Annotated in this window: 51 protein-coding genes (2 of these 51 only partly in view); 19 read left to right on the top strand and 32 right to left on the bottom strand. The window is 72.2% G+C overall.

Features of this window, described 5'->3' with window-relative positions:
- Positions 1-323 carry the 5' portion of an RNA polymerase sigma factor gene (locus tag ODJ79_RS24555; RefSeq protein ID WP_263025906.1) on the bottom strand. The gene continues 253 nt to the left of window position 1, outside the view, so the window shows 323 of its 576 coding nt (coding positions 1-323); its start codon is at positions 321-323; the stop codon falls past the left edge of the window.
- A gap of 2 nt (positions 324-325) precedes the next feature.
- The gene (locus tag ODJ79_RS24560) at positions 326-1,504 is read right to left on the bottom strand and encodes an MFS transporter (RefSeq protein ID WP_263025907.1); all 1,179 of its coding nucleotides are present in this window, start codon (positions 1,502-1,504) and stop codon (positions 326-328) included.
- A 47-nt stretch (positions 1,505-1,551) separates the two neighbouring features.
- Here ODJ79_RS24560 and ODJ79_RS24565 point away from each other — a divergent pair, with 47 nt between their 5' ends.
- Together ODJ79_RS24565 and ODJ79_RS24570 are read left to right on the top strand one after the other, a co-directional pair.
- Positions 1,552-2,949: a PLP-dependent aminotransferase family protein gene (locus ODJ79_RS24565; RefSeq protein WP_263025908.1), complete on the top strand. Its 1,398-nt coding sequence runs from the start codon at positions 1,552-1,554 to the stop codon at positions 2,947-2,949.
- Positions 2,950-3,058: 109 nt separating this feature from the next.
- Positions 3,059-5,617 (top strand): helix-turn-helix transcriptional regulator, encoded by a 2,559-nt coding sequence (locus ODJ79_RS24570; RefSeq protein ID WP_263025909.1) that lies wholly within the window; start codon positions 3,059-3,061, stop codon positions 5,615-5,617.
- A 139-nt stretch (positions 5,618-5,756) separates the two neighbouring features.
- On the opposite strand, the gene ODJ79_RS24575 is transcribed toward ODJ79_RS24570, so the two are convergent.
- Positions 5,757-5,888 carry a hypothetical protein gene (locus ODJ79_RS24575; protein ID WP_263025910.1) on the bottom strand — a complete coding sequence of 44 codons (132 nt, stop codon included), beginning with the start codon at positions 5,886-5,888 and terminating at the stop codon, positions 5,757-5,759.
- Between the two features lie 131 nt (positions 5,889-6,019).
- Between ODJ79_RS24575 and ODJ79_RS24580 the strand changes: the two genes are divergently transcribed.
- The 4 genes from ODJ79_RS24580 (at position 6,020) to ODJ79_RS24595 (ending at position 12,569) form a co-directional block, all read left to right on the top strand.
- Positions 6,020-7,555, top strand: a complete 1,536-nt coding sequence (locus ODJ79_RS24580; RefSeq protein ID WP_263025911.1) for a M1 family metallopeptidase — start codon at positions 6,020-6,022, stop codon at positions 7,553-7,555.
- A gap of 156 nt (positions 7,556-7,711) precedes the next feature.
- Complete coding sequence (locus ODJ79_RS24585; RefSeq protein ID WP_263025912.1) at positions 7,712-9,595, top strand: potassium transporter Kup; 1,884 nt, start codon at positions 7,712-7,714, stop codon at positions 9,593-9,595.
- A gap of 101 nt (positions 9,596-9,696) precedes the next feature.
- Complete coding sequence (locus ODJ79_RS24590) at positions 9,697-11,349, top strand: aminotransferase class V-fold PLP-dependent enzyme (protein ID WP_317620697.1); 1,653 nt, start codon at positions 9,697-9,699, stop codon at positions 11,347-11,349.
- On the top strand, positions 11,349-12,569 hold the full coding sequence (locus ODJ79_RS24595; RefSeq protein ID WP_263025913.1) for an alpha/beta hydrolase: 1,221 nt from the start codon (positions 11,349-11,351) through the stop codon (positions 12,567-12,569). The genes ODJ79_RS24590 and ODJ79_RS24595 overlap by 1 nt, the downstream gene beginning before the upstream one ends.
- Here ODJ79_RS24595 and ODJ79_RS24600 read toward each other — a convergent pair.
- The 5 genes from ODJ79_RS24600 to ODJ79_RS24620 all read right to left on the bottom strand — a co-directional run bounded on the left by ODJ79_RS24600 (position 12,560) and on the right by ODJ79_RS24620 (position 18,427).
- On the bottom strand, positions 12,560-13,075 hold the full coding sequence (locus ODJ79_RS24600) for an isochorismatase family protein (RefSeq protein ID WP_263025914.1): 516 nt from the start codon (positions 13,073-13,075) through the stop codon (positions 12,560-12,562). The two genes, ODJ79_RS24595 and ODJ79_RS24600, sit on opposite strands and share 10 nt — an antisense overlap.
- A 9-nt stretch (positions 13,076-13,084) precedes the next feature.
- Positions 13,085-13,369, bottom strand: a complete 285-nt coding sequence (locus ODJ79_RS24605; RefSeq protein WP_263025915.1) for a hypothetical protein — start codon at positions 13,367-13,369, stop codon at positions 13,085-13,087.
- Positions 13,370-13,527: 158 nt separating this feature from the next.
- Complete coding sequence (locus ODJ79_RS24610) at positions 13,528-16,800, bottom strand: S8 family serine peptidase (protein ID WP_263025916.1); 3,273 nt, start codon at positions 16,798-16,800, stop codon at positions 13,528-13,530.
- A gap of 60 nt (positions 16,801-16,860) precedes the next feature.
- A complete protein-coding gene (locus ODJ79_RS24615) occupies positions 16,861-17,424 on the bottom strand; it encodes a TIGR03086 family metal-binding protein (protein ID WP_263025917.1) in 564 nt (187 codons plus the stop codon).
- Between the two features lies 1 nt (position 17,425).
- Positions 17,426-18,427, bottom strand: a complete 1,002-nt coding sequence (locus ODJ79_RS24620) for a sigma-70 family RNA polymerase sigma factor (protein WP_263025918.1) — start codon at positions 18,425-18,427, stop codon at positions 17,426-17,428.
- Between the two features lie 77 nt (positions 18,428-18,504).
- Here ODJ79_RS24620 and ODJ79_RS24625 point away from each other — a divergent pair, with 77 nt between their 5' ends.
- On the top strand, positions 18,505-19,857 hold the full coding sequence (locus ODJ79_RS24625) for an MFS transporter (RefSeq protein ID WP_263025919.1): 1,353 nt from the start codon (positions 18,505-18,507) through the stop codon (positions 19,855-19,857).
- Positions 19,858-19,916: 59 nt separating this feature from the next.
- Positions 19,917-21,368, top strand: a complete 1,452-nt coding sequence (locus ODJ79_RS24630; protein ID WP_263025920.1) for a DUF2993 domain-containing protein — start codon at positions 19,917-19,919, stop codon at positions 21,366-21,368.
- Between the two features lie 60 nt (positions 21,369-21,428).
- On the opposite strand, the gene ODJ79_RS24635 is transcribed toward ODJ79_RS24630, so the two are convergent.
- The 3 genes from ODJ79_RS24635 to ODJ79_RS24645 are packed head-to-tail and all read right to left on the bottom strand — an operon-like array spanning position 21,429 to position 25,451.
- The gene (locus tag ODJ79_RS24635) at positions 21,429-23,618 is read right to left on the bottom strand and encodes an iron ABC transporter permease (RefSeq protein WP_263025921.1); all 2,190 of its coding nucleotides are present in this window, start codon (positions 23,616-23,618) and stop codon (positions 21,429-21,431) included.
- Between the two features lie 10 nt (positions 23,619-23,628).
- The gene (locus ODJ79_RS24640) at positions 23,629-24,624 is read right to left on the bottom strand and encodes an iron-siderophore ABC transporter substrate-binding protein (protein WP_263025922.1); all 996 of its coding nucleotides are present in this window, start codon (positions 24,622-24,624) and stop codon (positions 23,629-23,631) included.
- A 29-nt stretch (positions 24,625-24,653) separates the two neighbouring features.
- The gene (locus ODJ79_RS24645) at positions 24,654-25,451 is read right to left on the bottom strand and encodes an ABC transporter ATP-binding protein (protein WP_263025923.1); all 798 of its coding nucleotides are present in this window, start codon (positions 25,449-25,451) and stop codon (positions 24,654-24,656) included.
- Positions 25,452-25,577: 126 nt separating this feature from the next.
- On the opposite strand from ODJ79_RS24645, the gene ODJ79_RS24650 reads away from it, so the two are divergent.
- Positions 25,578-26,102, top strand: coding sequence for a GNAT family N-acetyltransferase (locus tag ODJ79_RS24650; protein WP_263025924.1), 525 nt, complete (start codon positions 25,578-25,580; stop codon positions 26,100-26,102).
- Positions 26,103-26,177: 75 nt separating this feature from the next.
- Here ODJ79_RS24650 and ODJ79_RS24655 read toward each other — a convergent pair whose 3' ends face one another.
- The 3 genes from ODJ79_RS24655 to ODJ79_RS24665 form a co-directional block, all read right to left on the bottom strand.
- The gene (locus tag ODJ79_RS24655; protein ID WP_263025925.1) at positions 26,178-26,324 is read right to left on the bottom strand and encodes a hypothetical protein; all 147 of its coding nucleotides are present in this window, start codon (positions 26,322-26,324) and stop codon (positions 26,178-26,180) included.
- A gap of 144 nt (positions 26,325-26,468) precedes the next feature.
- Complete coding sequence (locus ODJ79_RS24660) at positions 26,469-27,242, bottom strand: IclR family transcriptional regulator (protein WP_263025926.1); 774 nt, start codon at positions 27,240-27,242, stop codon at positions 26,469-26,471.
- 75 nt (positions 27,243-27,317) lie between these two features.
- Positions 27,318-27,818, bottom strand: coding sequence for a hypothetical protein (locus tag ODJ79_RS24665; RefSeq protein WP_263025927.1), 501 nt, complete (start codon positions 27,816-27,818; stop codon positions 27,318-27,320).
- Between the two features lie 77 nt (positions 27,819-27,895).
- Here ODJ79_RS24665 and ODJ79_RS24670 point away from each other — a divergent pair, with 77 nt between their 5' ends.
- From ODJ79_RS24670 to ODJ79_RS24685, 4 genes are all read left to right on the top strand, one after another.
- Positions 27,896-28,354, top strand: a complete 459-nt coding sequence (locus tag ODJ79_RS24670; protein ID WP_263025928.1) for a hypothetical protein — start codon at positions 27,896-27,898, stop codon at positions 28,352-28,354.
- Positions 28,355-28,520: 166 nt separating this feature from the next.
- Positions 28,521-29,171, top strand: a complete 651-nt coding sequence (gene lexA / locus ODJ79_RS24675; RefSeq protein ID WP_263025929.1) for a transcriptional repressor LexA — start codon at positions 28,521-28,523, stop codon at positions 29,169-29,171.
- Between the two features lie 22 nt (positions 29,172-29,193).
- The gene (locus ODJ79_RS24680) at positions 29,194-30,054 is read left to right on the top strand and encodes an intradiol ring-cleavage dioxygenase (protein ID WP_263025930.1); all 861 of its coding nucleotides are present in this window, start codon (positions 29,194-29,196) and stop codon (positions 30,052-30,054) included.
- Positions 30,051-31,076 (top strand): maleylacetate reductase, encoded by a 1,026-nt coding sequence (locus ODJ79_RS24685; protein WP_263025931.1) that lies wholly within the window; start codon positions 30,051-30,053, stop codon positions 31,074-31,076. The genes ODJ79_RS24680 and ODJ79_RS24685 overlap by 4 nt, the downstream gene beginning before the upstream one ends.
- A 98-nt stretch (positions 31,077-31,174) precedes the next feature.
- Here ODJ79_RS24685 and ODJ79_RS24690 read toward each other — a convergent pair whose 3' ends face one another.
- Entirely contained in the window at positions 31,175-31,876 is a 702-nt protein-coding gene (locus ODJ79_RS24690) for a TetR/AcrR family transcriptional regulator (protein ID WP_263025932.1), read from the bottom strand.
- A gap of 78 nt (positions 31,877-31,954) precedes the next feature.
- On the opposite strand from ODJ79_RS24690, the gene ODJ79_RS24695 reads away from it, so the two are divergent.
- Positions 31,955-33,367, top strand: coding sequence for an MDR family MFS transporter (locus ODJ79_RS24695; protein WP_263025933.1), 1,413 nt, complete (start codon positions 31,955-31,957; stop codon positions 33,365-33,367).
- A 34-nt stretch (positions 33,368-33,401) separates the two neighbouring features.
- Here ODJ79_RS24695 and ODJ79_RS24700 read toward each other — a convergent pair whose 3' ends face one another.
- Entirely contained in the window at positions 33,402-34,244 is an 843-nt protein-coding gene (locus tag ODJ79_RS24700; protein WP_263025934.1) for a DinB family protein, read from the bottom strand.
- A 58-nt stretch (positions 34,245-34,302) separates the two neighbouring features.
- A complete protein-coding gene (locus tag ODJ79_RS24705) occupies positions 34,303-34,953 on the bottom strand; it encodes a TetR/AcrR family transcriptional regulator (RefSeq protein ID WP_263025935.1) in 651 nt (216 codons plus the stop codon).
- A gap of 98 nt (positions 34,954-35,051) precedes the next feature.
- On the opposite strand from ODJ79_RS24705, the gene ODJ79_RS24710 reads away from it, so the two are divergent.
- The gene (locus ODJ79_RS24710) at positions 35,052-35,675 is read left to right on the top strand and encodes a DUF4232 domain-containing protein (protein ID WP_263025936.1); all 624 of its coding nucleotides are present in this window, start codon (positions 35,052-35,054) and stop codon (positions 35,673-35,675) included.
- 61 nt (positions 35,676-35,736) lie between these two features.
- Here the strand turns inward: ODJ79_RS24710 and ODJ79_RS24715 are convergent, their stop codons facing one another.
- The 6 genes from ODJ79_RS24715 to ODJ79_RS24740 form a co-directional block, all read right to left on the bottom strand.
- Positions 35,737-37,401, bottom strand: coding sequence for a glycoside hydrolase family 43 protein (locus tag ODJ79_RS24715; RefSeq protein ID WP_263025937.1), 1,665 nt, complete (start codon positions 37,399-37,401; stop codon positions 35,737-35,739).
- 40 nt (positions 37,402-37,441) lie between these two features.
- Positions 37,442-38,221, bottom strand: coding sequence for an SGNH/GDSL hydrolase family protein (locus tag ODJ79_RS24720; RefSeq protein WP_263025938.1), 780 nt, complete (start codon positions 38,219-38,221; stop codon positions 37,442-37,444).
- A 72-nt stretch (positions 38,222-38,293) separates the two neighbouring features.
- Positions 38,294-38,956 (bottom strand): nucleotidyltransferase domain-containing protein, encoded by a 663-nt coding sequence (locus ODJ79_RS24725; protein ID WP_263025939.1) that lies wholly within the window; start codon positions 38,954-38,956, stop codon positions 38,294-38,296.
- Entirely contained in the window at positions 38,925-39,365 is a 441-nt protein-coding gene (locus ODJ79_RS24730; RefSeq protein WP_263025940.1) for a hypothetical protein, read from the bottom strand. Before ODJ79_RS24730 ends, ODJ79_RS24725 begins: the two co-directional genes overlap by 32 nt.
- Before the next feature lie 418 nt (positions 39,366-39,783).
- Complete coding sequence (locus ODJ79_RS24735; RefSeq protein ID WP_263025941.1) at positions 39,784-40,452, bottom strand: maleylpyruvate isomerase family mycothiol-dependent enzyme; 669 nt, start codon at positions 40,450-40,452, stop codon at positions 39,784-39,786.
- 243 nt (positions 40,453-40,695) lie between these two features.
- The gene (locus tag ODJ79_RS24740) at positions 40,696-42,003 is read right to left on the bottom strand and encodes an IS4 family transposase (RefSeq protein ID WP_263025942.1); all 1,308 of its coding nucleotides are present in this window, start codon (positions 42,001-42,003) and stop codon (positions 40,696-40,698) included.
- Between the two features lie 319 nt (positions 42,004-42,322).
- On the opposite strand from ODJ79_RS24740, the gene ODJ79_RS24745 reads away from it, so the two are divergent.
- Entirely contained in the window at positions 42,323-43,339 is a 1,017-nt protein-coding gene (locus ODJ79_RS24745; RefSeq protein ID WP_263025943.1) for a zinc-dependent alcohol dehydrogenase family protein, read from the top strand.
- A gap of 74 nt (positions 43,340-43,413) precedes the next feature.
- Here the strand turns inward: ODJ79_RS24745 and ODJ79_RS24750 are convergent, their stop codons facing one another.
- The 3 genes from ODJ79_RS24750 to ODJ79_RS24760 form a co-directional block, all read right to left on the bottom strand.
- Entirely contained in the window at positions 43,414-44,082 is a 669-nt protein-coding gene (locus ODJ79_RS24750) for a hypothetical protein (RefSeq protein ID WP_263025944.1), read from the bottom strand.
- Between the two features lie 331 nt (positions 44,083-44,413).
- Entirely contained in the window at positions 44,414-45,607 is a 1,194-nt protein-coding gene (locus ODJ79_RS24755; protein ID WP_263025945.1) for a serine hydrolase domain-containing protein, read from the bottom strand.
- Positions 45,608-45,610: 3 nt separating this feature from the next.
- Positions 45,611-46,498, bottom strand: a complete 888-nt coding sequence (locus ODJ79_RS24760; protein ID WP_263025946.1) for a hypothetical protein — start codon at positions 46,496-46,498, stop codon at positions 45,611-45,613.
- 244 nt (positions 46,499-46,742) lie between these two features.
- Here ODJ79_RS24760 and ODJ79_RS24765 point away from each other — a divergent pair, with 244 nt between their 5' ends.
- Positions 46,743-47,855 (top strand): endonuclease/exonuclease/phosphatase family protein, encoded by a 1,113-nt coding sequence (locus ODJ79_RS24765; protein WP_263025947.1) that lies wholly within the window; start codon positions 46,743-46,745, stop codon positions 47,853-47,855.
- Positions 47,856-48,024: 169 nt separating this feature from the next.
- Here ODJ79_RS24765 and ODJ79_RS24770 read toward each other — a convergent pair whose 3' ends face one another.
- Positions 48,025-49,281, bottom strand: coding sequence for an arabinogalactan endo-beta-1,4-galactanase (locus ODJ79_RS24770; RefSeq protein WP_263025948.1), 1,257 nt, complete (start codon positions 49,279-49,281; stop codon positions 48,025-48,027).
- Positions 49,282-49,406: 125 nt separating this feature from the next.
- Here ODJ79_RS24770 and ODJ79_RS24775 point away from each other — a divergent pair, with 125 nt between their 5' ends.
- A complete protein-coding gene (locus tag ODJ79_RS24775) occupies positions 49,407-50,462 on the top strand; it encodes a LacI family DNA-binding transcriptional regulator (protein ID WP_263025949.1) in 1,056 nt (351 codons plus the stop codon).
- A 643-nt stretch (positions 50,463-51,105) separates the two neighbouring features.
- Here ODJ79_RS24775 and ODJ79_RS24780 read toward each other — a convergent pair.
- Positions 51,106-51,420 carry a hypothetical protein gene (locus ODJ79_RS24780; protein WP_263025950.1) on the bottom strand — a complete coding sequence of 105 codons (315 nt, stop codon included), beginning with the start codon at positions 51,418-51,420 and terminating at the stop codon, positions 51,106-51,108.
- A gap of 197 nt (positions 51,421-51,617) precedes the next feature.
- On the opposite strand from ODJ79_RS24780, the gene ODJ79_RS24785 reads away from it, so the two are divergent.
- A complete protein-coding gene (locus tag ODJ79_RS24785) occupies positions 51,618-52,235 on the top strand; it encodes a hypothetical protein (protein WP_263025951.1) in 618 nt (205 codons plus the stop codon).
- 55 nt (positions 52,236-52,290) lie between these two features.
- Here ODJ79_RS24785 and ODJ79_RS24790 read toward each other — a convergent pair whose 3' ends face one another.
- The 4 genes in view from ODJ79_RS24790 to ODJ79_RS24805 are tightly spaced (at most 57 nt apart) and all read right to left on the bottom strand, a layout consistent with a single transcriptional unit that may run on beyond the window.
- Positions 52,291-52,851 carry a DoxX family membrane protein gene (locus tag ODJ79_RS24790; protein WP_263025952.1) on the bottom strand — a complete coding sequence of 187 codons (561 nt, stop codon included), beginning with the start codon at positions 52,849-52,851 and terminating at the stop codon, positions 52,291-52,293.
- A gap of 22 nt (positions 52,852-52,873) precedes the next feature.
- Positions 52,874-53,872 (bottom strand): Acg family FMN-binding oxidoreductase, encoded by a 999-nt coding sequence (locus ODJ79_RS24795; RefSeq protein WP_263025953.1) that lies wholly within the window; start codon positions 53,870-53,872, stop codon positions 52,874-52,876.
- Entirely contained in the window at positions 53,869-54,819 is a 951-nt protein-coding gene (locus ODJ79_RS24800; protein WP_263025954.1) for an Acg family FMN-binding oxidoreductase, read from the bottom strand. Before ODJ79_RS24800 ends, ODJ79_RS24795 begins: the two co-directional genes overlap by 4 nt.
- A gap of 57 nt (positions 54,820-54,876) precedes the next feature.
- On the bottom strand, positions 54,877-56,109 hold the 3' portion of the coding sequence (locus ODJ79_RS24805; RefSeq protein ID WP_263025955.1) for a GAF domain-containing sensor histidine kinase. Its footprint extends 456 nt past the window's final position; the window shows 1,233 of its 1,689 coding nt (coding positions 457-1,689); its start codon lies beyond the right edge, outside the window; its stop codon occupies positions 54,877-54,879.

A 56,109-nucleotide genomic window follows, 5' to 3' on the forward strand; every position in this document is an offset into this window, starting at 1 on the left:
AGCCGCTCCGGCACCTCGGCGGCGGGGTCGGCCGAGAACACGGTGAGCCGTTGCCGCAGCCGCCGGCCGAGCCGTTCGCGCCGGATGTCCCCGCGATGCTGGTTGGCGAGCACCCGCCGGGCCACCCCGTACAGCCACAGGCGGGCCTCGCCGTCGGCCGGTATCTCCCGGCGCCGCCGCCACGCGACCAGGAAGGTCTCGGCGACGACATCGGCAGCATCGGCGGACTGCTCCACCCGGCGCAGAGCGTAGGCGAGCAGCGGTTCGAAGGTGGCGGCGTACACCCGCCGGAAATGTTCGTCGTGCTCGGTTCCGGATCTCACACTCACCCCATGTCCGGCAACGCCCTCATCGTGACAGCTCCCGGGGGTCCGATCGGTTCGCGATCGCTTCGGGGTGCGGGGTGCGCGGCCGGATCGGGCACACCGAGCCGCGGGCGGGCCGACTCGCGCCGGGCCGATACCAGGGCGGGCAGCATCGTAGCGGCGGTGAGCAAGAACGCCGCCGAGAACCCGAGCGCCGGGACGAGGACGCCGAAACCGATCGCGCCGGCCGCCATGCCCAGGTCGTACGCCGCGTTCCAGACCGCGCTCACCCCGCTGTAGGCCGAGCGCGGCGCCCGCTCGTACATGAGCGCCAGGGTGACGTTCTGCAGGATGCCGAACCCGGCTCCGAACGCGGACGCGCCGAGCAGGACGCTCCCGAACGATCCGGTGCCGGCCAGCGCGGCGGTGCCGCCGATCGCGAGCAGCACGCCGGGCAGGAGCAGCCGGGAGTGACCGCGGCGGTCGCCGATCCGGCCGGCCGCCCAGCGAGCGAGGGTGCTCACGGCCGGTTGGACCAGGAGCACGATCGACGCCGTCGAGGCCGGGATCGCCAGCGGCAGGAAGGTGACGATCACGCCGGCCGCCGAGGTGCAGGCCGCGAAGACGACCGGGAGCCGCCGGCTGATCGCGACGATGCGCCCCGCGGGCTCGGCCGGCCGCGGGTCGGGCAGGAACGGCAGCGCGGCCAGCGTGAGGAGCGGCGCGAGCGCGGTGACGACGAAGACCGGATCGGGACCGTAGCGGAGGGCGGCCCACAGGCCGGCCGGGAGGGCGGCCAGCGAGCAGACGCCGCTGACCAGGCCGGTAAGGGCCACGCCCGCGCCGCGACGCGAGGCCGGGACCAGCAGGGCGATCAGCGCGCCGCCGGCGACGACGGCGGTCGCAAATCCCATGCCGCGTACGGCGTTGGCCGCGATCAGGGCCGGGGCCGAGGTGGCCCGCAGGAAGACCAGGGTGGGCGCGCCGAGCAGGAACAACCCCAGGGCGACGGTCCGCCGGTAGCCGAGCCGAGCCACGATCCGCGGGGTCAGCAGCTCGCAGAGAACGGTAGCGATGAGAAACGCTCCGGTCGTCAGGCCCGCCGCCGAGGCCGACGGCGCGACCAGCGGGATCACCGCGAGCGGGAGATAGAAGCCGAGCGCGGAGCCGGCGGTCGGGGCGAGTGCTGCGATCCTCATGTGCGCCACGCTAGGAGCGGACCGGACCACTGATAAGGTCCAATCTCATGCCCGTCGAGTGGGCCGGTTGGGGTCCGCAGCTGCTGCTCGAGCTCGATCGCACCTCCGCCACGCCGCTGCGATCGCAGGTGGAGCACCAGCTGCGCGTGGCGATCCGGGCCGGTCGGCTCGCCGCCGGGGAGCGTCTCCCGTCGTCGCGCGTCCTCGCGGCGCATCTCGGCCTGTCCCGCGGCCTGATCCAGGACTGCTACGCCCAGCTCCAGGCCGAGGGGTACTTGACCGCGCACACCGGCTCGGCGACCCGGGTCGCCCCGATGGCCGCCGGGAAGGCGGCGCGGGCCTCCGGCCGCCACCGGCCGCCCGCGCCGAAACCGCTCATCGCCGACTTTTCCTCGGGCGTGCCCGATCTGCGGCTGGCGCCACGGCAGGACTGGGCGTGGGCGATCGGCCAGGTGTGCCGGACGGCGCCGAACGTGGCCTTCGACTACGGGCCGCCGAACGGGGACCCGCGGCTGCGCGAGGTGCTGGCCGCCTACCTGCGGCGGGTACGCGCGGCCGACGCGTACCCGAACCAGGTCTTGATCTGCACGGGTGTCGCCCAGGGGCTCGGCCTGGTGCTGCGCGTGCTCGCCGATCGTGGGCACACCCGGGTCGCGTTCGAGGATCCGGGGGCGGTGCGGACCGTCCGGGACGCCGCCCGCAGCGCCCGGATCGACCCGGTGCCGGTACCGGTCGACGAGCACGGGATCGACGTGGCCGCGCTCGCCCGCAGCCGGTCGCGGGTCGCGGTGGTCACGCCCGCCCATCAGTGGCCGACCGGCGTGGTGATGGCCCCCGAGCGCCGGCACGAGCTGCTGGCCTGGGCCCGCGAGCACGACGGCATCGTGCTCGAGGACGACTACGACGCCGAGTTCCGCTACGACCGCGACCCGGTCGGCGCGCTGCAGGGGCTGGCTCCCGATCGGGTCGTGTCGCTCGGCACGGTGAGCAAGTCCCTCGCGCCGGCCCTGCGGCTGGGCTGGGCGGTCCTTCCGCCGGCGCTGTTCGACGACGTGACCGCCGCGAAGAGCGTGGCGGATCGGGGCACCTCCGGCATCGACCAGCTTGCGCTGGCCACGCTGATCGAATCTGGCCGGTACGACCGTCACCTGCGCCGGATGCGCGCGGTCTACGCGCGCCGGCGGGCGATCCTGTCCGCTCACGTCCCGCACGTCACCGGCCTCGCCGCGGGCTTCCATGCGATCGCGCACCTGCCGGCCGGCGCGAGCGAGCGGGAGGTGGTCGCGGCCGCCCGGGCGCGCGGGGTGGGCATCTACGGGATGAGCGACTACCGCGCCGACGGCTCCTGCGACCCGCCGCAGTTGGTGCTCGGTTTCGGCAACACGCCGGATGCCGCCATGGAGGCCGGCCTGCGCGCGATCGCCGACCTGATCGGCGGGCGATAGCCGGAACTGTTCCCCCGTTCGGGCCGTGGTCGCATCCGTGCTCCGCGATCACTCTGCTCGCCGGGCCCCGCCGGGCATCCGTATCCTGACTGCACTTGGGGGGATGTGCATGGCGGACGGGTTGATCGGCCGCGACAGCGAGCTGTCGCAGTTGTGCCGTCTGGTCGATCCGCCGCCGGCCGCGAGCGAGGTCCGGGCCCTGCTGGGCGAGCCAGGAATGGGCAAGACGGCACTGCTCGCGGCGGTGACCGAGGCCGCCCGGTCGGCCGGTCTGCGGGTGCTGACGGTCGCCGGGCGGGAGTCCGAACGCGACCTCGTCTTCGCCGGGCTGCATCAGCTGCTGCGGCCGGTCCTCGCCCGGGTGCCCACGTTGCCGGGGCGGCAGGCGCAGGCCCTGCTCGGCGCGTTCGGGATCGCCCCCGAGCCGGTGCCGCCGGATGCGCTGCTGACCGGGATCGCCGTGCTCACCCTGCTGTCCGGCCTGGCCGAGGACCAACCGTTGCTGGTGGTCGTGGACGACGTGCAGTGGCTCGACCGGGCCTCGCTCGATGTGCTCACCTTCGTCGCCCGGCGGCTGGAGTGCGAGCCGCTCGTGCTGGTGCTGGCCGGCCGGGCGGGCGTCGGCGACCTGCCGGCGCTCGTGCTGCGCCCGCTGACCCCGGCGGCAGCCGGATCGCTGCTGGACGCGCAGCCGCGGCCGCCGCGCGGATTCGCCCGGGAGGTGGTGCTCGCGCAGGCCGCGGGCAACCCGCTCGCGCTGATCGAGCTGACGAAAGCGATCGCGAACGACCCGGCCGCCGTTCGCCGCTGGGTGTCCGACCCGATGCCGCCGCAGCAGCGGCTCGGCGCCCTGCTCTCCGCGCGGGTGGGTGCGCTGCCCGCCGGGACGCGGAAGGTGCTGCTGCTGGCCGCGGTCGGCGACCTGCCGGGGCTGGACGCCGCGGCCCTGGCGCCGGCCGAGCGGGCCGGGCTGGTGCGGGTGGACGCGTCGGGCGTGCACTTCGCGCATCCGCTGGTGCGGGCCGCGGTCTGTCACGGGGTGCCGTTCGCCGCCCGGGCGGCGGCGCATCGGACGGCCGCCGCAGCGCTTCGCGACCGGCCCGACCGGCACGCCTGGCACCTGGCCGCGGCGGCACTCGGGCCGGACGAGCGGGTGGCCGCGCTGCTGGAGCAGAGCGCGGACCGGGCGCAACGGCGGGGTGGCGCGGCCGCCGCGGCCCGCGCTCTGGAGCGGGCCGCGGCGCTCAGCCCGATCGAGACCGATCAGGCGCGGCGGTTGCTCGCGGCCGCCGCGCTCGCGCAGAGCGCCGGACAGGCCGATCGGGTACGCGACCTGGCCGAGCGAGTCCTCGCGGCGACCGGCGATCCGGCGATGACCCGGGCGGCGCGGGAACGGATCGGATGGGCGCAGGTCCGGTCGGGTCAGCACGCGCCGGCGCTGGAGACGCTGCTGTCGGCCGGCTCGCCGGCCGCGCTCGGGTTCGCGGCCACGGTCGCGCACCAGTCGGGCACGCCCGCCGATCGGACCGCGGTCCTGCTCGCACTCGATCGGATGCCGGGGCTCTCCCCCGCACTGCGGCAGTGGGTGCGCGCCTGTGCCGAGTCGTTCGCCGGCCGGCTGCCCTTCACCCGGGCCGGCGGCGACCCGGTCATCGCCGGTTCGGCGGCCTGGTTGCTGGAGGAGAGCGAGGAGGCGGTACGGCTGCTGCGCGAGGCGCTCGACCGGCTACGCGCCCCGGGCACTCGCGGCCGCAGCGGCGGGGCGTTGTCGGCGCTGCACTGGGCCTGCTTCGACGCGGGCCGGTGGGACGAGGCGCTCGCAATCGCCCGGGAGGCCCAGGACATCGCGTCGGCATACCGGCTCGCACCGGTCGGCGCGTCGGCCGGCCTGCTGGTGGCCACGGTGTCGGCGATGCGCGGCGAGTATTCGCTGGTGCACGATCTGCTGGCCGGGGCGATGACCGACGAGTACCGGTCGTCGGCCGCGCGGGCCCGGCACACCTCGGGCATGGTCGCGCTCGCCCAGGGCAACGCCGCGGCCGCGTACGCGCATCTGCGGCACCTCTTCGCCGACGGCGAGGCGTTGCATCATCGGGTGTCCTATCTGGGCATCGCCGACCTCGCCGCGGCGGCCGAGCGGATCGGGCAGCGCCGGCTGGTCGAGCGGGCGCTGGCCACGGTGCCGGCCGACTGCGGTCCGCGGCTGCGGCAGATCGTCGGCCGGGCGCACGGCCTGCTCGGCGAGCCGGCGAGCTTCGAGGCCGCGCTCGCCGACCCGGCCGGGGAGCAGTGGCCGCTCGAACGCGCTCAACTGCGCCTCGACCACGGTGAGTGGCTACGCCGGCAGCGGCGGATCAACGACGCCAAGCCGGTCCTCACGGCGGCGCTGGAGACGTTCCGGCGGTTGCGGGCGCGGCCGCTGGCCGGGCGCGCCGAGGCGGAGCTGCGCGCCTGCGGAGTGCCGACGCCGGTCGCGCCGAAGGGCGATGCGCTCGCCGAGCTCACCGCGCAGCAGCGAGAGATCGTGGTGCTGGCCGGACGCGGGCTCACCAACGCGGAGATCGCCGATCGGCTGTTCCTGTCGCCGCGAACGGTCGCGTCGCATCTGCACCGGTCGTACCCGAAATTGGGTGTCGCCGGGCGGCGTCAGCTCCGCGACCTGATCTGACTGCTGGGCCGCCTCAGCCCAGCCGCCCGGCGGCCCAAGCCCTTCTCGGTGACGGCACCGGGGAGAATCTGGCCGGCCTGAACATCACCTCCGGCGTCCAAACCCGGGGCTACGCCACCGGCGTCATCACCACGACCCGCTAGGCCGTCACGAAGCTGGAAAACCAGGGCCTGACCCGGGCGCCGCCGTAGAGCGGCAGGCCGGCCCGCTCGGGGGTGAGCCGGGCGCGCCGCGTGGTGAGGAAGTCGCGGGCCTCGCTGCGGTGATCCATGCGCTCGACGCTACGTCCGCCTGCCCCGGGCAGGGAGGGCCTGGCGGTACCTCCCGCCCGTCTGATCTATCCCTCTCGCGCGGCCAAAAGGTGTACTTGCCTATATCGATCTCTTGTTACGCTCGGCGACCATGAGATCTGACAGGGGTAATCTCACGTCCCGCCTGGTGGCCGCCGGATCGGCTGTGCTGCTGGGGCTCGCCGGTGCCGCGATCGCGGCCGACCCGGCCTCCGCCTCCGGCCATCACCCGACGCCCGGATCCGCCGGCCTGGGCGACCGGTTGTATCCGTTGCTGGGCAACGGCGGATACGACGTCCAGAACTACGACCTGAGCGTTTTCTACCCGAAGAAGGACCCGGCCCAGCAGGTCCGCGGCAACGTGACGATCACGGCGGTCGCCACGCAGTCGCTGTCCCGTTTCGACCTGGACTTCGGCGGGGACGGCGTCGGCAAGGTCACGGTGAACGGGCGGCCCGCCGCGTTCAGCCGCTCCGGCGACGAACTGATCATCACGCCGCAGCGGCCGCTGGACAACCACCGCCGGTTCACGGTCACCGTCTCCGGTTTCACGGCCACGCCGATCTCGCCCAACGCGAACTCGCCGGCCGGCTTCGTGACGACGCCGGACGGCACGATCATGGCCGGCCAGCCCGACCAGTCGCACCAGCTGTTCCCGAGCAACGACCACCCCCGCGACCTGGCCACGTACACGATCACGATGACCGCGCCGGTGGGCTGGACCGCGACCGCGAACGGCCAACCGATCCGGACCACTCAGCGCGGCGGCTACGTCACGTCCACCTACCGCGAGTTCCACCCGATGGCCGCCGAGCTGATCCAGCTCGCGGTCGGCGACTTCGTCACGGTCAACCGGGCCCCGGTCAACGGCATCCCGATCCGGGACGTCGTGCCGCGCCGGCTTGCCGACAAGCTGCTGCCCGAGGCGGCCGACGAGCGCAACGAGGTCGCCTGGATGGAGAGCAAGGTCGGCCGGTACCCGTTCGAGCGATACGGATCGCTCGTGATCGACGGCGACCTGGGCTTCGCGCTGGAGACCCAGACGTTGTCGCTCTACGACACCACCTGGTTCAGCCTCCCCACGGTGATCCTCAACCCGGTCCTCACCCACGAGCTCGCGCACCAGTGGTTCGGCGACAGCGTCGCGCCGTGGGTGTGGAGCGACGTCTGGCAGAACGAGGGGCACGCCACCTGGTACGAGGTGCTCTACGCGTACGAGACCGGCACGCTGAAGGAGTACGCCGGCGTGACCACGCTCGACGACTACTACAAGCGGGCGTACGCCAACGGTGACCGGTGGCGCGCCCGGTACGGCCCGGTCGCGTACCCGTTGCGATCGGACTCGATCTGGGACGTCTTCAACCCCAACGTGTACGACGGGGGAGCACTCGCCCTGTTCGCGCTCCGGCAGAAGATCGGGGTCCGCGATTTCGAGCGCCTCGAGCGTGCCTGGGTCGCCAAGTACCGCGGCCGGTCGGCCTCTACGCAGGACTTCATCGCCCTCGCCTCGCGCGTCTCCGGCCAGGACCTGCGATCGTTCCTGAACGATTGGCTGTACGGCTCGAAGACCCCGCCGATGCCCGGTCACCCGGACTGGACCACCACTGCGGTGTCGTCGAGCGCGGTCGCGCCCGCGCTGCATCGCTGAGGTCGTCTCCGCCTCCGCGGTAACTCCGGTTACCGCGGAGGCGGAACTGCGGCGGGTTCTGCCGGGCAAGTGTGCCGCCGGGCCGTAGTGTCCGGGTGTCACCCATGCGAGGGGAGTGCCGTCGTGGCGGCTCAGGGGCACGGAGCGCGGGACACGGTGCGTCTGGCACTGATCGTCGGCGCGCTCGGCGTCGTCTTCGGCGACATCGGTACCAGCCCGATCTACACCGTGCAGACCGTCTTCAACCCGGACGACCCGCATCCCGTGCCGGTCAGCGTCGAGAACGTCTACGGCGTGGTCTCGCTGATCTTCTGGTCGGTCACGATCGTCGTCACCGTGCAGTACGTGCTGCTCGCGATGCGCGCCGACAACGACGGCGAGGGCGGCGTGATGGCGCTGATCACGCTGTTGCGGCGCTCGGGCGCGTTCCGTGGGGGCCGGACGGCGGCCTGGCTGGCGGGGCTGGGCATCTTCGGCGCCTCGCTGTTCATCGGGGACAGCATGATCACGCCGGCCATCTCGGTGCTCTCCGCCGTCGAGGGTCTCAAGATCGTCGAGCCGTCGTTCGCCGAGGCGGTCGTCCCGATCACCGCCGTGATCATCGTCGTACTTTTCCTCGTGCAGCGCCGCGGCACCGCGGCCGTCGGCCGGGTGTTCGGCCCTGTCATGATCGCCTGGTTCGTCACGATCGGGGTGCTGGGCGTCAACGGCATCGCTCACCATCCCGCGATCCTCAAGGCCCTGTCCCCGACGTACGCGCTGGGGTTTCTCTTCGGTCATTTCGGCATCGCCTTCTTCGCCCTCGCCGCGGTCGTGCTCGCGGTCACCGGCGCCGAGGCGCTCTACGCGGACATGGGTCACTTCGGCCGGAAGGCGATCAGCCGGGGATGGCTCATCCTGGTCTTCCCCGCGCTGGTGCTGAACTACTTCGGACAGGGCGCGCTCGTCCTCGGCGACACCGCCAACCTCAGCGGCCCGTTCTTCCTGCTTGCTCCCGGCTGGGCGCGGCTGCCCCTGGTGCTGCTCGCCACCGCGGCCACGGTGATCGCCGCGCAGGCCGTGGTCACCGGCGCGTTCTCGGTCACCTCACAGGCCGCCCAGCTCGGCTATCTGCCGCGACTGCGGGTGGCGCACACCAGCGAGAAGGAGATCGGTCAGATCTACGTGCCGTGGATCAACTGGCTCCTGCTGGTTTCGGTGCTCGTGCTGGTCTTCGCGTTCCGCAGCTCGGCCGCCCTCGCCTACGCCTACGGCATGACCGTGACCGGCACGATCACCATCACCGCGTCGCTGTTCTTCTACATCGCCCGGCAGCGATGGAAGACGCCGCTCTGGCTGCTCGTGCCCGGTGCGGTCGTCATCCTGTCGGTCGACCTGCTGTTCGTTGCGGCCAACCTGACCAAGTTGCTGCACGGCGCCTGGCTGCCGCTGCTGATTGCGCTGCTCGCGTTCACCGTGATGGCCACCTGGCAGAAGGGGCGGGAGATCGTCACCGCCAAGCGGCAGCGCACCGAGGGGTCGCTGACCGACTTCGTCGAGGAGCTCCGGCGGAAGGGGACATCGATTGCGACCGTTCCCGGCACCGCAATCTTCCTCAACCGCGGCAACCAGACCGCGCCGCTCGCGATGCGGGCGAACGTCGACCACAACCACGTCCGGCACGAGCACGTTCTAATCATTTCGGTCGAGACGTTGCCGGTGCCGCGCCTGCGCGACGACGATCGGATCGAGGTCGATCCGCTCGCCTACGAGGATGACGGCATCTTCTTCGTGCGCATGCGGTTCGGGTACGCCGAGACCCAGGATCTCCAGGCCGCCCTGGGTCAGCTCGACCCCGACACGACCGAGGGCCGCCTCGAGCTCGAGGACGCCTCCTGGTTCCTCTCGAAGATCGAGCTGCGGCGGGGCACCGAGCCGACGATGGCCGCCTGGCGCAAGCGGCTGTTCATCGCCACCTCCTACATCACGGCCGACGCCGCGGAGCACTTCGGGCTGCCCCGCGACCGCACGGTGATCATGGGCTCACACATCGAGGTCTGAGGTTTCGGTTTGCCCGTTTGCGGCACAAACCGGGCGATCTCCCCGCCCCCGGACTGATGATCGGCTTGTCCTTCCGGCCTTAGGCAACGTTCAATCGTGGGGTGAGCGACGAGGGCATGCTGGGACGGATCCGGAACGGGCTGATCGGGCAGGGGGAGGTGCTGGACGGGCCGTTCGGGCCGCGACGCATCACGTACGCCGACTACACGGCCTCGGGGCAGGCGCTCGACTTCATCGAGGACTTCATCCGCGACCAGGTGCTGGCCCGGTACGCCAACACGCACACCGAGGCCTCCGCGACCGGGGCGCAGACCGGGGCGTTGCGCGAGGAGGCGCGGGCCCTCATCCACCGCAGCGTCGGCGCGGACCCGGCGCACGTCGTGATCTTCTGCGGTTCCGGGGCAACCGCTGCGGTGGCCAAGCTGGTCGGGATCCTCGGGCTCCGGATTCCCGAGGGACTCGACGACGCGTACGGGTTGAGCGCGCACGTTCCGGCGCAGGAGCGGCCGGTCATCTTCGTCGGTCCGTACGAGCACCATTCGAACGAGCTCCCGTGGCGGGAGTCGATCGCCGACGTGGTCGAGATCGAGTCCGATCACAGCGGCCACGTCGACCTCAGCGCGCTCGCCGACGCCCTGCGGAAGTACGCCGATCGCCCGCTGCGGATCGGCAGCTTCTCCGCGGCATCGAACGTGACCGGAATCCTGACAGACACCGACGCGGTCTCCCGGGTGCTGCGCGAGCACGGCGCGCTGTCGGTGTGGGACTACGCCGCGGCCGGCCCGTACGTGCCGATCTCGATGGCCGGCAAGGACGCCGTCTTCCTGTCGCCGCACAAGTTCGCCGGCGGCCCGCAGACACCCGGCGTCCTGGTGGTCGACCGGCGGCTGATGACCAACCGGGTACCGACGATCCCGGGCGGCGGAACCGTGGCCTATGTCGATCCGACCGGCCACCGGTATCTCACCGACCCGGTGGCGCGGGAGGAGGGCGGCACGCCGGCCATCGTCGAGTCGATCCGGGCCGGGCTGGTGTTCGCGGTCAAGGACGCCGTCGGCGCCGCCCGGATCGAGGAGCGCGAGCACGAGTTGTGGCAGCGGGCCCGGGCGCGGTGGGGGTCGGCGCCACGGATCGAGATCCTCGGCGACCTCGACGCGCAGCGGTTGTCGATCGTGTCGTTCCAGGTGCGGGCGGGGGAGCGGTACCTGCACCACAACTTCGTCGCCGCGCTGCTGAACGACCTGTTCGGGATCCAGGCGCGCAGCGGGTGTTCCTGTGCCGGGCCGTACGGGCACCGGCTGCTGGGGATCGACGAGGCGCACTCCCGGGAGTTCCGCGGGGAGATCGTCGACGGCTGGGAGGGCATCAAGCCGGGCTGGTCGCGGCTCAACTTCAACTACTTCATCACCGACACCGTCGCCGACTACCTGATCTCGGCGGTCCTGCTCATCGCCGAGTACGGCGCGCGGCTGCTGCCGGAGTACCGGTTCTCACCGCGGACCGGGCGATGGACCCACGTCGAGCATGTCGCCCCGCAGGTGCGGCTGGCCGACCTGCGGCTCGGCGCGGACGGCACGGTCACGATGCCGCCGCGGGCCTCGGTCTTCGCCGGCGAGGACGCCCTGGCCGGCTACCTCGCCGAGGCACGGGAGATCATGAGTTCGCGGCCCGAGCCGGTCGACGGCGTACGCCTGGACCTGCCGGCCGCCTTCGAGAAGCTGCGCTGGTTCCTGTTGCCCGACGCCTGCCTCTAGTGAGCCTGATCCGGATCGCTCTCGCCGGCTGCGGCGCCCTGCTCGGTGCCGCCGTTCTGCTGGTCACGGTGGTCAGCCTCGGGCCCGGCCATTCGCGGGCCCAGGAGCAGGTCGGATACCTGTGGACCAACTACGGTCCGCGGCTGGCCGTGCTGTCCGCGGTCGCGGCGGTGGTGGCCTGCTGGGCCGCGCCGGCCGGGCGCGCACGGCTGGTCGTGGCGGTCGTGACCGGCCTCGCGCTGCTCGGCGCCACGACGCAGGTCGGCCGGGTCGTCGCCGCCACGGTGCGGGCCGGCGGGTCGGTCAACCTGCTGAGCGCGCTGGCGCTGTCGCCGGACAGGTCGCGCGACCCGGACGCGTGGGCGGTCTACCACCGGGTCGATGGCCAGGATCTGCGCGTCGCGATCTGGCTGCCCGCCGGCGCGCGGGCCACGGCCGCCAGGCCCTCCCCGGCATCCCGGGCGGAGGCGTGGTCGCCCACCGGCGCGCCGGTCATGTTCGCGATTCACGGCGGTGGGTGGATCGACGGCAACGGGACGGCGGCCGATTACGGTCCCGAGGCGGCCTGGTGGACGGCGCGCGGATGGCTGTTCGTGAGCGTCGACTATCGGCTCTCCAGCCCGGCCCGCGCCACCTGGGACAAGTCACCCGCCGACGTAGCGTGCGCCCTGACCTGGACCGCCGCCGCCGTCGCCCGCTATGGCGGCGACCCGAGCACGATCGTGGTCCGCGGCGACTCGGCCGGCGGCAACCTGGCCATCAACCTGGCCTACTCGGCCGCGCAGCACGCGGCGATCTCCGTCTGCGCCGGGCCGGTGCCGGTCCCACGGGCGGTGGTCGCCTTCGCGCCGGTCGTGGACCCGGAGAACGCCTACGACCACGGTGTGCCGCAGCCGGGCGCCGATCCCAAGGTGTTCATCGGCAACTATCTGGGCGGCCCGCCGCGGCAGTTTCCCGACCGGATCCGATCGATCTCGTCCGCGACCTACCTGTCCGCCGCCGCGCCGCCGACGCTGATCATCGAGCCGGTCGAGGACGGCTTCATCCCGTCCGAGGCGGTCTTCGCGTTCGCGGCCGAGGCCAGGGCGGCCGGCGTGACCATGACGCTCGTCCGCATCCCGACCACCAATCACTTCCCCGTGTACGCCGAATCACCGGCCGGCCAGGCCGACCGCACGATCACCGCCGCGTACCTGAAAGACCTGCTCGGTCAGAGTTGAGCGAGCACCTGCTCGGTCGTGCGCACGTCACCGAACCGCGGCAAGGTCACGGTGAGCGCGTGCTCGTGTTCCGCGGCCGTCATCCCGCTCATCGCGTCCGCCGCGAACACCACGTCGAACCCGTGATCGGCCGCCGCCCGCGCCGTCGACTCGACCCCCATGGTCGTGGCCAGCCCCGCCATGACGACGGTGTCGACGCCACGGTCCCGCAACCGCTCGGCCAGCCCGGTGCCGTAGAAGGCGCCGATCGTCCGCTTGACCACCTCGATGTCGCCCTCGCGCGGCGCGATCTCGGGCACGAACCCGCTGCCCGGCGGCTGTTCGGTCACGTTCGGCCGCTCGACCCGCACGACCACGACGGTGCCGCCGGCCTTCCGCAGCGCCGTGGCCAGCTCGGCGGTGCGAGCAACGACGTCGGCTCCGCGATGCGGCCCCAGGTCCAGCTCGACGATCCGGGGCATCAGGTCCACGGCGATCAGGGCGGTCCGACCGGCCACGAGCGTCATGCCGCGAGCCTACGGGTGTGCGTATTCGTTCCGATCCGCGGCCGGTCGAGTGCGAGCGGCGGCGATGATCGCCAGCAGGCCGGCCAGGACGATCGGGAAGCCGATCGTCAGGATGGCGGCCAGACCCAGCCCGAGCAGCAGCACACCCGCGGCGATCAGGGCCGGCCGGCGGGCGGGGGCCGTGGGCAGCGCGCCGTAGAGGGCCAGCAGGGCGGCTACCGCGAGCCCGGCGACGAACCAGATCGCCGGGGAGTTGCCCTGCTCGTGGATGAGCCAGAGGTAGACACCATTCATCAGCAGGGCGATAGCGCTGGTTAGCGCCGCCCACAGTCGCCCGGAACGCATGCCTCATCGTGACAAACGGCCGGCGACGCTGTCGATCCCGTGCGGACCCGAGTGGCCCACCGGACAGTGACGGGCGGCCATCGACGATGACCGCCCGTCGTGAGGCGTCAGCGCACGGCGTACGCCCGGATGACCGTCTGGGTCACCGTGTTGCCCTTGGTGTCGGCCGCCGTGACCCGCAGGGACGCGAAGCCCTTGGCCCGCGGGTTCAGCACCGTCGCGACCCGGTGGTCGCCGATTCCGCACACCAGGGCCGGCCGCCAGGTCCGCCCGTCGTCGAAGGAGACCTCGACGCGCAGCGACCGCACCGCGCCGGCGGCCGAGCCCGGCTGCCGCTCGACCGTCAGCGGGACGTCGAACAACCGGCCGCCCGGCGCCGAGTTGGCCGCATCCAGTCGCGGGCTGAACCGCACCGTCGTGAGCGGCAGCCGTGCGGCCTCGGCGGTGTGTCCGGACCGGAACGTCCACACCCCGCTGACCGAGGTGGCCAGCGTGTGTGGTGCGCCGCGGGTGGAAGTCGCCGTCAGCCGGTAGTTCGCGGCGCCCGGCGGCAGGTCGTAGTCGGTGCCCTCGCCGACCTTCGTGCCGTCCCGGTAGAGCTCGACCGTGTCGGCGTCGACCGTCGAGCCGCCCGGGTGGCCGCCGCCGTCGCCGAACATCGGCACCACCGCGATCAGATGGTCACCGTCGCGGGTCGCCCACAGGCCGGAGTACGGCGGCTGGGTGACGTTCGGCCCGAACACCGGAGCGTTCCAGTTCTCCTGGTACACCCGGCCGGCGTGCCGCGGCGTACGGCCGCTGACGTTGTCGCTGAGAATGGCCGGGAAGTCATCCCCGACGGCCGGCGACTGCTGCATGAACTCGCCGCTCCACGGCGCTTCCGTGTTCAGGTACTCGGTGCGGCGGAACGGGAGATCGAACGGCACGAACGTCATCCAGCCACCGCTGTTCTCGGTGTACTGCGCCATGTTGCCCTTCACGCCCTCGGCGCCGCTCGCCTCCGCCGCGAACGTGGTCCGGAGCGTCGCCAGCTCCCGGAGCCGAGGCGATCGGACCAGGCCGTGGAACATCCGGCCCGGACTGAAGTACGCGAGATCGACCGTGTACGGGCTGTTCCGGTACGTCCCCGCCGCACCCGGATCGGCGAACGACCCGGTCACGCCGCCCACGAAGATCGAGCTCGACGCCTCGTTGATCCGCCCGGCGTACAGCGTGCTGAAGTCGTCCCCGAGCAGACTCGCCGAGATCCCGAAGGCCGGCGCCGACCATTCACCGTCGACCGCGGCGAGCAGCGTCCCCGCCCCGGCCTGCGGCGGCTTGACCCGCACCGGAGCCGCCTTCCGCGCGTCCGCCGGGATCGTCAGGGCCTTGTTCACCTCGATCTGGCTGGCGACGACCATGCTCGCATCGGTCTTGCCATGGTCGATCCAGGCGAACGCGCCGTAGCGCCCCTTGGGCAGCCGCAGCTTCACGACCGCGTCGGTGCCCATCACGTCGAACGACTCGAACGTGTCGAGATTGAACAGTCCCATGAAGTGCTCGCTGTTCGGCGTGCCGTCGCGGTTGGTGAACGCCACGCTCACGTCGTAGCTCTCCACCTCCTTGTCGACGCCGATCGGGGTCTGCACCCGCGCCCCGCCGGCCGCCGTCGCGGTCAGGTAGCCGCCGATCGGCCCGTCCGGCACGGCGTCGGTGCGGGTGTTCGCGGTGACCGTGGTCGACGCGGTCCCGCCGGCCGGCACGGTCAGGTGGGTGTCGGCGACCGAGAACGGCGCGGCCGGGGCGGCGATGGTCAGGTTGACCGCGGAGGTGCCCGAGTTGCGGTAGGTGATCGGCCGGACGACCGGCTGGTCGTCGGTGTGCGGCCACGCCTGCAGCCCGAAGCTCAGGCTGCCCTGATCGGCCGTGATCGTTTGGGTGATCTCCCGGGCGACGTCGACCCGCCCGGCGCCCTGGTCGAAGGCGTTCACCCCGTCGGTCGGCTTCGCCGAGCCCATCAGCGTGTTCTTCCGCAGCCGAGACGACCAGCCCGGGTGTTCCTGGGTGAGTATCGCCGCGGAACCGGCGACATGCGGCGTCGCCATCGAGGTGCCGGAGAGCGCCACGTACCCGGCGACCGGCGCCGGATCGCCGATCGTCCCGTGCGCCGCCTTGGCGGCCACGATGTCCACGCCGGGCGCGGTGATGTCCGGCTTGAGCGCGTGGTCGCCGGTCCGCGGTCCGCGGCTGGAGAAGGGCGCCAGCTGGTCCTCGCGGTCGACCGCCCCGACCGAGAGCGCGTCGTCGGCGGTCGACGGCGAGCCGACGGTGCCCTTGCCGCCGTCGTTACCGGCCGCGATCACGAAGAGCGTGTCGTACTGCCGGGTGAGGTCGCCGACCGCCTGCTCGAGCGGATCGATGTCCGGCGTGTCGGTGCCGCCGAGGCTCATGTTGATCACAGGTGCGCGGGCCGCCGCCCACGCCATCCCGGCGAGGATCGCCGAGTCGTCGCAGAACTCGGTCGAGCACACCTTGCCGATCAGCAGCTTGGCGCCCGGCGCGACCCCCTTGTATCGGCCGCCGGAGGCCGCTCCCGTCCCCGCGATGATCGACGCGACGTGCGTGCCGTGTCCCACCTCGTCGTCCACAGTGGGCGAGTCGGTGAAGTTCTCCGTCCCGGCGATCTGCCCGGCCAGGTCCGGATGGGTCTGGTCGATCCCGGTGTCCAGGATCGCGACCGTCACCCCGCGACCGTCGTAGCCGGCCTGCCAGGCGGCCGGCGCCCCGATCTGGGGCACGCTGTGATCGAGGCTGATCCGCCGCCGGCCGTCCAGCCAGACCCGCTGCACGCCATGGCCGAGCACGCGCCGCTCGCCCGCACCGGCGGTGAGCGCCCGCCACAGGGAAACGCGCTGCGTGACGTCCGCGCGGACCGCGAGGGTGCCGACCGCCGGGATGTCGCGCGTCACCCGCGCTCCGCCCGCGGCGAGCGCGCTGCGCGTCTCGGCGGCGCTGCTCCTGCCGTAGCCGACCAGCAGGCGCAGATCACTCCGGCCGCCGAGCTGGCTCAGGTCGAACAGTCGCTTGTCAACCTTGCCGGCCTGCAGCAGCGCGAGCGCGTCGGACGGGATGACGTACTGGTGCCCCCCGATCGCTTCGCGCAGAAACCGGATGTTCGCCCGCCCCGGGCCGCGCGTGACCGAGATGTTCCGGCCGTGCACCGTGACCCGGTCCCCGGTGATCAGCGTGACCGAGGTCGTCGTCCCCGGCGGCGCGGCCGCACCGGCGGTCGTGCCCGCGGCCGTGCCACTCCCGGCCGGAGCGGCGGCCGCCGGGGCGGACAGCCCGGCGACTCCCAGTGTCGTCACCAGCATGACGGCGTGCAGTCTTCGTCGACGCATCTATGCCTCCCGTTCCGGGCGCCTCCCGGATACGCATAGACCCTTTCAAATGCATGCAAGCTAAATCGGCGTGCGCCCGAGAAAGGCCAGCAACTGATCGCCCGGCGGCGCGTCCCCGGGCACCGCCACCGGCCGGCCGAACCGTCCCGGCCGATCGCCCGCCCGGATCAGCACGACCGCCAGATCGAGCAGTTCGTCGGCGAGGTCGGCCGGGATCGGGCGGTCGGCCCGGCAGGTGCGGGCCACGTCCCACCCGTGCACCGCGAGCTCGATCGCACCCGCTCCGGCCACCAACGGGGTGCTCAGGTGCGCCTGCTCCACCCGTACGAGGGAAGCGCCGCAGGCCCGAGCCCAGGCACCCACCAAGCGCGACGCCCGCTCCCGCACCCGGGGAAGGACGTCGCCGGCCTCGGCCGGCGGCCGCATCGTGACCCGCCCGACGGTCACCGCCTCCTCCAGCGCGGCCATCGAGTCGATCACGTGTTCCAGCAGGTCGCGCAGGTTCCAACCGGCGCACGGCGTGGGCCGGGCCAGCATCGGCGGCGCGGCGAGGGTGACGCTGCCCAGGCAATACGCGACCGACCGTTCCAGGGCGGCCACTCCGGCCCGCAGCGCCGTGTCCATCTCAGACCGGAATCGTCTCGGGCAACCCGAAAGTCGCGAACAGCCGCAGGTCGAAGAAGCACGACACGTGACTGACGCCCTGCGGGGTCAACGTCAGCACGGGCAGGTTGAACGGCCGGTAGAGGTCGCCGTCGCGCATGTAGAGGCCGAACGCGAACTGGCCGTTCGCCCGGGTCGGGATCAGTTTCATGTCGCCCGGGCCCTCGGCCGGGCAGCGGGTGTCGACCAGCCGGGCAATGTCCTCGGGGCCCTGGTACCAGCCGGTGAACGGCGGCATCTCCCAGACGGAGTCCTTGGTGAAGATGTCGACAAGCGCCTTGATGTCCTTCGCCTCGAACGCGGCCACGAACCGATCCAGGAGCTCACGCTGCTCGGATTCGGTCGGTTCACTCACCTCGTCGACCGAGACCGTCGCCTGCTGCACCTGCGCGCGGGCCCGCTGCAGGGCGCTGTTCACCGATGCCGTGGTCATCTCGAGCATCTCGCCGACCTCGGCGGCCGGCCACTGCAGGACGTCGCGCAGGATCAGCACCGCTCGCTGCCGCGGTGGCAGGAACTGCATGGCCGCGACCACCGCGAGCCGAATGCTCTCCCGGCCGGTCACGACCGCGGCCGGGTCGTCGCTGACCAGCGAGTCGGGCATCGGCTCGAGCCACGGCACCTCGCGCCGCTCGATCAGTGCCTCGGCCGGGTCCGAGCTCGGCGCGCCCAGACCGATCGGCAACGGTCGACGACTGCGCGACTCCAGCGCGTTCAGGCAGGCGTTCGTCGCGATCCGATGCAGCCACGTCCGCATCGAGGACCGGCCCTCGAACCGGTCGTACGAGCGCCACGCCCGCACGTATGTCTCCTGCACCAGGTCCTCGGCGTCGTAGACCGAGCCGAGCATCTGGTAGCAGTGAGCGAGCAGCTCCCGCCGGTAGGGATCCGCCTGCCGAACGAACTCGGCGTCCACCGCGCCACCTCCTCCTGGATACCGACCGGGCTCCGGCGTGGAACTCATCGCTGTTCCGGCGATGAGTTCCGGCGGCCGGGCCGGTCTGTCCTGGCGATCGTAATGAGTGAGGGAGGTCGGCGGCCGTGCCGAAGACGACGGATCGCAGGTGGATCGCGCTGATGGTGCTGTGCGCGGGGCTGTTGATGATCATCTTGGATGTCACGATCGTGAACGTCGCCCTGCCGGCGATCCAGGGCGAGCTGGGTTTCTCGCAGCCGGGGCTGGCCTGGGTGGTCAACGCGTACCTGATCCCGTTCGGGAGCCTGTTGCTGCTCGCCGGGCGGCTCGGTGACCTGGTGTCCCGGCGTGGCGTCTTCCTGTCGGGTCTGGTCGTGTTCACGCTCGCGTCCGCGCTGTGCGGGCTTGCGGCGAACCGGGAGATGCTCATCGCCGCCCGGTTCCTGCAGGGCGTCGGCGGCGCCGCCACCTCGGCGGTCATCCTCGGGATGATCGTGACGATGTTTCCCGGGGCGCGGGAGCAGGCGCGGGCGATCGGCGTCTACAGCTTCGTGGCCTCGGCGGGGGGAGCGGCCGGGCTGTTGCTCGGCGGCGTGCTCACCTCGGCCGTGAACTGGCACTGGATCTTCTTCGTCAACGTGCCGGTCGGGGTCTGCACCTTTGCCGCAGCCCGGAGGTTGGTCACGGCCGATCGGGGGCCGGGGCTGCGGCAAGGTGCGGACGTCCTGGGAGCGGTTCTGATCACCGGGGCCCTGATGGTCACGGTGTACACGGTGGTCACGCCCGGCGGATCGCTGCCGCTGGCTCTGCCGGCGCTGGGGCTCGGGGTGGCGTTCGTGGTCCGCGAGGCCACCGCCGCGGCGCCGCTGGTCCCGTTGCGCATCTTCCGCCAGGGTGAGACCGCCCGCGCCAACCTCGCCCAACTGCTCAGCGCGGCCGGGATGTTCGGCATGTTCTTCGTCGGGGTGCTCTACTGCCAGCACGTCCTCGGCTACGACGCGATGCGGATCGGCCTCGCGTTCCTGCCGGTCACGGTCGTGATGGGCGGGCTGTCGCTGCGCTACACCGAGCGGCTGATCGGGCGGTACGGGGCGCGGCGCCTGGTGCTCACCGGGCTGGGGCTCGTCGTGGCCGGCCTGGCGTACTTCGCCCGGGTGCCGTCGGACGGGTCATATCTGATCGATGTGCTGCCGTCGATGCTGCTGCTCGGTCTCGGCGGCGGGCTGGCGTTCCCGGCGCTCGCCGCGCTCGCCATGTCGTCGGCCACACCGGACGACGCGGGCCTGGCCTCGGGCGTCTTCAGCACCACCGCGGAGGTCGGCTCGGCGCTCGGTCTGGCCGTGCTCGCCACGCTCTCGGCCGGGGGCTACCGGCTGCCGTTCGTCGCCGCGGCCGTGCTGGTCGCCGCCGGGCTCGCCGTGCTCGTGAAGCGGCCGGCCGCCGCCGTACCCGTCGAGAGTGAACTGATCAGCGCGTAAACCTCGTCGAGCCGGTTGATCGCTGAACCCCGGGACGTTACCCATCCGTAAACATCGGTATGACCGAGGTCTATCGGGCGACACATCTGGCCCGTTTCCGCCTGCGGAAGCGGTGGGTGGCCGTGGCGGCCAGCGTGGTCGTGCTGGTCGTCGCGATCGGCATGCTGGCGATGGCGGTGCCGCTGCCGATCCTCGAAGGGTTTCTCAGCCGCCAGGTCATGTCCCGGGTGAGCGACCAGATCGCCTGCCCCGGCGCCCTGGCCGCCGCGCCGCAGGTGACCGTGGCCGGCGGGCCGCTGGTGCCGCAGGTGCTCCGCGGCAACCTCGACGAGCTGCGGCTGTCGGTTCCGGACGCCACGCTCAGCGGCGTCCCGCACGCGGCCTTCGTGGCGACCTTGAAGGACGTCAGCCGGCCGGACCGGAACAGCACGCACGTCGGCAGCATCGACGCCACCATCACGGTCGGATTCGCGCACCTGCCCGCCAGGGCGGGGACGACCACGCCGAGCTTCCGGCGCGCCCCCGACGGCGGACTGACCGTCGGCGTGGTGATGCCGCCGGAAGCGGCCCGGAATGTCCGGGCCAAGCTGTTCCTGCGGATGGCCATCGTCGGCGAGACCGCGAGATCGGTTCCCGACCGGCTGGAGATCTTCGGGCAGACCATCGCGGCCTCCCGGGTGAGCGATCTGACCGGCGGGGTGCGCACCGAGAAGCTGCCGCATCTGCCGGACGGCGTCGCGTACAAATCGATCGCGCCGCAGAGGAACGGCGTGCACGTCGCGCTCGCCGGCGTCGCCACCACCGCGCTGTCCGAGCTGCCGACGGAGGTCGGCGGCCGATCGGTCACCTACTCGGCCACCGGCGGCCTGCTCGGCATCAACACGTCCGCGGTCGGCCTGCCGCTTACCATCTTCGCCTCGCCGGTCCTCGCCGGCGGCACCCTCACGCTCACCCCCACCAAGGTCCACATTCTCGGCGGCGACCACGGCCTCAACGACCCGATCGCCAAGCTCGTCCTCTCCCAGATCGACCGGAAGGACCTTTCCCGTACGCTGCCCGCCCTGCCCTCCGGCGTCGCCTACCGTTCGGTATCGGTCGATGCGGGCGGCATCCGGGTGGCCATCGAAGGCGTGACCGTGAAACCGTTCTCGGCGCTGACCCAGCCGCCCGGCGACAACCCGACCGTGTTCGGCGCCGAGGACGGCTTCCTGACCGCCAGCCAGACGGGCGGCACGGGCGACGCGACGCCGATCGAGTTGTACGGGCGGCCGCAGATCCGCGGGACCACACTGGACATCTCGCCACAGCAGATCGAGATGTTCGGCATCCGGTTCCCGGCCAAGAATGTGCTGCGCGAGGTGGCGGCGCAGCAGACGACGTTCCCGCTGCAGGCGCTGCCGGCCAATCTGCGGTACGACAAGGTGGAGGTGCTGCCGACCGCCCTGCGCATCCACCTGACGGGCAAGGACGTGACGCTCGCCCGCGGCAGCCTGACCGGCGGCGGATGCTAGCGCCCCGGCGCTCGCCGAGCGGCATTTCGACGCCGCGAGACAAGAGCCCGGCGGGACTTGTCAGGCGGTGCGGCTGCGCCAGAGCAGCCAGACGAAGTACGGCGCCCCGATCAGCGCCGTCACCAGCCCCGCCGCCACCTGGGTGGGCGCCAGCACCGTGCGCCCGACCGTGTCCGCGACACTGACCAGCACCGCCCCGAGACCGACCGCGACCGGAATCGACCGGGAATGCCTCGCCCCGACCAGTGCCCGCGCGGCGTGCGGCGCGACCAGCCCGACGAAGGCCAGCGCACCCACCGCGCATGCGGCCGCCGCCGTCAGCACCGCCGCCACCGCCAGAAACCCGAGCCGCGCCCGCTGCAGCGGCACCCCCAGCACCCGCGGCACGTCCTCGTCCAGCGCGACCAGGTCCAGCGTGCGACCGCCGGCGAGCGCGATCGGCAGCGCCGCCAGCAACACCAGCGCGACCGGGACGATCTGACCCGACGTTCGCCCGTACGTCGAGCCGGCCAGCCAGGTCAGCGCCGTCCCGGTGTTCCACGGCGCGATCACGACCACGACCAGCGTGGTGATGGCCGTGGCGCCCGCGCTGACGCCGACACCGACCAGGACGATCCGGTCCGAGGCCGGGCCGCGGCCGGCCGCGAGCCAGTACACCAGCGCGAACGTGCCGAGCGCGGCGACCGTGGCCGCCGCCATCACCGGCCAGATGCCGAGACCGGGCAGCAGGAGCACGACGGCGACCGCGCCGACGCTCGCGCCCGGCGTGACGCCGAGCAGGCCCGGCTCGGCGAGCGGGTTGCGGCAGACCGCCTGCACGATCGAGCCGGCCAACGCCAGCGCGGCGCCACCCAGCAGCGCGGCCAGCACACGGGGCCAGCGCTGGTCGAGGGCGAAGCTGACGTTGCGCCCGGCGGCACCGCGCCACCAGTTGGCCACGTCGCCGAGCAGGACCATCCGGTCGCCGAGCAGCAGTGCGGCGACCACCGCGGCGACCAGCGCCACGGCGAGCAGCACCGCGACCGTGACGATCCAGCCGCGGGAGCGGACCGCGCCGTGCGCCCCGCGGTTCGGGGCGGACGCGGGACCGCCGTCGCGGGTGCGCCGGGCGAGCCAGACCAGCACGGTCGCGCCGGCCAGCGAGGTGACGATGCCGGTGGGCACCGAGATGGCCACGTCGGCCGGGAGCACCGCGCGCATCAGCACGTCCGCGCCGACCACGATGAGCGCTCCGGCCAGACCGGCGAAGGGGAGCAGCAGGAGGTGGGCGCCGAGACCGGGCACCCGGCGGGCGACCAGCCGGGCGATCACCGGCGCGCAGAGGCCGACGAAACCGATCGGGCCGGCCACGGTGACGGCGATCGCGGCCAGCAGGACGGCGGCGAGGACGGCGAGCACCCGGGTACGGCGGACGTCGACGCCGAGCACCCGGGCCGGATCGTCGCCCAACGCCAGCACGTCCAGCCGGTGGGCGAGCAGCAGCACGGCCAGGATGCCGGCGGCGACGATCGGCGCGGCGCGGGTGACCTGTTCCGATCCGGACTGGACGGTGGTGCCGCTGCCCCAGGAGAACAGGCCGATCGTGTTCTGCTGGAACAGCATCAGGAGCACGGTGGTGAGCGCGTCCAGGGCGAGGGCCACCGCCGAGCCGGCCAGGATCAGCCGGGTCGGTCCGGCCGCGCCGCCGCGGGCGACCAGCAGCACGAGACCGGCGGCGAGCAGGCCGCCGAGGAAGGCGGTCAGGCCGTTGAGGAAGAACGGGAGCGAGACGCCGAACGCGGCGACCGCGACCACCGACACGTACGCGCCGGCGTTGACCGCGAGCGTGTCGGGGGAGGCGAGCGAGTTGCGGGCCACCGACTGCAGGACGCCGCCGGCCACGCCGACCGCGAGGCCGACGAGCACGGCGGCCGCCACCCGGGGGAACCGGCTGGCGACCAGCACGGCGACCGCCTGGGCGCGCTCCGAGTCCTGGTGTGCCCAGGGCCAGAGCGCGCGCACCAGCTCGGCGACGCTCAGGTTCGCGGTTCCCTGTGCGAGGTGAACCGCGGACAGGAGCAGAAGCAGCACGACCGAACCGGCGAAGAGCGCGACGATGCCGGACACCATCGGTCGCCCGGTCGCCGGCGTGACCGGGGCGCCGGTGTCCGAGTCCGCCGGCGTGGCCGGGGCGCCGGTGTCCGAGTCCGCCGGCGTGGCCGGGGCGCCGGTGTCCGAGTCCGCCGGCGAGGTGCTGGTCGTGCTGGTCATTCTTGCTTCCTCAGGCGCTCAGGGCAGTGACGACCGCGTCGATGTAGGCCGCTGCCGAGGCCGGGCCGCCGAACATCCAGATGCCGTCCGGGAGGCGCTTCACCTTCTGGCCCGGCACGAACGGCAGCTGCTTCCAGACCGCGTTGTTCTTGAGCGAGTCGGTGTAGTCGCCACCGTCCGACTTGTTCGCGGCGTACAGATAGGTGGTGTTCGCGTCCTTGATCTTGGTGAGGCCCTCGACGTCGGTCTGGGCGAGTCCGTAGTCCTTGTCGCCGCCGCTGGTCCACTGGTTCTGCAGGCCGAGCTCCTTGGCGACGGCGCCGAAGAACGAGTTCGGGGTGTACATCCGGATCGAGACGGTGCCGGAGTCGACCCAGCCGTCGGTCATCACGAACGGCGCGCCGGTCTTGCCGGCCTTGGCGAGGGCGTCCTTCCCGGCGGCGACCTTCGCGTCGAAGCCGGCGAGCAGCTTGGCGCCCTGCTCGTCGGTGCCGGTCGCCTTGGCGAGGGTGGTCACCGTCTTGCGCAGGTAGCCGATCGGATCCGATCCGTCCGAGCCGCGCAGCGCGATCACCGGAACCTTCTTGGCGATCTGCGCGATCACCGTCGCCGGAAGATCGGTGGTGGTGACGACCAGGTCGGGGTTGAGCGCCACGATCGCGTCGAGGCTCGGCTCGCCACGCTTGCCGACGTCCGGGGTCCTCGGGTCGATCGGGGTGGTCGAGTCCCAGAGGTTGTAGCCCTTGACGTCGGCCTGGCCGGCCGGCTTCACGCCGAGCGCGAGCAGGTTCTCGGTGAGGCCCCACTCCAGCGAGACGACGTTCGTGGCCGGCGCGTCGAGGTGCACGGCGCCGCGCTCGTCCTGAAGGTCGACCGGGCCGGAGGGCGCGGAGGACGCCGGGGCGGCGGCGGTGCCGGCCGGGTCCTCGGTGGTGCCGCAGGCCGCGACGAACAGTGCGGTGAGCGCGGCCGCCGTGGTGGCGAACGCGCGGCGGGTGATAGCCATCTTTCGGGGGGCCTTTCGGTATCAGGTGATCACATGGTGTGGTGCCGGCCGACCGGCTTGGTGCGGACGTGACCGTCCGCGTCGATGTGCACGTGGATGCGCAGTCCGTAGACCTCGGAGAGGAGATCGGAAGTGAGCACTTCGTCGGGCTTGCCGGTGGCCCGGACGGCGCCGCGGGCCAGCACCACGAGCTCGTCGGCGACCGCGGCCGCCTGATCGAGGTCGTGCAGGACCACGCCGACCGCGACGCCGTGCTCGTCGGCGAGGTCGCGAACGATGTCGAGCGTCTCGATCTGGTAGCGCAGGTCCAGGAAGGTGGTCGGCTCGTCGAGCAGCAGGACGCCGGTGTCCTGGGCGAGGCAGGTGGCGAGCCAGACCCGTTGCAGCTCGCCGCCGGAGAGCTCGTCGACGGCGCGGTCGGCCATCTGCTCCACGCCGGTGAGCCGCATCGCGCGGTCGATCAGCGCGGGACCGTCCGGATCGCCGGTGCCGAACCGGCTGCGGTACGGGTGCCGGCCGTACGCGACCACGTCCCGCACCCGGACGCCGCCGGGGGTGGGGCGGGACTGGGTGAGCAGGGTGACCCGGCGCGCGAAGTCCCTGGGGCGCAACGCGAGCGCGTCCGCGCCGTCCAGGCTGACCGTACCGGCCTGGGCGGCGTGCAGCCGGGCGAGCGAGCGCAGCAGCGTCGACTTGCCCGAGCCGTTGGGGCCGATCAGCGCCACGACGCGGCCGGCGCGCAGCTCGATGCCGGCCTCGTGGACGACGGTGCGGCCGTCATAGGCGAGCGTCAGCCCCGCGCCGCTGAGCGCAGCCTCTCCTGTCATGAGGTGAGGCTAACCTAAGCAACTCGCCGGGAAAACGACGGTCCCGCGACGTGAGCCCGGTCACGCCCGCGGTGCGGACCAGCCGATATTTTGAACGCGGGACATGATCATGAAAGCTGGCAAGAGATGATTTATCTGGTCGAGAAGGAACGGTCTGCCGACGAGCGGTTCGTGGCGGAGGTGACCGAGTTGGTGAACCGGGCCTACGCCGTCGCCGAGCAGGGCATCTGGCTCGAGGGCACCGACCGGACCAGTCCCGCCGAGATCGCCGCGATGATCGATGCGGGCCATCTGGTGGCGGCGCGCGACGGCGACGCCCTGATCGGCGTGATGCGCCTGCAGCGCCTGCCGACCGGCGAGGGCGAGTTCGGCATGCTGGTCGCGGACCCCGCGCGGCGCGGCGCCGGCATCGGGCGTGATCTGATCGCGTACGCCGAGGACTGGGCCCGATCGCGGAGCCTGCCCGCGATGCAGTTGGAGCTGTTGTTCCCGAGCGGTTGGACACATCCGGTCAAGCAGTTCCTGCGCGACTGGTACCAGCGGCTCGGCTATCGCGTGGTCCGGCACGGCCACCTCGGCGAGGACTATCCCGACCTGGTCCCGCGCCTGGCGACCGAATGCGACTTCCTCGTCTTCCACAAGGCACTCTGAAACCGGCGGATCCGGGGATGAGGGCGGTATCCGCACCCCGGCACTGGGGGCGCTCCAGGGTGCGGACCCGCGGCCTCAGCGTGCGAACGTCAGGTACAGCAGCCCGGCCAGGGCCAGCATCATGAGCAGGACCAGCCCGCCGACGACCAGGGTGGCGGTGGTGCCGCCGCCGTCCTTCTCGTACTCGATGCCCTGCTGCTCGTCGGCGTCCTTGCGCGGCACGGCGATCCTCCTGCTCGTGATGCAACGGGCGGAGGATAGCCGGCGCGACCCGTCCGCAACGATCCTCGATTCCGCACTGCGAAACGCGTGACCAGCCGCGATGCGCCGCTCACAGCCGGTGCGCGGCGGCCGGGCCGGGCGGTGTCAGGCGGCCGGGCGGTGCTGGGCGAGCACGCTGCGCACCAGCCGCCCGGTGCGGTGCAGCTTCGGGCTCGGGTAGCGCAGCGCCGTCCCGAGCACGGCCAGCGCCCCCACGACCCGCCCGCCGACGTGCACCGGAACGGCGGCCCCGGCCATGCCGACCAGGAACTCGCCGGACTGGATGGCGTAACCGCGGGCGCGGCTGGCCGCCACGTCGGCCGCCAGCCGATCCGGGTCCACAATGGTGGCCGCCGTGCGCGGGGTCAGCCGCAGCCTCGGCACGATCGCGGCGGCGCCCTCGGGCGGGAGGCCGGACAGCACCGCCTTGGCGATGCACCCGCTGCTGAGCGCGTACCGCCGCCCGATCGGCGAGGTCTCGGCGACGGGCGGCTGCAGCGGCTCCCGGCGGCCGATGATCAGCAGCGAGAGCGAGTCCCAGTCGACCTCGGCGATCAGCACGGTCTCGCCGGTCATCCGGGCCAGCTCGTCGGCCGCGGCGCCGGTCCGATGGGTGATCGCCGAGCTCTCCGAGACCTGGCTGCCCAGCTCGAGCAGGCGCAAACCCAGCAGGTATGCCCCGCCGGGGTCCTGCCGCAGGAAGCCACGCTCGATCAGGGTCACCGCGATCCGGCGCACGCTCGGCCGGGGCATGCCCACCGCCTCGGCCAGCTCGGACAGCGTCAGACGAGGGTGCGCCGAGCTGAACGCGCTGAGGATGTCGAGCGCCCGAGCGACCGATCGGACCTCACCACGGCGATCCGAACCGGCAGCGGACATGCCGAAACAGTACCCCGGTGCACCATGGCGCCGTTCCCTGCGATCGCCGAACCTCCGTCCATCAAGGACGGTCGGTCAGCGGTAGCGCTCCTCGATGCCCCGGAAGTACTCCTCGACCTCCTCGTCGGTCGGCTCGCGGAAGTAGTCGTACGGCGCCACCGACACGCCCTCGACGATTTCCCGCTCGTCGTCCGCCGAGGCGGTCGGATCCAGGTCGCGGGCGGTGCGAGCGCCCATCGAGTACAGCGCGAAGCCCGGCTCGAACCGGTACCCGACGTCGATCTCCTCGTACGCGTGGCCCCGCGCGGCCAGATCGGCCACCACGTCGTCCATGAACCGGTAGGTCAGCTGGACCCCGTCGAAGAAGACCTCCTCGCCGCCGTCGCCGGTGTAGCCGATCTCGACGACCTCGACCGTGTCGTCCTCGGCGTAGGTCAGGATCAGCATCGGTACCGTCTCGTACACCGCCTTGTCCTCCCGGCCGGGATGGACCGGCGGTCCCAGCCGAGACTCGATCACCGCGCGGCTCTCGCCGACCTTCGCCGTTGCGACGCCCTCCCCGGGCACGATTTCCATGCGCGGCATGATGCCACGACCCGGCGGCGAACAGTTGCTGACACAGGATGTCAGTGGGGGAGCCCTAGCGTCGCGGCATGGCGAACAACTTCGATTTCCTGGTCGGCGACTGGACCTCCCGGCAGCGCCGGTTGCGCGAGGTCCTGGCCGGCAGCGACGACTGGTACGAGTTCTCCGGCGTCACCCGCTGCTGGAGCGTCTTCGGCGGCGGCGGCAACATCGACGAGGTCACCTACCCGGAGCAGGGCTACACCGGCCTGACGGTGCGACTGTTCGACCCGGCGACCGAGCTGTGGTCGATCTATTGGGCGCGCAACGACACCGGCCTCGCGCTTCCCCCGACGGTCGGCCGATTCGAGGAGGACGGCGTCGGCCGCTTCTACGACGACGAGGACTGGCACGGCCGCCCGATCCGCGTCCGTTACCAGTGGACCGTTCTCGGCGACGACGCCTGCCGCTGGGAACAGGCCTTCTCCACCGACGAGGGCCGGACGTGGGAGACCAACTGGACCGCCGACTTCACGCGGGCGGGATGAAACCGATCGATACCGTACGCTCGGCGGCGCCGCCGACCGCAGGTGCCGCGAACCGATGTTCTCCCCGCGAGCCAGGCGTTCGGTCCGGGCCGTTCCGCGACCGCCGGGCATGAGTGGGTGGTCACCGCCGGCGAAATCGGCGTGCCGCCGCGCCGGACGTGCGGGGATGCGGCAGGATCCGGGGGTGATACCGGAACATCTCGACGGGTCGGAGCTGGGTGAGCGGCAGCGCCGGATCCTCGCGGTCATTCAGCAGTCGGCGGTGCGGCACGGCTATTCGCCGTCGACGCGGGAGATCGGCGACGCCGTCGGTCTGTCCGCCTCGTCGGTGAGCCGGCACCTGCGGGCCCTGGAGGACCGCGGATACCTGCGGCGCGGCACGGCGACCCGGCCGATCGACGTGCGCATGTTCCTGCGGCCCGAGCCGGAACGGCCGAGGACGAACACGATCGGCGTGCCACTGCTCGGCGACATCGCGGCCGGCCCGCCGATCCTGGCCGAGCAGAGCTTCGACGAGGTCCTCGACCTGCCGCGCGAGCTGGTCGGCAAGGGGAACCTGTTCGCGCTGCGGGTGCGCGGCGACTCGATGGTCGACGCGGCGATCTGCGACGGCGACCTGGTGATCGTCAAGCAGCAGCACGAGGCCGTCAACGGCGACATCGTGGCCGCGATGATCGACGACGAGGCCACGGTGAAGGTGTACCGGCGGCGCGGCGGGCGGGTGGTCCTGGAGGCGCGCAACCCCGCCTACTCGGACATCGACGGCGATCGCGCGGTCATCCTCGGCAAGGTCGTCTCGGTGATGCGCCGCACCTAGCACTCCGGCCTACGCTGAGCGGGTGAACACGTTCAGCGAGGAGCGCTCGGCCGAGGTCGTGGCCGCGAGCTTTGCCAACACCCCGGACGACCGGCTGCGCGAGGTGCTGGGCGCCCTGGTCGAGCACCTGCACGCGTTCGTCAAACAGGTCGAGCTGACCGAGGCCGAGTGGGCCGCGGCGATCGACTTCCTGACCCGGACCGGGCAGAAATGCGACGCGAACCGGCAGGAGTTCATCCTGCTCTCCGACGTGCTGGGGGTCTCGATGCTGGTCGAGACGATCAACCATCGGGCTGGCCGCGGGTCCACCGAGTCGACCGTGCTCGGCCCGTTCCATGTGGTCGCCTCGCCGCCCCGGGAGCTCGGCGACGACGTGGCGCTGGACGGCAAGGGCACGCCGTGCCTGGTCTCCGGCCAGGTCACCGGCGTCGGCGGGGAACCGGTGCCGGGCGCGCGGGTGGACATCTGGCAGGCGAACGACGACGGCTACTACGACGTGCAGCAGCCGGGCATCCAGCCGGAGCTGAACCTGCGGGGACTGTTCACGACCGACGCCGACGGCAGGTTCTGGTTCCGATCGATCGTGCCCCGGTACTACCCGATCCCGGACGACGGCCCGGTCGGGCAACTGCTCGCGGCGACCGGGCGGCATCCGTACCGGCCGGCACACCTGCACTTCATCGTCTCGGCGCCCGGCTATCGCACGGTGACCACCCACGTCTTCGTGGCGGACAGCCCTTATCTGGACTCGGATGCGGTGTTCGGGGTCAAGGAGAGCCTGATCCGGGAGGTTCCCGAGGTCGACGATCCGGCGCGGGCCCGGTCGCTCGGTCTGGAGAATCCCTTCCGGACGCTCACCTTCGACATCGTGCTGCAGCGATGAACTTCCGCTACGACGCCCTGCCGATGCGGGTGGTGTTCGGCGCCGGCTCGCTGTCCCGGCTGCCGGACGAGGTCGGCGCGATCGGTCTGGAGCGGATCCTGGTGCTGTGCGGGCCGCGCCAGGAGGCGGTGGGCAAGCAGGTGGCCGAGGCGCTCGGCGACCGCTGCGTGGGCGTTCTGCCCGAGGCGAGGATGCACGTGCCGGTCGAGGTGGCCGGGCGGGCCCGTGCGGTGGCGGCCGAGCTGGCCGCCGACGGGTGCGTCGCGGTCGGCGGCGGATCGGCGATCGGGCTGGGCAAGGCGGTCGCGCTCGAGCACGGCCTGCCGGTGGTGGCCGTGCCCACCACGTACGCCGGATCGGAGATGACGCCGGTCTGGGGACTCACCGAGGACGGCGTGAAACGCACCGGCCGCGATCGGAAGGTGCTGCCGGTGAGCGTGGTCTACGACCCGGCGCTCACCCTGAGCATGCCGGTCGGGCTGGCCGTGACCAGCGGAGTCAACGCGCTCGCGCACGCTGCCGAGGGCCTGTACGCCCCGGACGGCTCGCCGATCGTCGCGCTGATGGCCCGGGAGGGCATCCGGGCGCTGACCGCCGCGCTGCCGGCGATCGTCGCCGGCCCCGAGGACGCGCAGGCGCGGGCGGACGCCCTGTACGGCGCGTGGCTGTGCGGGGCGGTGCTCGGCGCGACCACGATGGGCCTGCACCACAGGCTGTGTCACACGCTCGGCGGCACGCTGAATCTGCCGCACGCCGAGACACACACGGTCGTGCTCCCGCACGTGCTGGCATACAACGGCGGCGCGGTGGCCCGGGAGCTGGACGGCCGGTCGCTCTGGGCGCTCGAGGGCGAGCTCGGCGCGCCCCGATCGCTGCGTGAGCTGGGCATGGACGCCGCCGACATCGACCGGGTCGCCGATCTCGTGGCGGGCGCGACCTTCCCGAACCCGCGGCCGGTGACCCGGTCGGACGTCCGCGACCTGCTGCACGCCGCCTGGGCGGGAACCCCGCCGCCGGGCTGATCGGACCACGTCGAGGGACGAGGCCGGCGACGGATCGGGCCGGCGACGGATCGGGCCGGCGACGGATCAGGCCGGCGACGGATCAGGCCGGCGACGGATCAGGCCGGCCCGGGCAGCGTCGCCGCGAATCCGTCGAGCAGCCAGGTCAGGCCCTCGTCGAAGTCGGCGATCCAGTCGTCGAGGCCACCCCGCAGCAGGCCGCGACGCCCCGCCTCGGCCAGGTGCGGCAGGTCGCCACCCGCGGTGATCTCGGCGAAGTACGTGCCGGTCGAGTCTCGCCACTGCTCCTCGGTGAGCCCGTCGCGCCGGCGGGCCGCCTGCTCCTGCCCGGCGAGCATGGCGAAGCCCCACAGGTAGATGTCGACCGCCCGGAGCAGCTGGAGCGCGCGTTCCGGCGGCAGGCCCGCCCCCGCGACGGCGGCCAGGGACTGGTCGGCGTGCCGGGCCGCGTTCGGGCCGATCGGCGCCCGCGCCCCGAACGCGCTCATCACCCACGGGTGCCGCCGGCCCACCTCGATCTGCCGGTGCAGCACCGCCTTGAGCGCGTCACGCCAGTCGCCGGACGGCACCTCGTCCAGCAGCATCTCGCCCAGCACCCGGTCGACCATGAGATCGACCAGTTCCTCCTTGCGCTCGAAGAACGAGTACAGGCTCATCGGCCGGGCCTTGAGCTCGGCGGCGACCCGGCGTACGGAAACGGCTTCGAGGCCCTCCCGGTCGGCGAGCTCGACCGCGCTCGCCACCACCGCCTCCCGGGTCAGGCGCTGCGGCTTGGCCGGCCGGGTCCACATCTCGGTCATCCCCGGATGGTAACGCTGTACGGAAAGCGATACGGTGTATCGCGACACGTACGCCGTATCGCACACGAGGGAGACGTGATGGCGGAGAGACTGCCCCGGGATCTGCTGGCGCTCGTCGGCGCGATCCTGCTCGGCGTGTTCCTGGTCCAGATGGACTCGACGATGGTCAACATCGCGCTGGAGAGCTTCCGCCGCGACTTCCACGCCGACCTGCCCACCGTGCAGTGGATCAGCGCGGCCTACCTGCTGGCGATGGCGGCGGTGATACCGGTGGCCGGCTGGGCGATCGACCGCCTCGGCGCCCGGACGGCGTGGCTGGCGTCCCTGGCGCTGTTCACCGCCGGATCGCTGCTGTGCGGCCTGGCCTGGTCGGCGGGCAGCCTGATCGCGATGCGGGTGGTGCAGGGCGCCGGCGGCGGCATGCTCCTGCCCTTGTTCCAGACGATCCTCGCCCGGCGAGCCGCCGGTCGGCAGCTGGGCCAGGTGATGGCGCTGATCGGCATCCCGCTGCTGCTCGGCCCGGTGCTCGGCCCGGTGCTGGGCGGGGTGCTGGTCGATGGGCTCGGCTGGCGCTGGATCTTCCTGGTCAATCTGCCGATCTGCCTGCTGGCGGCGGGGGCGGCGGCCCGGGTCCTGCCCGGCGGGCGCGGGTCACGGCCGGCCCGCCTGGACGTGCTCGGGCTGGCGCTGCTGTCGCCGGCGCTGGCCGCGATCGTCTGGGGGCTGTCGAGCGCCGGCGCCGACGGCCGCTTCGGCGCTGCGACGGTCGCGGTGCCGGTCGCCGGGCTGCTGTTGCTGGCGTGGTTCGTCCGGCATGCGCTGCGGGTCGCCGAGCCGGTGGTCGATCTGCGGTTGTTCGGCCGCCGGGCGTTCGCGGCCTCGTCGGCGGCGATGTTCCTGGCGATGGTGGCCCTGATCGGCACGCTGCTGCTGATCCCGCTGTACTACCAGCAGGTGCACGGGTTCACGCCGCTGCACGCGGGGCTGCTGCTGGCACCGCAGGGCGCCGGCTCGGCGATCGCCCTGAGCGTCGCCGGGCGATGGACCGAGCGCTTCGGCGTACGCCCGGTGGCCGTTGCCGGGGTGCTGCTGATGCTCGCGACGACGCTCGCGCTGACCCAGCTCACGGCGGGGACCAGTCAGTGGGTGCTGGTTCCGCTGATCGCCCTGAGCGGGGCCGGTTTCGGGACGCTGGTGGTGTCGGCGCAGGCAGGCACGTATGCGGATCTGTCGCCCGACCTGGTGCCGCACGCGACCACCGCGGTACGGGTGTTCCAGCAGGTCGGAAGCTCGTTCGGGGTCGCCGTGCTGGCCGTGGCCCTGCAGCGCAACGCGGCGGGCGCCGGGTCGCTCGCGGCCGCGTTCGGCGCCACGTTCTGGTGGGCCTTCGGTGCCGCCGCCCTGACGCTGATCCCGGTCATGCTGATGCGTGGTTCGCCGCGCACGGGCGACCGGTCAGCCGACCCGGAGAAGGCGCCCGCAGCGGCCTAGGAGCGGGCGAGGGCCGGCACCGCGGGCCGTCTCGTCAGGGGAGCCGGAACAGGGTGTTGAACCGCAGGCCGAGCCACGGGCGGCGGCCGGTGGCGAGCGCGCCGCCGGCCGCGATCGCCTGCCACAGCTTGCGCCGGCGGAAGCCGACCAGAAGGGCGCCGCAGGCCGACAGCGACAGAACGCAGTCAACCTCGCGGCCGTCGGCCGGTTCCGCGGTGGCCTGCCCCTCGGCCACCTGGAGCACGAACGGGGCCGCCTGGCGGATGCGGACCTCGAAGCTGCCGGTGAACCCGTGGGCGCCCGCCGGGTCGACCAGCAGCGGCAGCATCGCGCTCATCACGGTCGGCGCGGCCGCCGCGGCCGACCGCTCGTCCAGCCACGGCCGCGTCCGCAAGGCTCGCGCGAGGTCGTAGCCGTGCACCACGCTCTCGCTGACGGTGAGCGCGGCGAGGGTGCCGACGGTGCGCGTCATGCCGGTTCCGTACCACGGCGTCGGGCGCTCCGCGAGCAGATCCGGGCCGGAGTCCAGCGCCGCGAGCATTTCGTCGGCGCATTCGCGCAGCGCGTCGGCGGCCTCGCCGGGCCCGGGGAAGGTCACCACCGTCACCGCCCGGGCGTTCGTCGAGGCCACCACCTCGGGCAGGGTCTCACCGCTGCCCAGGTTGGCGGCGATCTCCTCGGTCAGGTCCTCGCCGCGCAGGGCCAGCGCGAACGCGCGGTAGACCACGCACAGGTGCGCGACCAACTGGCTTGCGGTCCAGTCCAGGCCCGGTACCGGGGCGCCCAGATGTGAGCTGGACCGGACCCGCTCGACCAGGCGGCGGCTTTCGCGGTCCAGGGCGGCGCGCAGGGCGTCCCGGTCGGGCTCGACGATCATGCCGGGCAGTCTGCACGACAGAACCGAGGCGCGCATCACTCCGTACCCGGATTGAAACTCAGGACCCTCGAGGCGTCGTCGCGATGCCCTTGAGGAGCGCGGTGAAGGCCCAGCGCTGGCGCTGCTCGCCGGTGCCCGCGAACAGCTCGTCCCGGACCCGGCTGACGTTGGGGTAGTCGAGCGGGTCGGCGTCGCGGACCGCCTCGACCTGCTGCTGATCGGACTGATCGTCGCCGGCGTGCTCCGCGGCCGAGGCGGTGGCCATCTGCAGCAGCAGGTCCACGCCCCAGGCGGCCTGGGCAGGTGGGACGCCGCCCTCGTGCAGCAGGCCGAGAAGGGTGTCGATCAGGCGGACGTAGCGCGGCCCGGCCGGCCGGAGCAGCAGCACCGAGCGGGCGAGGCCAGGATATTTGGTCAATATCAAGTGATACTGCCCGAGCAGATCGACCACGCGATCGCTCCACGAACCGGGCATATCCGATAAATAAGTCAGCAGCTCATCAAGCAGCGCGCCGTGCAGCTCGGCCATGTTCGACACGTAGACGTAGAGGGACGCCGGCCCGGTGTCCAACTCGGCCGCGACCCGCCGCATGGTCAGCTTCTCCAGCCCCTCCTCCTGCATGATCCGCAGGGCCACGGCGATCACCCCGTCCCGGCTCAGCGGCGGCTTGGCGGGGCGATCACGGCGGCTGACCGGGGCTTTCCTCATGCCGCCCATCGTAACGAACGTGTTCGCGCCGGGGCGGGCGTGCCGAACTGGCGGTGATGGGGTTTGATGGTTGGACCCCGTCCGACGACAAGGTTCCGATGAGACCCCTCGCTAATCTTCTCGCCGCCGTGCCGCTCGTGCTGGTCGCCGCCTGCTCTAACGACGAGCCCCCGGTGACCGCCGACCAGCAGGCGACCTGGGTGATCCCCTCGGGCACCGCGACCGAGGCGCCGATCCCGTCGAACCGCACCACCGAGGCCACCCCGTCCGGCGGCGGCACCGCGGCGGCCGCCGGCGTCTCCCGCTGCCACACCGGCAGCCTGACCGCCAGGACCGGCGGCGTCGAGTCCACCGCGGGCGTGCTCTACCTCTCGCTGGTGTTCACCAACAAATCGCCGGAGAAGTGCTCGCTCACCGGGTACCCGACGGTGTCCTGGGTCAGCGCCAAGACCGGCAAGACGGTGAACAAGCCGTTCGCGCCGGACGCCGGCACCGCCTCCCCGGTCGTGCTCGAGCCGGGCGCGCAGGCGCACGCGACCCTCGCGTACCACCAGCCGGGCGAGGCCGACCCGGCCAAGTGCAAGCCGGTCACCGTGAAGGGCTACCGGGTCGTGCCGCCCCGGGAGAGCACGTCGATCTTTGTGACCGGCGCGACCGTCGCCTGCTCGTCGACCGGCATCAACACCGGCAAGGTCCTGGCGATCATCGCGGGCGCAAAGTAGGGGTCGCTCGGGGTTTCAATGCCCGGGCCGGGAGCGCCCCTCCCGGCCCGGGCACCCCTCTTCACCCAGAGGTCTTGTACGAGGCGCGGTCGTAGTCGGCGAACCCGCCCTCGGCGCCCAGATCCTGCACCCACAGCCCGACGAACGCGCCGGTGAAGCCCCACGCCTCGGGCTCGCCGGCGACAACCGTGGCCGCGTACTCGTCGGAGAGCGTGGTCGCGTCGAAGGACGGGCCGATCGGCGTCCAGACCGGGTCGGTCCGGTCGGGCTCCGTCGCGTACGCGAAGGAAAGCTCCTCCCCGTCCAGCCGCACCCGCAGTCCCAGCCGGCGCAGGCCGGTCACCTCGACGCGGGCGTCGGGCACCACCCGCACCGTGCCGCTGTCGCAGGCGAGCAGCCCGAGCACGGGCGTGCCGTCGTCCTCGGCAGTCACGTTCAAGTAGTACCAGTTCTTCGTGTTGTAGTACGCGGTTATTCCGGCGAGTTGCCGGTAGTTGCGGGGCACGAACTCCAGCACCGAGTCGAACTCGCAGGAGCGGGCCACCACCCGGCGCGCCACGAGGCTGGGCCGGTGCCGGGTCATCGGCGACTGCCCGCCGGTGACCCGCAGGAACCCGGGCCGGGCGGTCAGCGACACCCAGTCCGCGGTGGCCGGCCGGCGCAGCGTCGACCAGTTCACCCCCAGCGTGCCGGCGTCGAAGTCGTCGGTCTCGTGCTCCTCGGAGGAGACCGGTCGCTCGGCCGGGACGGTCACGCCGAGCGGGGCCGGCACGGTGTCGGCCGGGATGCCGCCCTCGATCCGCGGCCAGCCGTCCTCGGTCCAGGTCACCTCCTGGATGGCCGACTCGCGGCCGAGCACGCAGCGGCCGAGCGGCGAGTACGGCCGGCCGACCAGGTGCGCGAGGTACCACTGCCCGGCCGGGGTCTCGACCAGGCTGCCGTGGCCCGCCTTCTGCAGCGTGAGGTGCGGGTGGCCGTTCGAGGTGAGCAGCGGGCCGTCGGGGTCGGCCTGGTACGGGCCGAGGACGTCCCGGGAGCGGGCGACCGTGACCTGGTGCTCCCAGCTGGTGCCGCCCTCGGCGGTGACCAGGTAGTACCAGCCGTCCTTGCGGTACAGGTTGGGCGCCTCGGTCACCTGTGCGTCGGTGCCCTTGAAGATCATGTGCTCGTCGCCGACCAGCTTTTTCATCGTACGGTCGTACCGCTGGACGGAGATGCCGGCGAACCGGTTGTGGCCCGGCCGGGCGTCGGCGACCATCGACAGCATCCAGGTCGAGCCGTCGTCGTCGTGGAACAGCGAGGCGTCGAAGCCGCGCCCGTGCAGCACCACCGGGTCGGACCACGGCCCGCTCGGCGACGGGGCGGTCACCAGGTAGTTCTGCGGGTCCCAGTACCCGCCGGCGAACGTCGAGACGTCGGTGTAGAGCAGGTGGAACTCGCCGTGCGCGTAGCTGAGGCTGGGCGCCCAGACGCCGCCGGAGTCGGCGACGCCGGTCAGGTCGAGCACCCGCCGCTCGGTCAGCGCGCCGCCCAGCGGCGTCCAGTCGACCAGGTTCGTCGAGTGGTGCAGGCGTACGCCCGGGTACCACTCGAACGTCGACGTGGCGATGTAGTAGTCCGAGCCCACCCGCAGGATCGACGGGTCGGGGTGGAAGCCGGCAAGCACCGGGTTCTGGATCGCGCGGCCGATGACGGTCGCGGTCGTGGCCTCGGTGCTGCTGGTCATGTGCGTACCCCTAAAGTCCCGGACCGTAAGTTCCGTGACTCTATCGCAAGTTGCGGACCTCCGGTGCGCTGATTTCGGCGGGGCGCCGGCGCATCTCGTCGACCACCATCCGGGCCAGGGCCGGGAACAGATCGGTCGAGCGGCGCAGCAGCCACCTGTTGCCCTGGGTGGCCATCCACCAGACCCGCTGGGCGGCGGTCGGCTCCGGGTTGGTCGCCTCCAGGCCGGGCAGCGCCGGCACCGGATGCCCGGCGTCCCGCATGGCGAGAGCGAAGCGGTGCGCGAGCAGGCGGTGGCCGCGTTCACTGGGATGCAGCCGGTCCACGCTCCAGTGCGTGCGCTGGTACGCCGACCCGGCCAGGTCCACGTGGATCGTCCGGTAGTCCACCGCGATCCGGTCGAGAACCTCGTTGAGCGCCTCCATCCGCCGCCCGAGCGGCCGGGCGATCGCGCCGGGCAGCCCGAACATCCGCCCGGGGTCGGGCAGCCGGGCGGTCATCACCGTCGCGCCGCCCGCGGTCAGCCGCTCCACCGTGTCGGTGAGCCGGTAGCCGAGGGCGGCCGGGTCGAAGTCGCCGCGCAGCGTGTCGTTCATGCCGACCAGCACCGACGCGTGGGTCGGCCGCAGGTCGAGAGCCACCGGCAGTTGCCGGTCGGCCACATCGCCGATCCGCGCCCCACTGACCGCCAGATTGTGCAACTCGCATCCGAGCGTCTCGGCCAGGAGGACGGCCCAGCCCCGCCACCCGCCACCGGGCATGGGGTCCCCGTATCCGCTGGTGACCGAGTCGCCCAGTGCCGCGAACCTGATCATCACCATGACTTCCACTGTGGCGGGATCGGTGATGCATCAGGTCACGCAGTCGTGACCGGCCAGCGAATTTCAGCGGTCTCAAGCTCGATAACCGTCGAAGAGTTCGCCGCCGGCGTCCGCGAGCACCTGCCTCGCCAGCGGTGCCGGGTCGTCGCGGGCCGCCAGCCACCGCTCGGCCAGGCCGGGGTCGAACTCCCGCAGCTCGCGCAGCAGCCACTTGCCGCCGCTGACCCAGCGCCCGGCGGACGACAGCGCCGCCCGCGCCGTCTCGGTCCACAGCGCGGCCGCGATCACCTCGCGCTCGCCCGGGTCGGTGACGTGCGTGTAGTCGTCGAGCACGTCGGTCAGGCAGTACCGGAGCCGGTCGCGCTCGGCCACGGTCAGCGGCGGCGGCCCGTCCGCGAGCACCCGGGCGCAGCGGGCCGGCAGGTCGCCCGGGTCGCCGAGCAGCGTGACGCCGCGCGCGAGCATCCGGTGCGTGGTGGGCTTCCGCCGGGCCAGCTCGCTCGCCAGGAACTCGGCCAGCCGGTCCGGGGTGTGCACGAACAGCTCCACCGGCCATCCGCGGTGGTGCAGGCACTCCCGATGTCCCGGGCCGTCCGGCAGCAGCACGACGATGTCCAGGTCCGAGCCGGCGGTCCGGAGCGGTCCGAGCACGCTGCCGGTCAGCATCGCCCAGGTGGCCTGCGGGAACCGGACGGCGACGAGCTCAGCGGCGGTGCTCAGCGGGTCCGTGGTCATGGGCGACGACCGGCTCGACGCTGATCCGGACGGTGAGCACGCGTGCCCGTACGCCCTCGTCGGACTGGTCGGTGACCAGCGTGAGCGTCGCCTGCCGGTCGGAACCGGCCGGGGTGTGCCGGCCGACCAGCAGGTGACCCTCCTCCTGGGTCACCAGGGCCTCGCGCAGCGGCCCGCACAGCGGCTCCCACGCCTCGGCCGGCATCGTGCCCGGCTCCGTCAGCTCCAGCATCGCCAGCCCGGTGCCGACACCGGCCGGCCACCAGTCGAAGCCGTACAGCCAGCCGAACCGGGTCGGCCGCACCGGGGCGAGCTCGCCGTCCGGCCGGCCGATGGTGCCCACGCGGCCGGGATCGTCGGCGCACAGCGCCTCGATCAGCTCGGCCCACTCGTCGTCCCAGTTGGTCATGGGTTCCTCCCAGTGTGGTCGGCAAGGATGTCGAGCAAGTCGTTCGGGCGGCGGTCGCCCGTGACCAACCGCGGCGTGCGCGGTGTCGTGGCCCGGCAGTGTCGCAGCGGTCGGCTTCGGCCGGCCTCTCGCAGCGCCGCGATCGCCTTTGGCCCCGCGGGCGTGCGCGGTGCCCTGCTTCGGCGGCGCCGCGCTCGCTTGTGGCGTCGCGACTGTCCACTCCCGCGCAGGTCGTCCCGGGCGGGAGCACGGCCTCCGGCCCGCGGCGCGGCCACCGCCGGATCGGCCGGCGGCACGGCGCCGCGCACCGGATCGCCCGGCTCGCTGCTCCGCCCGACGGTGTGCATGGCACACGCTAACGCGGCAGCTCAGCCCCGGTCGATGTCGGAAATCTGCCTTTCCACCGGGCGGGTTGCCGTCACAACCACGGGCCGAGACGGGGCACGAGCCCCGCGCCGGCGCCGGTGACATCGGTGGTCTCCCGGCCGGAGAGGTACGCCGCGAGCCCGGCCACCGTCCCGTGCACCTCGTTGGCCGGCTCGCCGGGGACCGTCCACCGCCGATCCTGATCGGTCGCCACCAGCACGAGGCCCGCACCGTCCCGCTTGGCGGCGATGTCGTCGATCAGCGAGGCCAGGAAGTCGGCGGGCAGGTCGGCGAACCCGACGCCGGCCCCGAGGTCGGCCGCGTGCACCATCACCTCGCGCGACCGCATCCAGGGAATCTCCTCCCCGGTGACCTCCCGCCCCTGCCGGGTGCGGATCGCCTGCCCCCACTGCGACTCGGTGAGCCCCGCGAGCGACGCGTCGAGCGCGACGGCGGTCTCCACCACCCGGTCGCGCAACTCGGCGGCCGGCAGCTTGGCGTCCCGCTCGATGTCGTCGTCCCGCTGCTCGGGGGAGGAGTACATCGGAGTCTCCACCCCGGTGCGCGCCCACGTCGCCAGGTTCATCAGCGCCTCGGCGTTGAGCGACACGTGCGCGACCAGGTGTTTCCTGCTCCAGCCGGGAAGCGTGCACGGGTCGCTCAGCTGGACGTCGGGCACCGCTTGCAATGCGCCCAGCAGCAGGGTCGTGCCTTCGGCCATCCATCGCAGACTGTCCGCCCGGCTTCGAGTCATGCCACCACCCCAACACACAATCCCGCCCCGAGCCAGCCTCCACCCGGCCGTGTGACCGCCCTGGCGCGTCGCGTCGACCGCTCGTGTGCCGGCTCGCCTGAGGGCTCACCGGGAGCGGGGCGCCGATCGGTGGTCTTGCGACCCCTCGCGCGAGCGGCGCGCTACGGCCTCTAGTCGCAACGCCGTTTAGTTAGGGCGAGGTGTCTGGTGTCAAGGGTCGGGGTTGATGATGTCGATGCTGGCGGTGGCTTGGTAGCTGCGTCGGTCGGTGTTGGGGCCGCGGGCTTGGTATTTGGAGTTCGAGCGTTTGATCATGCGGGATTTGATTCGGATCCGGCGGTCGGGCAGCAGGTGGGCCAGGACGTGGGCGCCGATGACTCCGACCAGATCGATGACGGTGTCGGCGATGACGCCGGCGGCGTGCACGATCTGGTCGCGGGCGGTGTTGAGGGCGGTGGTGAAGCTGGCCCGGTCGGGGTCGAGGCCGGGCTGGCTGTCGGTGGCGTCGACCATCGCGGTGCGCAGTAGTTGGTAGACGGCGAGCAGGGCGTAGACCTCTTGCCGGACGCCTGCGGGAGTGCGGGCGCGTAGCACCCGGCCGCCCAGGATCGAGGATTTGAGTTCGAGGTAGGCGGTTTCGATCGCCCAGCGCTGGTGGTAGAGCCGGACGAGTTCCGCGGCGGGGTGGGTGTGTGGGTCGAGCAGAGTGGTCAGCAGCCGGTAGCTGCCGGTGTGGGTGCCTGCAGTGGTGGTGATGCTGATCTGCGCGTCGATGACCCGGATCGGCCGCCGGCCGATGATCGAGAAGAAGGATCCGTCGTGGTGAGGGCGCAGGACCGGGAGTTTGCGGCCGTTCTTGCAACGGATCAGCAGATGGGCGCCGGTCGCGGCGAGGGCGGCGATCAGGTCGGCGGCGGCATAGTTACGGTCGGCCAGCAGCAGCATCCCGGGCCGCAGGCTGCGGGCGAGGTGACGGGCTTGGTCGAGTTCCCCGGTGCTGACCGGGTCGAACACGGCGTCGAGCACCGATCGGGTGCCACAGGACAGCAGTGCACTCAACCGCAGCTGGGGGTAGCCGGAACCACCGTGGTTACCTCGCTGCTTGGCGTAGCGGCCGGTGTTGGCCGGCGAGTCCGCGACCGTCAGCAGCGTTCCGTCGATCACCGACAGCAACAGGCCACGCCAGCGGACCTGCGTGGCGTTCGTGGCGGCCGGGCCACGCAGGAGATCGAACAGCGCCTGTAACGGCTGGGGGCCGAGTCGTTGCCGGGCCTGGCGTAATGCGCTCCCGCTGGGTGACACGAGCGGCAGGCCGGACAACCCACTGGTCAGTTTGCGCCACACCTGCTGGTATCCCAACTCGGCGAACAGGCAGCCGGCCAGCAGCAGATAGATGACGACCCGGGCCGGTAGCAGCCGGACCCGCGACTCGGTTCGCCTGGTCGTAGCCAGGACATCATCGACCATCTCGAACGGCACCAGACGGGTCAGCTCGCCCAGATGACCAGGCGCGAACACCCCTGCTGCTACCCGTACCGCCCGGGTTATGGCAATCTGATCAGCCAGCGGAGCTCCAGGTGTCAGGGAAGTCTTAGAGTGACCACCCTCTATACCGGAGCTCCGCTGCTTTACGTTTCAGACACGCCTTGACGATCCACACGACCGCCTAACTGAACGGCGTTGCCTCTAGTCGCAGGTGGTCGCGGGGAGAGGCGGGGGCGGACGCGGCCGGCGGGGGAGGCGCTGCCTCGTACTCGGGAAGGGGTTTGGGCTTGGTTTGGCGCAGGTGTGCCGCGGGGAGCAAGCTGATCGGGGAACGCCGTTGGGAAGGAACAGCATGCGGGGAACTGTTATTCACGGGACGCGGGACGTGCGCTTCGAGGAGCGGGCCGATCCGGAGATCGAGTCGCCGACCGATGCGGTCATCCGGGTGGTGGCGGCCTGTGTCTGCGGGTCGGATCTGTGGCCCTATCGGGGGATCAACGAGATCGGTGCGCCCACGCCGATCGGGCACGAGTACGTCGGGGTGGTCGAGCGGGTCGGTGGGGCGGTCGCGACGATCGAACCCGGTCAGTTTGTGATCGGGTCGTTCGTCGCGTCGGACAACACGTGTCCGCACTGTCTCGCGGGCTATCAGACCAGCTGTTCGCATCGGGAGCCGGTGGTCGGCGCGCAGGCCGAGATGCTGCGGGTGCCGCTGGCCGACGGGACGCTGGTGGCCACGCCCGGGCAGCCGTCGCCGGACATGATTCCCAGTCTGCTCACCCTGTCGGACGTGATGGGGACGGGCTGGTTCGCGGCCGTTGCCGCTCAGGTCCGACCGGGGATGACCGTACTGGTGGTCGGGGACGGCGCGGTCGGGCTGCACGGGGTGTTGTCGGCGCGGCAGATGGGCGCGGCGCGGATCATCGCGATGAGCCGGCACGAGAAGCGGCAGCAGCTGGCGATCGAGTACGGCGCGACGGACATCGTCACCGAGCGGGGCGACGAGGGCGTGGCGCGCGTCCGGGAGCTGACCGACGGCGTGGGGGCGGACGCGGTGCTCGAATGTGTCGGGACCGGCGAGTCGATGCAGCAGGCGATCAGATCGGCGCGCCCCGGGGCGCATGTGGGGTTCGTGGGCGTGCCGCACGGCGTGACGATCGAGGGTACGCAGCTGTTCCGGACGCACGTCGCGGTGCACGGCGGGCCGGCGCCGGTGCGGCAGTACCTGCCCGAGCTGATCGATCTGGTGTGGAAGGGCGAGATCAACCCGGGCCGGGTGTTCGATCTGACCCTGCCGTTGGAGCAGGTGGCGGAGGGGTACCGGGCGATGGACGAGCGGCGCGCGATCAAGACGTTGCTGCTGCCCTGACCGCAGCGAGTTGTCCGCCGGGCGCCGGTGGCCCGGCGGACAACCTCGGCTGAGCGGACGGCCCGGCGGCGCCGCTAGAGGACCCGGTCGAGCTTGCGTACCGCGGTGGTGGCGATCAGGTTCAGTTCGCGCTGATCGTTGCGCGGGGTGTTGAGCAGCAGGATCGTCACCGTGACGCTGCCGCGGGCCACCGAGATCAGCTTGCCCTGGACGGTCGTGTTCAGGCCGGCCGGGCGCACCGTGAAGGCCAGCGCCGCGCTCGCGTCACCCAGTCGCGGTACGCGCAGCGCGGTGAGATGCAGGTTGGCGCTGAGATGCAGGTTGCCCGCGATCGCGGAGCCGCGGACGTTGTGCACGTTCCGGCACAGGCGCGGGGCGGTGGCGATGGCGGCGACGATCGCGCGGGCCGCGCTGGGGCCGGTCTCGGAGAGCGTCTCGAACATCATCGGGCCGGGGACGCGGATGAAGCTGGTCGTGGCGAGGTTCACGTGGCTCTGCGGGATCTTGTGATCGCAGATGTTCGTATCGCTGGCGACGTTGGAGACGAGCCTCGTCGAGCTGCTCGCGTGGGGGAGGTAACCCTTGGGGAGGTCGGCCGCGGTGAGCAGCGCGTTCTGAAGTTGGATCGGGCCGGGCTGCCCGGCGGCGGCGTTGGCGGCGGGCGCCGCGATCGGCGTGGTGAGGCCGATGCCGAGCACCAGCGCGGTGGCGGCTCGGAGCGCTTTGTACCGAAATCTCAGCATTCTTGGACGGTAGCGCCGGGAGTGGACCGACGGCGGGAGTTCGACGATGCACGGCACGCATGGGTGATCCGGGTCCGGTCAAGACGGACGGCCCGGACCTGTCGCGTAGGTCCGGGCCGTCCGCTGCCGCCCCCCTCCGGAGAAGTCGGCGACGGCACCCCACGCGGGGGGTCGGCGCGTGGGATGCCGTCGGCCAGGTGAGAGTGGGGTTGGCGTGTTCCGCCGGGGACGTGCGCCGCCATGGCCTCCCTTCGGTCTCTAGAGCGGGTGTCAGGCACGGTGGAGCCCCCGGCGGACATCATCGGGTGATGCTCGTGCGGGTCGTGCTGGTCTAGCGGGTGGTCGCGAAGTGGTCCGCGATGCGGCGCAGCGCCGTCACGGTTTCGCGGTCGCGGGCCTCGTCGTCCTGGGTGGGCCACGCGCTGGTCTTGACGATGACCACGTCGGCCGAGTGGTCGACGAAGAGGTATTGGCCGTGCACGCCGAGACCGGTGAACGAGTCGAAGCAGGACGGGCCGAGCGTCCACCACTGGTTGCTGTAGCCGTAGTGCGGGTAGCCGCTCGGGCCGAGCGCGCCGACCGCCAGCTGGGGCTGGTCGCAGCCGCGGCTGCGGCGTACCCAGTCGCGGGGGACGACCTGGCGGCCGGCCACGACGCCGTCGTTGACCATCAGCATGCCGACCCGGGCCAGGTCGCGGGCGGTGGCGTTGAGCGAGCCGCCGCCGATGGCCGAGCGCGGGCGGGCCCGGGTGAGCCAGTAGTACGCGTCGCGGTCGGCGCCCAGGTGGCGCCACAACCGGTCGGAGCAGTACTGCGCCAGCGAGGTGCCGGCGGCGGCCTCGAGCACCCAGCCGAGGACCTGCGTGTCGAAGGTGGAGTAGTTGAAGTGATCTCCCATCGGGGCCGTGCGGGGCGCGCCGCGAACCACGGCGGCCACGTCACCGCCGCCCATGATGGCCTGCTCGAAGCGCTTGATGCCGGCGTCCGGCACGTCCCACACCTCGAGGTCGCCGACGCCGCTGGTCATGTTGAGCAGATTGGCGACCGTGACGTCCTCGTACGCGGTCCCCTTGAAGTCGGGGCGGAAGTCGGCGACCCGGTCGTAGAGCCCGTCGATCGTTCCCTCGTGCAGGGCGATCCCGACGAGCAGTGACGTGATCGACTTGGAGACCGAGAACAACTGCATCCGGGTACGCGGTCCCGCGAACACGCCGGGGTAGTACTCGTGCACGATCCGGCCGTTGTGGACCACGACGAAGGCCGTCGTGTTGGTCCGCTTGTGGAGCTCGGCGAGGCTCCGGTCATGCCCCTCGAACCGATAGGTCAGGTCGAGGTGGTGCGGGTCGTAGTGCAGGGGCCGGTGCACCTCGCCGCGGGCCACCCGCTCGGTCGGCATCAGCCAGTTCATGTGAGTGAAGGTCCACTCGTTGAACGGCCGCCGCATGATGAGGTCGCCCTGCCGGTCCCACCAGGAGGGTTGCTTGGCCGCGCGGGGGGCTGCGGGCCTCTCCGTGGTACTGGTCATCGGTTACTCCCCGTGCTCGGTCGACTGCGTAGCGCTTTCAAACAGTTCACGAAGCGCGGGGCCTTTTGGTTCATCGGCGGGCACCAGGTAGCTGCTCATGATCCCGAGGATGGCCATTCCGGCGACGTTCTCCCCCGAGCCCTCCCCGAGCAGGTCGGACCCGGGGTCGCCGAGCTGCCGAACGGCGAAGCCCTCGACGATCGCGGCCAGGATGTCGGTGAACTGTTCGAGGGTGATGCCCTCGCGTAACCGGTAACCGCGGGCGGCGATCGTCTGCTCGTACACCTTCGACCAGGGTTCGAGGGCGCCGGCATAGTTGCTGGCGATCGTGTCGTGGATGCGGTCGTTGCGGTCGGCGGTGGCGCACACGATCAGCTGGAGCCGGAACAGCGGCATCCGGCAGATGGCCATCACCTCGTGCAGGATGGAGCGGTCGACGGCGTCGACGAAGCTCTCGTCGGACGCCAGCCAGTCGCCACGGGTCTCCAGTTCGGCACCGTACTGGGGGTCGTAGTTCATGGCGTGGAACAGGAACGCGAGCAGGTCGTTCAGGTAGTCGTCGTGGCTGGCCCAGGTCGAACGGTACGGCCCGGTGCCGCGCTGACGCAGGAACGGCGGCTCGAGGCCCGCCACCTCGCGGGACAGGGCCCGCTCCGACAAGAAGCTCAGACCCGACCAGTACTCCTTGCAGCCGTCGGCCCGGGCGGTGACCACAGTGGGGGCGCCGAGGTTGCGCTCGACAAGATTCGCCCCGGCCTTCAGGTACGAGGCGACCTTCAACGAGTTCACCAGGGCGGCGCGGGTCGACTCCCGCACACCCTTCACCCGGGTGACGATGCCGGAAAAGTCCTGGCTGTAGGGGTAAGGCAGGTCTTTCTTGCCGTACGTCATAACCTGATTCTGAACCGAATCCCGGCTTCTTCAAGTGCGCAGATGCGTAGTACTCGGAGGCTACACCTCGTCAATGTTGATAAAGCTCGTTAACCATTAGTAGTCGTATGGTTGCACTATGAAGTTTCCGCAGGTCGGTGGCCTGCGTTTACGCCTGTGAATAGCGCTCCCATTTGCGTAACCCGTCCGGCGACTCCGAAGATCACTATTGTCTACATCCGACAGTCTCGCCTCGGGAGGGTCGATGCGGATCGCCGCGTTCAACGTGGAGAACCTGTTCAACCGCGCGCGAGCGCTCGATCAGCGGACCTGGTCGGCGGGACGGCCGGTGCTCGAGGCGTACGAGCGGATCTGCACGCTTCTGGAAGAGCCGGTCTACGACGAGCTCACCCAGCGGGAGATCCTGCGCGAGCTCGCCCGGCTCGGGCTGCGCAACGGGGACACCGCGAGGTTCGCGCGGCTGCGGCAGAACCGGGGACGGCTGCTGCGCCGATCGCGGGACGGCGTGGTGCGGGTGGTCGCGGCCGGCCGGGCGTCCTGGATCGGCTGGGTGGAGCTGACCACCGACCGCTGTGACGAACTGGCCCTCGACCACACGGCGCGGGTGCTGCGCGATGTGCGCGCGGACATCGTCGGCGTGATCGAGGCGGAGAGCCGGTTCGCGCTCAAGCGGTTCGCCGACGCGGGCGTCGTCGAAGACGGGCGGCCACGGTATCCGCACGTCATGGTGGTGGACGGCAACGACGAGCGGGGGATCGACGTGGGCGTGCTGTCCGCGGCCGGATTCCCCCTGGTCGGACAGCGCAGCCACGTCGACGACGTGGACCACGTGGGACGGGTCTTCAGCCGGGACTGCGCCGAGTACCACTTCCGGTCGCCGGGCGGCGTGCGGGTCGCGGTGCTGGTCAATCACTTCAAGAGCAAGGGGTACGGCGGAAAGGTCGCGTCGGACGCGATCCGTCGCCGGCAGGCCGTGCGGGTCGCGGAGATCTACCGTGGACTGCTCGCCGAGGGGATCGCGCACGTGGCGGTGGTCGGTGACCTGAACGACACGCCGGAGAGCGATCCGCTGGCGCCGCTGCTCGGCGGGACCGATCTGCGGGACATCTCGGCGCATCCGGGGTTCGAGGACGGCGGGCGGCCGGGGACGTACGGCTATTGCACGGCCCGGAACAAGCTGGACTACGTGCTGCTGTCGCCGGCACTGTTCGGGGCCGCGCGCGGCGGCGGGATCTTCCGGCGCGGGGTGTGGGGCGGCCGGCGGGGCACGTTGTGGCCGATCTACTCGACGATGACGGCCGCGGTGCACGCCGGGTCGGACCATGCGGCGATCTACGCCGACATCGACCTCGATTGAGCCCGGTGCGCCGGCTGGCGGTCCCGATCGGCCGGGTGCGCCGGCCGGCGGTCCCGATCGGCCGGGTGCCGTGCCCGGCGGTCCCGATCGGCCGGGTGCCCGGGCCCGGCGGTCCCGATCGGCCGGGTGCCCCGCTCGGGCGGCCCGAGCAGGGCAAGGTCCGGTCTGGTCAGGGGCGGCGGTAGGAGCGGATCGAGGGGAGGGCGTGGCCGGTGAAGTCGAACTGGGTGAGGTTGTCGTTGGAGGCCTCGGCGCCGGGCTCCCAGCCGACGCCCGGGATCCATTCCGGCTCCCAGACCATGAAGCCGAGGCCGCGGCCGTCCGGTACGCGGGCGAGGACGTCGCGCACGGCCTCGTAGAAGGCGGCCTGGCCGGCCGGCGTGACCGGGAAGCGGTCCACATCGGGGAGGTAGGCGCCCGGGCCGACGATGTTGCCGCGCCCGTCGCCGTCCTCGAACGTCCATGGGTAGGACACCTCGGCGAGCAGTACCGGCTTGTCGTAGCGGCTCACCGAGTCGACCAGGTTGGCCTCGAGGTCGGCGATCGAGCCGTGCCACATCGGGTAGTACGACTGGCCGATGATGTCGAACGGCACTCCGTGAGCGCTCACGTTGTCGAAGAACCATCGGGTGTCGCCCATCAGGCCGCCCTTGTCGATGTGCAGCATCGTGCGCGGGCGGTGACCGGCGCAGCCTTCGAGCGCGCCCTCGGTGCCGGCCTTGAGCAGGTCGGTGAACGCCTCCCACTGCTGGGTGCCGTCCGGCAGGTAGAGCCGGCCGGCCGGCCACAGGATGCCGTTGGTGACCTCGTTGCCGATCTGGATGATGTCGACCGGGGTGCCCTGGGCGGCGAAATCGCGTACCAGGGAACGGGTGTAGGTCTTGATCTTGACTGTGAGGTCGGCGAGATCGGTGGGCCAGCTCGCGGGCGGGTACTGCTTGCCGGGGTCGGCCCAGAAGTCGGAGTAGTGCGGGTCGAGCAGGATCTTCATGCCGGCCCGCTTGGCCCGCTTCGCCAGGGCGAGCGCGCGGGCCTTGTCGCTGTAGCCGGCCGGCGGGTCGACCCAGACCCGCATGCGCATGTAGGTGGCGCCCTGGTGGGCGAGGATCTGCTCGGCGGGACGGACGCGGCCGGCTAGGTCGGTGTATCTGACCCCGGCCTCTTCCAGTTGGGGCAGGAAGGACAGGTCGGCGCCGCGGACGCTGAGCGCGGTGGACGGTCGCGCGGCCGCGTTGGACGGTGCCGGCGTTGCGGTTGCTGCGGCGCCGGCGTCAGCTGCGGCGCTTGCCCTGGCTGCGGCGTCTGCGTTGGCTGCGGTGTCTGCGGTGGACGGTGCGGCCGCGCGGGCCGCGGTGGGTACGAGGGCGGACAGGGCTATTCCGCCGGCCCCGGCAAGGAAACCGCGGCGGCTGAGAGCGGAAGACATCGATGACCTCCAGTCCGACGAGACTGTGAGCGCTCACGGTCTTACGGCGTTCTGTGAATGTCAAGGGCGCCGTCCCCGCCGGCGGGTATCGTGCAGGCGTTCCACGCGAGGAAGGACAGGCGACGATGCCGGACGAAGCGCCCGCACACCCCAAGTCGCGCGGCGCCGCCCGCCGAGCCCAGCGTCGCGGACCCACCATGGAGGACGTCGCGACCATCGCCGGGGTCTCCCGCGGCACGGTCTCCCGCGTGCTGAACGGGGCACACCACGTGAGCGCGGCGTCGCAGCAGGCGGTTCGGGAGGCGATGCGGCAGACCGGGTACGTGCTGAACGTCAACGCTCGCAGCCTGGTCACGAAGCGGTCGGGGGCGGTCGCGTTCGTGCTGTCCGAGCCGCCGGACCGGTTGTTCGAGGACCCGGTGCTGGGCGGGCTGTTGCGGCACTGCACGCAGTTGCTGGGCGGGCGCGGGCGGAGCCTGATGCTGATGCTCGCGGGCACGCCCGAGGAGCGCGACCGGGTGCTGGTCTTCGCGCGGGGCGGCCACGTCGACGGTGTGCTGCTGGTGTCCATGCACGACGGTGATCCGCTGGCGGCGGCCCTGGCCGCCACCGATGTGCCGGTCGTCGTGTGCGGGCGGGCGCCGGCCGGCGGTCCGCCGTTGCCGTACGTCGGCGCGGACGACCGGGGCGGGGCCCGGCTGATGACGCAGTACCTGCTCGGCCGGGGTGCCCGGCGACCGGCCATGGTGGCCGGGCCCGGGGACACGGCCGGCGGGGTGGAGCGGCTGGCCGGCTTCAAGGACGTGCTCGGCCGGCGGGCGAACCGGCGGGCCATCGTGTCGGCGGCGGCGTACAGCATCGAGGCCGGCCGGGAGGCGATGAGCCGGCTGCTGCGTACGTGCCCGGACCTGGACGCGGTGTTCGTGGCGTCGGACCTGCTCGCGGTGGGTGCGCTGCAGGCACTGGCCGCGGCGGGCCGGCGGGTGCCCGAGGACGTGCTGGTCGGCGGTTTCGACGACTCCACGATCGCGGCGGCCACCACGCCGCCGCTGACCACCGTCCGGCAGCCGTTGTCGCAGGTGGCGGAGGAGTTGGTCGAGGTGCTGCTGGAGTTGATCGGCGGGCGGACGGCGTCGTCCCGGGTGCTGCCCACGACCCTGGTCCGGCGCGAGTCGGCCTGAGTCGGCCTGAGTCGGCCTGAGTCGGCGTGAGTCGGCGTGACCGGTCGTCGCCGTGAGCGCTCACGGGCGGTCTCGGGTGGGTGGTGTCCGCTCCGTGAGCGCTCACGGCGGGAGCGAGGGTGCGTGGCGAATCTCCGTGAGCGCTCACGGCGTCGGTGTGCTGGGTTCGGTGAGCGCTTGCCGCGGTCGGTGTGCTGTTCTCGGTGAGCGCTTACGGCGGTTGGTGCGCTGGGGCTCGGTGAGCGCTTACGAACGCGGGATCCCTCCGTGCGGGCTCTCAGCGCAAGCTTTTCCGGGTGAGCTCTCTCCACGCGGACTTGATCCGGTTGGCCTCGGCCGCCGCGGGCTGCGGCGGTCGTGGTTCGGCGGAGCCGCGGCCAGGCGTACCGGCCGCCGCCCGCGGCCTCCAACAGCCGGCCGGGGTGAACAGCCGGCCGGGGCGAACAGCCGGCCGGGGCGAACAGCCGGCCGGGGTGAACAGCCGGCCGGGGTGAACAGCCGGCCGGGGCGAACAGCCGCCCGGGGCGAACGCCGGCCGGGCCGAACAGCTCGCCGGGTCGGCCCGTGGCCTCCAGTAGCCGGCCGGGCCGGCTCGTGGCCGGCGAGCGAGCCCACCCGTACCCCGGCCGGGCCGCCGAACCGCTCAGCTCTGCGCCGCGGTGAGGGCCAGGAACCTGTGCGGCTGGAACAGCTGGTTCCAGGCCGCCGCGGCGGTCGCGCCTCCCCGGCGGACGTCGAGGAATGCCCGCTGCCCCGGGCCGATGTTCACGATCAGCTCCGGGCTGGAGCACCAGTCGATCTTCACCTTGATCCGGTGCTCGCCGGGCGGGAGCGGGATGTCGACGGTCTTGCCGGTGCGGATGCCGGCGACCTTCACGCCGTTGACGTAGATCTTGTAGCTGCGGGCGGCGTAGGTGATCTCCACGGGCCGCGTGAGGGTGATGACCGCAGGGGACATGGCTGTGCCTCTTCGTCGGTGCCGCGGCCGCGGGGGTGCTGGCCGGCGGCACAGTATGCACGAGAGATGATCTTCAAAGCAGCCGTGGTCCGGTCCGTGGGTCACGGTTTCGCGCCAGAAAGGGGGACGCGGCCCACCCCCGGGACCGTGTTCGCTTCATCCTGTCCCGTGACGGGTTCGCTGAGGTAGGAGCAAAGATGAAATCGGTGAAGGTGTGGATTCGCGCGGTGGCCGGGACGACCGCCCTCGCGGTCACACTGGGCGGGACATCCGGGTGCGGCGGGTCGGGGACGCCGTCGTCGAGCCCGAAGGCCACGGCGACCAGCGCGTCCGCGCCGGCCGACGCGGGCGCGTCCGCGGAGGCGGGGGCGGGCGCGGCCCCGGTGAAGTCGGCGACGGCGACCGCCACGCCGGTGCTGCCCGACGGCCGGAGCGCCGTCTACCTCACCGGCCTGGACGTCGCCGGGAAGACCACCACGTTCGATCTGATCGAGTTCCTGACCGGGGCCGCGGCCAAGGCCGAGTGGAAGAAGGAGCACCCCGACCAGCCCGACGGCCCGGACAACGACTACATGATCGTCAACAACAACAAGAAGCTGCGGACCCTGCCGGTCGACCCGGCGACCAAGTGCGTCGTGCTGGCCACGCTGGGCGGCACCGACACCAAGACGATCACCTTCGCCGCCCTGCCGGCCTTCCTGAAGAAGCGCAACGAGGGCTTCACCATCACCCCGCCGCAGATCTCGATGCTGCCGTTCTGGCTCACCGTAAAGAACGGCAAGGTGACCCACTTCGAGGAGCAGTTCCTGCCCTGACCCCGGACGCCGCGAAAGCCCTGCCGACCTGGTCGGCAGGGCTTTTTTGGGACCTTCAGATGAGCCAGCGGTGCTTCTGCACCAGCGGGATGCGCAGCCAGAGGCGCCCGAGTCCCCAGGTGTGCCCGGCGTAGGTGAGGGCCAGGACGATCGCGCCGAGCGCGTAGATCACGTGGTAGTCGACGATCGGGTTGGACGAGCCCTTGGCGAGCGGCCACTCGGCCAGCCACATCAGCGCCATCATCGCGGTGCCGGCCACGGCGGCGATCCGCAGCCCGATCCCCAGCATCAGGGCCAGGCCGATGCCGAGCATGCCGAGCATGAACGCCCAGTCCGCGAACGGGGTGCCGGCGATGTTGTGGAAGAACGACTGGAACGGGCCGGTGTCGACGCTGGCCAGGAAGCCCTTGGTCGGCGACCCGCCGTTGATCCAGGCCTTCGCGGAGGGCGTCGCGTACCCGAAACCGAAGGTCTTGTCGAGAAACGCCCAGAGGAAGACAAATCCGAGGGCGACCCGCAGCACGGCCAGGGTCCGAGCGGCGGCGTGGGTGAGCATTGATCCGGGGGCCTCGACCTGTTCGAGGTGGGCCGCGTGGCTCCGACCGGTGATCGTCATGGCGTCCTCCTTGATCTCTCTCTTACGCCTCTGACTCTGCTCCGGTCCCTTCCCCGGCACCCGGGCCATTGATCCTGTCCGGCCCGGGACCAAAGTCCCGAACCACTTCGGTGAGCTCACGCCGCGGAGTCGGCCGGCCCGGCGTGCCGTACCCCAGACGTACCGCGATCTGCGGAAACCCGGTCCGGCCGAGCGAGCGCCGCAGCTGGTCGCGGGCGGCGGGTACCTCGATCGGCTGGCTGATCATGGAGGTGTCCAGGCCGCTCGCGACCGCCGTGAGCAGCACCTTCTGCAGCGCCTGCCCGGCCACCGTGTGGTCCATCGGGAGGTTGCCGGGCGATCCCAGGATGCCGATCAACGGCTCCGGCTCGTAGTCGCGCCCGTTCGCCCGTGGCCGGTCGTTGAACAGCCGCTGGGGCAGCAGGTCGTACGGCTCGGCGAGCGGTGCGCCGGCGCTGACCGGCACCTCGCCGCGCAACGAGGCGAGGGCCGCCTGGTACGTGGTGTCGCGCCGCAGCACCCGGTCGGCGCTCTGCGCGATCTCGGCGAACCCGTTCACCGCCGTCGTGCCGACCAGCAGGTCGAGCCAGCCGTCCTCGTCGCGGGCCGCGGCGATCAGCCGGACGCGCACCGGGGCCGGCACCGGGTCGGGCCAGAACGGGCCGCGGTGCGAGTGCCGGCGCGGGATCGCGTCGTGCAGTTCCTGCTCGGCGTACGTGGGCGGCCGGGGGTCTGCCGGGGTGAGCCGGGCGAGCACGCCCGGGGCGGGGTGCAGCGCGACCGACGCCGGATGCCCGGCCGCCGCGAGGGCCAGCCGGGCGTTGTAGGTGGCCGCGCCGCACGCGATCCGGGTGGCCCAGCCGTCGTGGTCGACGACGGGCAGGACGCGCGACGGGTCGGCGAGCACCTCGATCGCGGCGTCGTGCAGCCGGAACAGCCACGGCTGGCTGTTGTGCAGCGACGGGGCGCGGACACCGGCGGCGGCCGCCAGGTGAAGGTCTTTTTCCGAGTATCCGGTCACGGCTGTTCGACGACGGTGATCACGTCGCGGGGATCGCGGCGCGGGGTCGACGGCGGGGGCGCCGAGTCCGGCAGATAGCCGAGGCGGACCACCACGTACGGCTCGCCGATCCCCGAGATCATCCCGCGTACCAGCGTGCGGGGCCATTCGACCTCGATCGTGTCGCTGATCATCGAGGTGGACAGGCCGTCGGCGGTGGCCCGCAGCAGCAGCGCGGAGAGCGCCTCGCCGCCGCGCAGCAGCTCGACCGGGGTGTCCGACCGGCCGAACAGGATGACGTACGCCGTGCCCTGGTCGTGCGCGGCCCCGGCGGCCTGCGCCTGCTCGCCGGACGGGTCGAAGTCGCGGATCGGCACCCGGCGCAGCTCCTGCCGGACGCCGGTCTCGGGCGGCACCCCGTCGCCGGCGAAGTCCGGCCGACTCGTCCAGCGGGCCAGTTCGGCCTGGTAGGCGGGGTCGTCCCGCTCGGCATTGCCGGCCTGTTCGGCGCTGATCGCCAGCTCGACGATCTGGTCCGGGCGTACCACGTGAAGGAAGGCACCCTCGGCCTCGACCAGCCGGCGCAGGGTGGTCAGCTCCTCCTCGGCCACCGGTCGCTCGCCGAACGCCCGCCGGTCGCTGTGCCGCGCCCGGATCGCCGCCGCGAGGTCGGTCGAGGCGGGCTCCGCCTGGCCGGTGACGTGGATGGTGGCGAGGTGGTGTTCCGAGACGTCCCGCGAGACGGAGACCTCGACCCCGGCGGCGGCGAGCGCGACCCGCGCGTGGTGCAGCGCGGTGCCGCAGCTGAGCAGCAGCAGCCGGCCCTCCTTGTCGACCACCTCGAGCTGACGGCTCGGATCCGCGTACAGCTCCATGGTGTCCCCGGTGATCCGCCACGACCACGGCTGGGTGTTGAAGACCGATGGTGCGTGCTGGGCTGCCCGGGCCGCGTCTTCGAGCGCTGTCATGAAACCCACGATTGCGTACGCGTCGAACACGCGCCTAGGGCCGAAGGTCCCTTCCCCCTACCCGGTGACGGGCGCGCGCCAGGTCACCACGGTCCCCGACCCGCCCGGCCCGGCGGTGATCTCGAAGGCCCCGCCCAGGTCGTTGGCGCGCTCCCTCATGTTCACGATGCCGCCGCGCGCCCCGGCCGGGTCCGCGCCGACCCCGTCGTCCTCGACCCGCAGTACGACCTCCTGCCCGGCGGCCCACACCGTCACCCGCACCTGGGACGCCCGGGCGTGCCGGGCGACGTTCGAGAGCGCCTCGCGCAGCACCGCCATCAGCTCGGGCACGATGTCGTCCGGGATCGCGCTGTCGACCGGCCCGATCGTCTCCAGCACCGGCCGGAACCCCAGCGTGCCGGCGGCCGCGTCGACCGTCTCGTGCAGCTCGGCGCGCAGGGACGGCCCCACCGGCGCACGCAGTTCGAAGATCGACCGGCGGATGTCGCGGATGGTGGCGTCGAGGTCGTCCACGGCCGTGTTGATCCGGGTCACCGCCTCGGGGCGGGCCGCGTGCGGCACCGCGCCCTGCAGCTGCATGCCGGTGGCGAACAGCCGCTGGATCACCACGTCGTGCAGGTCCCGGGCGATCCGCTCGCGGTCCTCCAGCACCGCGAACTGCTCGCGCTGCTCCTGCGCCCGGGACCGGTCGAGGGCGATCGCCGCCTGCCCGGCGAAGGTGGACAGCAGCACCGCCTCCTCGTCGTCGGCGACCCGGCCGGCCGGCTGGGTGACGATCAGCATGCCGCGCAGCGTCTCCGCCGCGGTGAGCGGCGCGGCCAGCGCCGGCCCGTCGGGCACCTGTGCCGGCCAGTCGGTCACCGCGGCCAGGCTCTCCACCACGCGGTATTTCTCCTGGCCGAGGTCGGTCTCGGCGTCCGCGGGCACCTGCCGGCCGACCAGCCCGTCGGCGCCCTCGGCCACCTCGATCGTGTAACAGCCGGCGTCGGAGTCGTAGAGCAGCACCATGACCAGCTCGGACCCGGCCACCTCGCGGGCCCGGCGGGCGATCAGCCGCAGCGCCTCGGTGCGGTGCACGTTGCCGAGCAGCACGCCGGTGATCTCGGCGGTGGCGGCGAGCCAGCGCTCCCGGCGCTGGGCCAGCTCGTAGAGGCGGGCGTTGTCGATCGCCACGCCGGCCGCGGCGGCGAGGGCCACCACGATCTCCTCGTCGTCCTGGCTGAACTCGCTGGCGCCCTGCTTCTCGGCCAGGTACAGGTTGCCGAAGACCTGGTCCCGGATGCGCACCGG

The sequence above is a fragment of the Actinoplanes sp. KI2 genome (assembly GCF_025630775.1).
Taxonomy (GTDB): domain Bacteria; phylum Actinomycetota; class Actinomycetes; order Mycobacteriales; family Micromonosporaceae; genus Actinoplanes.

Excerpts from the sequence above, each read along its gene's own strand:
- ODJ79_RS24560 (WP_263025907.1), bottom strand. The coding sequence starts at position 1,504 with ATGAGGATCGCAGCACTCGCCCCGACCGCCGGCTCCGCGCTCGGCTTC.
- ODJ79_RS24565 (WP_263025908.1), top strand. The coding sequence starts at position 1,552 with ATGCCCGTCGAGTGGGCCGGTTGGGGTCCGCAGCTGCTGCTCGAGCTC.
- ODJ79_RS24570 (WP_263025909.1), top strand. The coding sequence starts at position 3,059 with ATGGCGGACGGGTTGATCGGCCGCGACAGCGAGCTGTCGCAGTTGTGC.
- ODJ79_RS24575 (WP_263025910.1), bottom strand. The coding sequence starts at position 5,888 with ATGGATCACCGCAGCGAGGCCCGCGACTTCCTCACCACGCGGCGCGCC.
- ODJ79_RS24580 (WP_263025911.1), top strand. The coding sequence starts at position 6,020 with ATGAGATCTGACAGGGGTAATCTCACGTCCCGCCTGGTGGCCGCCGGA.
- ODJ79_RS24600 (WP_263025914.1), bottom strand. The coding sequence starts at position 13,075 with ATGACGCTCGTGGCCGGTCGGACCGCCCTGATCGCCGTGGACCTGATG.
- ODJ79_RS24605 (WP_263025915.1), bottom strand. The coding sequence starts at position 13,369 with ATGAATGGTGTCTACCTCTGGCTCATCCACGAGCAGGGCAACTCCCCG.
- ODJ79_RS24610 (WP_263025916.1), bottom strand. The coding sequence starts at position 16,800 with ATGCGTCGACGAAGACTGCACGCCGTCATGCTGGTGACGACACTGGGA.
- ODJ79_RS24615 (WP_263025917.1), bottom strand. The coding sequence starts at position 17,424 with ATGGACACGGCGCTGCGGGCCGGAGTGGCCGCCCTGGAACGGTCGGTC.
- ODJ79_RS24620 (WP_263025918.1), bottom strand. The coding sequence starts at position 18,427 with ATGAGTTCCACGCCGGAGCCCGGTCGGTATCCAGGAGGAGGTGGCGCG.
- ODJ79_RS24630 (WP_263025920.1), top strand. The coding sequence starts at position 19,917 with ATGACCGAGGTCTATCGGGCGACACATCTGGCCCGTTTCCGCCTGCGG.
- ODJ79_RS24635 (WP_263025921.1), bottom strand. The coding sequence starts at position 23,618 with ATGACCAGCACGACCAGCACCTCGCCGGCGGACTCGGACACCGGCGCC.
- ODJ79_RS24640 (WP_263025922.1), bottom strand. The coding sequence starts at position 24,624 with ATGGCTATCACCCGCCGCGCGTTCGCCACCACGGCGGCCGCGCTCACC.
- ODJ79_RS24645 (WP_263025923.1), bottom strand. The coding sequence starts at position 25,451 with ATGACAGGAGAGGCTGCGCTCAGCGGCGCGGGGCTGACGCTCGCCTAT.
- ODJ79_RS24650 (WP_263025924.1), top strand. The coding sequence starts at position 25,578 with ATGATTTATCTGGTCGAGAAGGAACGGTCTGCCGACGAGCGGTTCGTG.
- ODJ79_RS24660 (WP_263025926.1), bottom strand. The coding sequence starts at position 27,242 with ATGTCCGCTGCCGGTTCGGATCGCCGTGGTGAGGTCCGATCGGTCGCT.
- ODJ79_RS24665 (WP_263025927.1), bottom strand. The coding sequence starts at position 27,818 with ATGGAAATCGTGCCCGGGGAGGGCGTCGCAACGGCGAAGGTCGGCGAG.
- ODJ79_RS24670 (WP_263025928.1), top strand. The coding sequence starts at position 27,896 with ATGGCGAACAACTTCGATTTCCTGGTCGGCGACTGGACCTCCCGGCAG.
- lexA (WP_263025929.1), top strand. The coding sequence starts at position 28,521 with ATGCGGCAGGATCCGGGGGTGATACCGGAACATCTCGACGGGTCGGAG.
- ODJ79_RS24685 (WP_263025931.1), top strand. The coding sequence starts at position 30,051 with ATGAACTTCCGCTACGACGCCCTGCCGATGCGGGTGGTGTTCGGCGCC.
- ODJ79_RS24690 (WP_263025932.1), bottom strand. The coding sequence starts at position 31,876 with ATGACCGAGATGTGGACCCGGCCGGCCAAGCCGCAGCGCCTGACCCGG.
- ODJ79_RS24695 (WP_263025933.1), top strand. The coding sequence starts at position 31,955 with ATGGCGGAGAGACTGCCCCGGGATCTGCTGGCGCTCGTCGGCGCGATC.
- ODJ79_RS24700 (WP_263025934.1), bottom strand. The coding sequence starts at position 34,244 with ATGATCGTCGAGCCCGACCGGGACGCCCTGCGCGCCGCCCTGGACCGC.
- ODJ79_RS24705 (WP_263025935.1), bottom strand. The coding sequence starts at position 34,953 with ATGAGGAAAGCCCCGGTCAGCCGCCGTGATCGCCCCGCCAAGCCGCCG.
- ODJ79_RS24710 (WP_263025936.1), top strand. The coding sequence starts at position 35,052 with ATGAGACCCCTCGCTAATCTTCTCGCCGCCGTGCCGCTCGTGCTGGTC.
- ODJ79_RS24715 (WP_263025937.1), bottom strand. The coding sequence starts at position 37,401 with ATGACCAGCAGCACCGAGGCCACGACCGCGACCGTCATCGGCCGCGCG.
- ODJ79_RS24720 (WP_263025938.1), bottom strand. The coding sequence starts at position 38,221 with ATGGTGATGATCAGGTTCGCGGCACTGGGCGACTCGGTCACCAGCGGA.
- ODJ79_RS24725 (WP_263025939.1), bottom strand. The coding sequence starts at position 38,956 with ATGACCACGGACCCGCTGAGCACCGCCGCTGAGCTCGTCGCCGTCCGG.
- ODJ79_RS24730 (WP_263025940.1), bottom strand. The coding sequence starts at position 39,365 with ATGACCAACTGGGACGACGAGTGGGCCGAGCTGATCGAGGCGCTGTGC.
- ODJ79_RS24735 (WP_263025941.1), bottom strand. The coding sequence starts at position 40,452 with ATGGCCGAAGGCACGACCCTGCTGCTGGGCGCATTGCAAGCGGTGCCC.
- ODJ79_RS24745 (WP_263025943.1), top strand. The coding sequence starts at position 42,323 with ATGCGGGGAACTGTTATTCACGGGACGCGGGACGTGCGCTTCGAGGAG.
- ODJ79_RS24750 (WP_263025944.1), bottom strand. The coding sequence starts at position 44,082 with ATGCTGAGATTTCGGTACAAAGCGCTCCGAGCCGCCACCGCGCTGGTG.
- ODJ79_RS24755 (WP_263025945.1), bottom strand. The coding sequence starts at position 45,607 with ATGACCAGTACCACGGAGAGGCCCGCAGCCCCCCGCGCGGCCAAGCAA.
- ODJ79_RS24760 (WP_263025946.1), bottom strand. The coding sequence starts at position 46,498 with ATGACGTACGGCAAGAAAGACCTGCCTTACCCCTACAGCCAGGACTTT.
- ODJ79_RS24765 (WP_263025947.1), top strand. The coding sequence starts at position 46,743 with ATGCGGATCGCCGCGTTCAACGTGGAGAACCTGTTCAACCGCGCGCGA.
- ODJ79_RS24770 (WP_263025948.1), bottom strand. The coding sequence starts at position 49,281 with ATGTCTTCCGCTCTCAGCCGCCGCGGTTTCCTTGCCGGGGCCGGCGGA.
- ODJ79_RS24775 (WP_263025949.1), top strand. The coding sequence starts at position 49,407 with ATGCCGGACGAAGCGCCCGCACACCCCAAGTCGCGCGGCGCCGCCCGC.
- ODJ79_RS24780 (WP_263025950.1), bottom strand. The coding sequence starts at position 51,420 with ATGTCCCCTGCGGTCATCACCCTCACGCGGCCCGTGGAGATCACCTAC.
- ODJ79_RS24785 (WP_263025951.1), top strand. The coding sequence starts at position 51,618 with ATGAAATCGGTGAAGGTGTGGATTCGCGCGGTGGCCGGGACGACCGCC.
- ODJ79_RS24790 (WP_263025952.1), bottom strand. The coding sequence starts at position 52,851 with ATGACGATCACCGGTCGGAGCCACGCGGCCCACCTCGAACAGGTCGAG.
- ODJ79_RS24800 (WP_263025954.1), bottom strand. The coding sequence starts at position 54,819 with ATGACAGCGCTCGAAGACGCGGCCCGGGCAGCCCAGCACGCACCATCG.